At 58.2% G+C, this 52,353-nt stretch carries 42 protein-coding genes (1 of these 42 running past the window's edge); 13 read left to right on the forward strand and 29 right to left on the reverse strand.

All coding sequences use genetic code 11. The features are described from left to right. From ACQZ45_RS14005 to ACQZ45_RS14075, 15 genes are all read right to left on the reverse strand, one after another. Nucleotides 1-837, reverse strand: the 5' portion of a protein-coding gene (locus tag ACQZ45_RS14005; protein WP_003511582.1) for a carbohydrate ABC transporter permease. 30 nt of this gene lie to the left of the window's left edge; 837 of the gene's 867 nt are visible here — the first part of the coding sequence; it begins with the start codon at nucleotides 835-837; the stop codon falls past the left edge of the window. A gap of 2 nt (nucleotides 838-839) precedes the next feature. Next, nucleotides 840-1,910, reverse strand: coding sequence for an ABC transporter ATP-binding protein (locus tag ACQZ45_RS14010; RefSeq protein WP_025595315.1), 1,071 nt, complete (start codon nucleotides 1,908-1,910; stop codon nucleotides 840-842). Between the two features lie 13 nt (nucleotides 1,911-1,923). After that, entirely contained in the window at nucleotides 1,924-2,994 is a 1,071-nt protein-coding gene (locus ACQZ45_RS14015) for an ABC transporter ATP-binding protein (RefSeq protein WP_013761937.1), read from the reverse strand. 37 nt (nucleotides 2,995-3,031) lie between these two features. Further along, a complete protein-coding gene (locus tag ACQZ45_RS14020) occupies nucleotides 3,032-4,555 on the reverse strand; it encodes a glycerol-3-phosphate dehydrogenase (protein WP_025595314.1) in 1,524 nt (507 codons plus the stop codon). Nucleotides 4,556-4,663: 108 nt separating this feature from the next. Then, nucleotides 4,664-5,437, reverse strand: a complete 774-nt coding sequence (locus ACQZ45_RS14025) for a DeoR/GlpR family DNA-binding transcription regulator (protein ID WP_025595313.1) — start codon at nucleotides 5,435-5,437, stop codon at nucleotides 4,664-4,666. A 141-nt stretch (nucleotides 5,438-5,578) separates the two neighbouring features. Continuing rightward, entirely contained in the window at nucleotides 5,579-7,057 is a 1,479-nt protein-coding gene (gene cysG / locus ACQZ45_RS14030) for a siroheme synthase CysG (protein ID WP_025595312.1), read from the reverse strand. Continuing rightward, nucleotides 7,029-9,677: a nitrate reductase gene (locus ACQZ45_RS14035; RefSeq protein ID WP_025595311.1), complete on the reverse strand. Its 2,649-nt coding sequence runs from the start codon at nucleotides 9,675-9,677 to the stop codon at nucleotides 7,029-7,031. The genes cysG and ACQZ45_RS14035 overlap by 29 nt, the downstream gene beginning before the upstream one ends. A gap of 214 nt (nucleotides 9,678-9,891) precedes the next feature. Continuing rightward, complete coding sequence (gene nirD / locus ACQZ45_RS14040) at nucleotides 9,892-10,227, reverse strand: nitrite reductase small subunit NirD (protein ID WP_025595310.1); 336 nt, start codon at nucleotides 10,225-10,227, stop codon at nucleotides 9,892-9,894. Between the two features lie 5 nt (nucleotides 10,228-10,232). Continuing rightward, nucleotides 10,233-12,680, reverse strand: coding sequence for a nitrite reductase large subunit NirB (nirB, locus tag ACQZ45_RS14045; protein ID WP_025595309.1), 2,448 nt, complete (start codon nucleotides 12,678-12,680; stop codon nucleotides 10,233-10,235). Nucleotides 12,681-12,685: 5 nt separating this feature from the next. Next, nucleotides 12,686-13,483, reverse strand: a complete 798-nt coding sequence (locus ACQZ45_RS14050; protein ID WP_013761942.1) for an ABC transporter ATP-binding protein — start codon at nucleotides 13,481-13,483, stop codon at nucleotides 12,686-12,688. A gap of 13 nt (nucleotides 13,484-13,496) precedes the next feature. Further along, entirely contained in the window at nucleotides 13,497-14,390 is an 894-nt protein-coding gene (ntrB, locus tag ACQZ45_RS14055; protein WP_060642491.1) for a nitrate ABC transporter permease, read from the reverse strand. Nucleotides 14,391-14,502: 112 nt separating this feature from the next. Continuing rightward, the gene (locus tag ACQZ45_RS14060; RefSeq protein ID WP_025595307.1) at nucleotides 14,503-15,795 is read right to left on the reverse strand and encodes a CmpA/NrtA family ABC transporter substrate-binding protein; all 1,293 of its coding nucleotides are present in this window, start codon (nucleotides 15,793-15,795) and stop codon (nucleotides 14,503-14,505) included. Nucleotides 15,796-16,172: 377 nt separating this feature from the next. After that, the gene (locus ACQZ45_RS14065; RefSeq protein WP_025595306.1) at nucleotides 16,173-17,450 is read right to left on the reverse strand and encodes a CmpA/NrtA family ABC transporter substrate-binding protein; all 1,278 of its coding nucleotides are present in this window, start codon (nucleotides 17,448-17,450) and stop codon (nucleotides 16,173-16,175) included. Nucleotides 17,451-17,486: 36 nt separating this feature from the next. Further along, a complete protein-coding gene (locus ACQZ45_RS14070) occupies nucleotides 17,487-18,074 on the reverse strand; it encodes an ANTAR domain-containing response regulator (protein WP_003511609.1) in 588 nt (195 codons plus the stop codon). A gap of 102 nt (nucleotides 18,075-18,176) precedes the next feature. Continuing rightward, nucleotides 18,177-18,830 carry a GntR family transcriptional regulator gene (locus ACQZ45_RS14075; RefSeq protein ID WP_003511611.1) on the reverse strand — a complete coding sequence of 218 codons (654 nt, stop codon included), beginning with the start codon at nucleotides 18,828-18,830 and terminating at the stop codon, nucleotides 18,177-18,179. A 263-nt stretch (nucleotides 18,831-19,093) separates the two neighbouring features. On the opposite strand from ACQZ45_RS14075, the gene ACQZ45_RS14080 reads away from it, so the two are divergent. The 6 genes from ACQZ45_RS14080 to amyA all read left to right on the forward strand — a co-directional run bounded on the left by ACQZ45_RS14080 (nucleotide 19,094) and on the right by amyA (nucleotide 27,015). Then, nucleotides 19,094-20,335 carry an NRAMP family divalent metal transporter gene (locus tag ACQZ45_RS14080; RefSeq protein WP_003511614.1) on the forward strand — a complete coding sequence of 414 codons (1,242 nt, stop codon included), beginning with the start codon at nucleotides 19,094-19,096 and terminating at the stop codon, nucleotides 20,333-20,335. A gap of 123 nt (nucleotides 20,336-20,458) precedes the next feature. Further along, nucleotides 20,459-21,226, forward strand: a complete 768-nt coding sequence (locus ACQZ45_RS14085; RefSeq protein ID WP_025595305.1) for a LamB/YcsF family protein — start codon at nucleotides 20,459-20,461, stop codon at nucleotides 21,224-21,226. 11 nt (nucleotides 21,227-21,237) lie between these two features. Beyond that, a complete protein-coding gene (locus tag ACQZ45_RS14090; protein WP_003511619.1) occupies nucleotides 21,238-22,047 on the forward strand; it encodes a putative hydro-lyase in 810 nt (269 codons plus the stop codon). A gap of 7 nt (nucleotides 22,048-22,054) precedes the next feature. After that, nucleotides 22,055-23,653 (forward strand): 5-oxoprolinase subunit B/C family protein, encoded by a 1,599-nt coding sequence (locus ACQZ45_RS14095; RefSeq protein WP_025595304.1) that lies wholly within the window; start codon nucleotides 22,055-22,057, stop codon nucleotides 23,651-23,653. Nucleotides 23,654-23,664: 11 nt separating this feature from the next. After that, a complete protein-coding gene (locus ACQZ45_RS14100; RefSeq protein ID WP_025595303.1) occupies nucleotides 23,665-25,395 on the forward strand; it encodes an acetyl/propionyl/methylcrotonyl-CoA carboxylase subunit alpha in 1,731 nt (576 codons plus the stop codon). Between the two features lie 132 nt (nucleotides 25,396-25,527). Then, nucleotides 25,528-27,015 carry an alpha-amylase gene (gene amyA, locus ACQZ45_RS14105; protein ID WP_025595302.1) on the forward strand — a complete coding sequence of 496 codons (1,488 nt, stop codon included), beginning with the start codon at nucleotides 25,528-25,530 and terminating at the stop codon, nucleotides 27,013-27,015. Between the two features lie 38 nt (nucleotides 27,016-27,053). Here the strand turns inward: amyA and soxR are convergent, their stop codons facing one another. Beyond that, a complete protein-coding gene (gene soxR / locus ACQZ45_RS14110) occupies nucleotides 27,054-27,509 on the reverse strand; it encodes a redox-sensitive transcriptional activator SoxR (protein ID WP_003511623.1) in 456 nt (151 codons plus the stop codon). 154 nt (nucleotides 27,510-27,663) lie between these two features. Beyond that, nucleotides 27,664-29,769, reverse strand: coding sequence for a TonB-dependent receptor plug domain-containing protein (locus ACQZ45_RS14115; RefSeq protein ID WP_025595301.1), 2,106 nt, complete (start codon nucleotides 29,767-29,769; stop codon nucleotides 27,664-27,666). 147 nt (nucleotides 29,770-29,916) lie between these two features. Here ACQZ45_RS14115 and ACQZ45_RS14120 point away from each other — a divergent pair, with 147 nt between their 5' ends. Next, nucleotides 29,917-31,386 (forward strand): glycosyl transferase family protein, encoded by a 1,470-nt coding sequence (locus ACQZ45_RS14120; protein WP_060642495.1) that lies wholly within the window; start codon nucleotides 29,917-29,919, stop codon nucleotides 31,384-31,386. Here the strand turns inward: ACQZ45_RS14120 and ACQZ45_RS14125 are convergent. From ACQZ45_RS14125 to repA, 6 genes are all read right to left on the reverse strand, one after another. Further along, nucleotides 31,383-32,582, reverse strand: a complete 1,200-nt coding sequence (locus tag ACQZ45_RS14125) for a low temperature requirement protein A (RefSeq protein WP_019565008.1) — start codon at nucleotides 32,580-32,582, stop codon at nucleotides 31,383-31,385. The genes ACQZ45_RS14120 and ACQZ45_RS14125 overlap by 4 nt on opposite strands. Before the next feature lie 38 nt (nucleotides 32,583-32,620). After that, a complete protein-coding gene (locus ACQZ45_RS14130) occupies nucleotides 32,621-32,893 on the reverse strand; it encodes a hypothetical protein (RefSeq protein WP_025595298.1) in 273 nt (90 codons plus the stop codon). A 66-nt stretch (nucleotides 32,894-32,959) separates the two neighbouring features. After that, nucleotides 32,960-33,172 (reverse strand): hypothetical protein, encoded by a 213-nt coding sequence (locus tag ACQZ45_RS14135; protein WP_019565010.1) that lies wholly within the window; start codon nucleotides 33,170-33,172, stop codon nucleotides 32,960-32,962. Between the two features lie 399 nt (nucleotides 33,173-33,571). Further along, a complete protein-coding gene (gene repC, locus ACQZ45_RS14140) occupies nucleotides 33,572-34,849 on the reverse strand; it encodes a plasmid replication protein RepC (RefSeq protein WP_081307429.1) in 1,278 nt (425 codons plus the stop codon). A 185-nt stretch (nucleotides 34,850-35,034) separates the two neighbouring features. Beyond that, the gene (gene repB / locus ACQZ45_RS14145; protein WP_003511631.1) at nucleotides 35,035-36,045 is read right to left on the reverse strand and encodes a plasmid partitioning protein RepB; all 1,011 of its coding nucleotides are present in this window, start codon (nucleotides 36,043-36,045) and stop codon (nucleotides 35,035-35,037) included. Next, nucleotides 36,042-37,256, reverse strand: coding sequence for a plasmid partitioning protein RepA (gene repA, locus ACQZ45_RS14150; protein ID WP_029658853.1), 1,215 nt, complete (start codon nucleotides 37,254-37,256; stop codon nucleotides 36,042-36,044). The genes repB and repA overlap by 4 nt, the downstream gene beginning before the upstream one ends. A 440-nt stretch (nucleotides 37,257-37,696) precedes the next feature. Here repA and ACQZ45_RS14155 point away from each other — a divergent pair, with 440 nt between their 5' ends. From ACQZ45_RS14155 to ACQZ45_RS14170, 4 genes are all read left to right on the forward strand, one after another. Beyond that, nucleotides 37,697-39,082: an FAD/NAD(P)-binding protein gene (locus tag ACQZ45_RS14155; protein WP_025595295.1), complete on the forward strand. Its 1,386-nt coding sequence runs from the start codon at nucleotides 37,697-37,699 to the stop codon at nucleotides 39,080-39,082. 416 nt (nucleotides 39,083-39,498) lie between these two features. After that, nucleotides 39,499-39,894 (forward strand): RidA family protein, encoded by a 396-nt coding sequence (locus tag ACQZ45_RS14160; RefSeq protein WP_003511636.1) that lies wholly within the window; start codon nucleotides 39,499-39,501, stop codon nucleotides 39,892-39,894. Between the two features lie 32 nt (nucleotides 39,895-39,926). Continuing rightward, nucleotides 39,927-41,015: a D-TA family PLP-dependent enzyme gene (locus tag ACQZ45_RS14165; RefSeq protein ID WP_003511637.1), complete on the forward strand. Its 1,089-nt coding sequence runs from the start codon at nucleotides 39,927-39,929 to the stop codon at nucleotides 41,013-41,015. A gap of 70 nt (nucleotides 41,016-41,085) precedes the next feature. Further along, the gene (locus tag ACQZ45_RS14170) at nucleotides 41,086-42,564 is read left to right on the forward strand and encodes a M81 family metallopeptidase (RefSeq protein ID WP_025595294.1); all 1,479 of its coding nucleotides are present in this window, start codon (nucleotides 41,086-41,088) and stop codon (nucleotides 42,562-42,564) included. Nucleotides 42,565-42,576: 12 nt separating this feature from the next. On the opposite strand, the gene ACQZ45_RS14175 is transcribed toward ACQZ45_RS14170, so the two are convergent. From ACQZ45_RS14175 to hutI, 6 genes are all read right to left on the reverse strand, one after another. After that, nucleotides 42,577-43,146 (reverse strand): HutD/Ves family protein, encoded by a 570-nt coding sequence (locus ACQZ45_RS14175; RefSeq protein ID WP_025595293.1) that lies wholly within the window; start codon nucleotides 43,144-43,146, stop codon nucleotides 42,577-42,579. 43 nt (nucleotides 43,147-43,189) lie between these two features. Next, complete coding sequence (locus tag ACQZ45_RS14180; protein ID WP_029658852.1) at nucleotides 43,190-44,221, reverse strand: alpha/beta fold hydrolase; 1,032 nt, start codon at nucleotides 44,219-44,221, stop codon at nucleotides 43,190-43,192. 220 nt (nucleotides 44,222-44,441) lie between these two features. Further along, nucleotides 44,442-46,115 carry a urocanate hydratase gene (gene hutU, locus ACQZ45_RS14185; protein ID WP_025595291.1) on the reverse strand — a complete coding sequence of 558 codons (1,674 nt, stop codon included), beginning with the start codon at nucleotides 46,113-46,115 and terminating at the stop codon, nucleotides 44,442-44,444. Further along, nucleotides 46,112-46,930: an N-formylglutamate deformylase gene (gene hutG / locus ACQZ45_RS14190; RefSeq protein WP_065660392.1), complete on the reverse strand. Its 819-nt coding sequence runs from the start codon at nucleotides 46,928-46,930 to the stop codon at nucleotides 46,112-46,114. The genes hutU and hutG overlap by 4 nt, the downstream gene beginning before the upstream one ends. A gap of 1 nt (nucleotide 46,931) precedes the next feature. Further along, nucleotides 46,932-48,467 (reverse strand): histidine ammonia-lyase, encoded by a 1,536-nt coding sequence (gene hutH, locus ACQZ45_RS14195; protein ID WP_025595289.1) that lies wholly within the window; start codon nucleotides 48,465-48,467, stop codon nucleotides 46,932-46,934. Then, entirely contained in the window at nucleotides 48,464-49,723 is a 1,260-nt protein-coding gene (gene hutI / locus ACQZ45_RS14200; protein ID WP_060642499.1) for an imidazolonepropionase, read from the reverse strand. Before hutI ends, hutH begins: the two co-directional genes overlap by 4 nt. Before the next feature lie 115 nt (nucleotides 49,724-49,838). On the opposite strand from hutI, the gene ACQZ45_RS14205 reads away from it, so the two are divergent. Then, on the forward strand, nucleotides 49,839-51,185 hold the full coding sequence (locus tag ACQZ45_RS14205) for a formimidoylglutamate deiminase (protein ID WP_448742298.1): 1,347 nt from the start codon (nucleotides 49,839-49,841) through the stop codon (nucleotides 51,183-51,185). A 48-nt stretch (nucleotides 51,186-51,233) separates the two neighbouring features. Then, nucleotides 51,234-51,959 (forward strand): histidine utilization repressor, encoded by a 726-nt coding sequence (gene hutC, locus ACQZ45_RS14210; RefSeq protein ID WP_025595286.1) that lies wholly within the window; start codon nucleotides 51,234-51,236, stop codon nucleotides 51,957-51,959. Nucleotides 51,960-52,353 lie beyond the last annotated feature (394 nt).

Below are 52,353 nucleotides of genomic sequence, written 5' to 3' on the forward strand. Positions count from 1 at the left end.
GGTGTAGAACACCCAGGACAACAGCAGGATGATGAGGAAGTAGATCAGCGACATGGCCGCCGCGGGACCCAGATCGAACTGGCCGAGCGCTACCTTGACGAGATCGATGGACAGGAAGGTGGTGGAATTTCCGGGGCCGCCGCCGGTGACGACGAAAGGCTCGGTATAGATCATAAAGCTGTCCATGAAGCGCAGCAGGAATGCGATCAGCAGCACCCGCTTCATCTTCGGCAACTGAATGAACCGGAAAACCGCAAAACGCGATGCGCCATCGATCCTTGCTGCCTGATAATAGGCATCCGGAATGGAGACGAGGCTGGCGTAGCACAGCAGGACGACGAGGCTTGTCCAGTGCCACACATCCATGATGACGACGGTGATCCATGCGTCGACGGGATCGTTGACGTAGTTGTAATCAAGCCCAAGCTGATTGGCGTAATAACCCAGCAACCCGATATCGCTGCGACCGAACACCTGCCAGATCGTGCCTACCACATTCCATGGCACCAAAAGTGGCAGCGCCATGGTGACGAGGCAGACCGGCACGCCGATGCCGGATTTGGGCATCTTGAGCGCGATGAATATGCCGAGCGGAATTTCAATCGCCAAAATGATGCCGGAAAATACCAGATTGCGTCCGAGCGCGTTCCAGAAACGGTCGGAGCCAAGAATTTCCTGAAACCATTGGGTTCCCGCCCAGAAGAACTGGTTGTTGCCGAAGGTATCCTGCACCGAATAATTCACGACCGTCATCAGCGGGATGACGGCGGAAAAGGCGACCAGCACCAGAACCGGCAGCACCATGAACCACGCTTTGTTGTTCCAGGTCTTTTCCATGGTCAGGCCCCCATCTTCACACGCCAGGAATCGGCAAAGACACCGATAGCGGCCGGATCGAAGCGAACACCCGCTTCTGCCGGAATGTCCTCCTCCTCCGGAACGACAATCGCAAGCTTTTGGCCGGCGAACCGCGCGCGAACGATCTTTTGCCGGCCGATATCCTCGACCTTGTCGACGGTGATGGGCATGCCACCCCGCTCCAGCCGAACGAATTCCGGGCGGATGCCGATTTCGATCCGCTTCGATCCATCCACCACCGGCACGCCGGCAAGCGGAACGCCAAGGCCGCCGACAACCGCCGTTGCGCCATCGATGCTGGCAGGCATCACATTCATGCCGGGCGAACCGATGAAGTAACCGACGAACGTATGTCCCGGGCGTTCGAAAAGCTCGGCGGGTGTGCCGATCTGGACGATCTGTCCGTCATACATGACCACCACCTTGTCGGCGAAAGTCAGCGCCTCGGTCTGGTCGTGCGTAACGTAGACCATGGTGAAACCGGACTGGCGGTGGAGGCGCTTCAACTGTGAGCGCAGCACCCATTTCATATGCGGATCGATCACCGTCAGCGGCTCGTCGAAGAGGATGGCATTGACGTCGGATCGCACCAACCCGCGCGCCAGCGAAATTTTCTGCTTCTGGTCCGCCGTAAGTCCGCGCGCGTGGCGTTTGGCCATGCCGGAAAGATCGGTCATCTCGAGGATTTCCCGCACACGGCGGTCGACTTCGGCTTCCGGCACTTGCCGGTTGCGCAGCGGAAAAGCCAGATTGGCATAGACTGTCATCGTGTCGTAAACGACCGGGAACTGGAATACCTGGGCGATGTTGCGATCTTCGGTGGAAAGATCGGTGACATCCGTTCCGTCAAAGGCGATGCGACCTTCTGAGGGGCGCAGCAAGCCGGAAATGATGTTAAGCAACGTGGTCTTGCCGCAGCCGGAAGGGCCAAGCAGCGCATAGGCACCGCCATCCTCCCATTCGTGATGAACTTCCTTCAGGGCATAATCACCTGCCGCCTGCGCCTTGGCGTTGTAAGCGTGGCGGATATGATCGAGCGTGATGCGTGCCATGATCGATCTCCCCTCAAGCCGCTTCGCCGATGGCGTGGCCGTGTGTATCGAAAGCCATCAGGTGCCGCGTATCGAGAAACAGCTCGATCTCCGTGTCCGGCTCGATGTCGTGAATGCCCTGCGCCAGCATCACCCAACGCTGGCCTGAAAATTCCACATGTACGAAGCTTTCCGATCCGGCGATCTCCGAGATCAGTGTCCGCGCCCGGATGGATTGCGCCGCCTGCCCCTTTTGCTGTGGGAAAAGATGATGTGGCTGGAAGGCAATGGTCACTGGACCGTCAGGCATGGCAGCAAGATGCGCCGGCACCGGCACAACCGCATGGTCGGCGCGCGTGAAGGCGCCGCCCGTCTTGATGACCTCGATGGTGTTGAGTGGCGGATCGGCAAATATTTTCGCGGTTACGATATCCACCGGACGCCTGTAAACCTCGATCGTGCGGCTGAATTGCGTTACCTTGCCCTCGTTCAGCGTCGCGGTATTGCCACCAAGCAGCAGAGCTTCGGAGGGTTCCGTCGTGGCGTAAACAAAGATCGCACCGGATTCGGCAAAGATGCGCGGCAATTCCTCACGCAACTCCTCACGCAGCTTGTAATCGAGATTTGCGAGAGGCTCGTCGAGGAGCACCAGATTGGCGTTTTTGACGATGGCGCGGGCAAGTGCCGTGCGTTGTTGCTGGCCACCGGAGAGGTTGAGAGGCGTACGATCGAGATAGGGCGTCAGCCTCAGAAGCTCGGCGGCCTTCCTCACCTCCCTGTCGATCGTTGCCTTGTCCTTGCCGGCAACGCGCATCGGCGAGGCGATGTTTTCATAAACGCTGAGCGCCGGATAATTGATGAACTGCTGATACACCATGGCGACGTTGCGCTTCTGAACCGGCCAGCCCGTCACGTCCTCCCCATTAAAGAGAATCGTACCGCCACTTGGCTTGTCCAGCCCGGCCATCAGCCGCATGAGTGTCGTCTTGCCCGAAAGTGTCGGTCCAAGCAGGACGTTCAGGCTTCCGCGCTGCAACGTCAGATCGGTCGGGTGAATATGATATTCACCGCCGGCCATCTTCGAGACGTTTCGCAATTCAAGCATGGTGATCCAAAGCCTCCTCCGCTTTTTGATCGGATCGTCAGATTGCCTTCAAGCGTCCACCTGCAATGTCATCGATATAATCCTCCAGCCCGCGCACCTCTTCTTGGGTAAAGAAAAGCCCCTGCTTGGTGCGGCGCCACAGAATATCCTCCGCCGTCATCGCCCATTCCCGGGCCATCAGCCAGCGCACCTCGGCCTCATAAAGCGTGCCGCCGAAATGCCGTCCCAGCCCTGCCATGTCCCCGGCATTGCCAATAATCGACGCGGCGTCCGTTCCGTAGCAGCGGATGAGCCGCTTCGCATGCCGCTCATCGAGGAAAGGATAACGCGACCGCAGGGCCGTGACCTCTCCCGCATAAGCCTCGGCACCGAAATTTCCGCCCGGCAAATGTGAACCTGCCGTCCACGGCGAGCCCTTTTCACCCAGCGCATCACCAATTTTTTCAAGAGCATGTTCCGCAAGCCGTCGATAGGTGGTGAGCTTGCCACCGAAGATATTGAGAAGCGGCGCTTCGCCTTCAGCTCCTTCGGTTTTCAGCACATAATCGCGGGTTGCCTCCTGCGCTTTCGATGCGCCGTCGTCAAACAGCGGCCGCACGCCGGAATAGGTCCAGACGATATCGGCCGACGTCACCGGTTCAGCGAAATATTCGCTCGCCGCGTTGCAAAGATAGCTGATCTCCTCGTCGCTGATCTTAACAGCCCGGGGGTCGGCGGTATAGTCGCGATCCGTCGTGCCGATCAGGGTAAAATCCTGCTCATAAGGGATGGCGAAGATGATGCGCCCGTCCGGGTTCTGGAAAAAATAGGCGCGCGGATCGGAAAACTTCTTGCGCACGATGATGTGGCTGCCCTGCACGAGGCGGACGTTGTGGACATTGTTTTTACCGAATGTCGCAGCCAGAACCTTGTCCACCCAGGGACCTGCCGCATTTACCAGCATGCGCGCCCGGTAGGTCGCGGTTTCTCCGGCACCATTTTTAGTTTCGATCCGCCAGAAGGCGCCTTCGCGCCGTGCCGAAACGACCTGCGTGCGGTTGAGGATCAAGGCACCGCGATCGGCGGCATCGCGGGCATTCAGCACCACAAGACGGGCATCGTCCACCCAGCCGTCAGAATATTCGAAAGCCCGGGCAAAAATCGGCTTCAGCGGTTTCCCTGCGGGATCACGGCGCAGATCAAGCGAGCGGGTGGCGGGCAAAAGCTTGCGGCCGCCGAGATGGTCATAAAGAAAAAGCCCGAGACGCACGAGCCAGGCCGGGCGCACGCCGCCCTTCTGGAATGGCAGAACAAAGCGCATAGGCCAGATGATGTGCGGCGCCATGGCCCACAACACCTCGCGCTCCATCAGCGCTTCTCGCACCAGACGAAATTCGTAATGTTCGAGATAACGCAAACCGCCATGAATGAGCTTTGTGGCGGCCGACGAGGTGCCGGAGGCAAAATCGTTCATTTCCGCAAGCGCAACGGAATAACCCCTGCCGACAGCGTCACGCGCGATGCCGCAGCCGTTGATGCCGCCGCCGATCACGAAAACATCGTGGATTGCCTCGTCAGACATGGACCCTCCCGCGCTTTCATCGACGCTCTCCTCATCGATATATTGAAAGCACGGACATCTAATTTGAAGACAAAACGAATGTCAAACGAAATTCAGGGGCGGTTCGGATCAAGGCTCCCCAACCTCGGTTTCAATCAACCTGACGTCATTATCGGCACAGATGGATCGGATCGAATCGACCGGACAATGATCGGTAATGAAGGTGTGTACCTGTGAAAGATGGCCGATGCGCACGGGGGCCGTCCTCTCGAATTTCAGTGAATCCGATACAAGAATGACGTGGCGAGCGTTGGACATGATCGCCTGGGCAACCTTGACCTCGCGAAAGTCGAAATCCAGCAAAGCGCCGTCTTCATCGATTGCAGAAACGCCGATGACGGCGAAGTCGACCTTGAACTGGCGGATAAAATCCACTGCGGCCTCACCGACGATGCCGCCATCGGAACCGCGCACGACGCCGCCAGCGATCACCACCTCGATGCCCGGAAAAACCCGTAACCTATTGGCAACATTAATATTGTTGGTGATGACCATCAGCTCGTGATGATCCGCCAGCGCTTCGCCCACCGCCTCGGTCGTCGTACCTATATTGATGAAAAGCGAGGAGTTGTTGGGGATTAGGGCAGCGGCAGCGGCGCCGATCGCCTGCTTTTCGGAGGAGGCGATCGCACGGCGTGCCTCGTATTTGACGTTTTCGTTGCCGCTCGGAAAAAGTGCGCCGCCATGGATGCGCGTCAGCACCCGCGTATCGCAGAGATCGTTGAGGTCCTTGCGGATCGTCTGTGGCGTTACCGAAAACCGCGTGGCCAGCTCGTCCACCAGCACACGCCCGCTTGCTTTCGCCAGCGCAACGATTTCATCCTGACGCGGTGTGAGCATCATTTCACCCTCCCTCCTCTTTCAATTTTTTCGTTTTATTGAAGAGCGAACGAAAAACCAATGTCAAGGGACGGTTTTGTGGCGCCGATCAGGTCCACTTGCGGAGGTATGCGAAAAACGTATCCGCACGGACCAGCAAGATTATTAGCCGGCTTTCTGAATTGACATCGGGACCGGCTCCGGCAGGCCGATCTCGGAAAACGCAGAGATTGCAGCACCAAATGCATCACCGATGCCGATCAATATAGGCTCGTTCACGCCCAGGCGCTCAACCGCCGCAGCCAGTTGCACGAGCGAACCGCACCAGCGCTGCTCATTTTCGCGGCTGACGGAAATCATGATGGCGACGGGCGTCGAGGCCGGCATGCCATGCGCCAGAAGGGCTTCCTCGATGCTGGCAGCGGTTCGCCCGCCCATGTAAAAAACCGTGGTCACGGAAGGGTTCGACAGGGACTGCCAGTCTATATTCTCCGGCAGCTTGCCCTGTCTGGAGTGCCCGGTGACGAAGCGGACCGACTGGGCGTGATCGCGGTGGGTGAGGGAAACGCCGAGCCGCGAAGCCATGGCGCTTGCCGCGGTGATGCCTGGCACGATTTCGACCGGGATGTTTTCAGCCTCCAGCGCTTCGATCTCCTCGCCGGCGCGTCCGAAAATCATCGGATCGCCGGATTTCAGCCGCACTACCCTTTTGCCGGCCTTGGCAAGGCGGATCATCATGTCGTTAATATCTTCCTGCTTGCAGCTTTCCCGGCCGCCGCGTTTGCCAACAAGCATACGCTTCGCCTCCCGCCGCGCCAGTTCCAGCACCTCGGATGAAACGAGATCGTCGAACAGAATGACATCCGCCGCCTGCAGGGCGCGTACCGCTTTCAGCGTCAGCAGCTCGGCATCGCCCGGTCCGGCACCGACCAGCGTCACAAGGCCACGTCCCGATCCTCTCCGACCGGCCTGCGTGCCGATGTCTGTCAGCAGCCTTTCTTCGCTGCCCTCATCCAGCCTTTCGGTAAACGCCCGGTCGACAAATTTCTCCCAGAATGATCGCCGCGCCGTGCCGGGCGCGAGGCGTATATTGACCCGCTCTCGGATGGTTTGGGCAAGCGCCCCCCAATCCTTGAGAGCGTGCGGCAGCAAAGTCTCGATGCGCCGGCGAATGGCCTGCGCCAGAATGGGTGCGGCGCCATCGGTGGAGATCGACACCACCACCGGCGAACGATTGACGATGGAGCCAAACTGGAACTGGCAGAATTCCGGCTTGTCGATGACATTGACAGGCACGCCGGCTGAGCGCGCGGCATTGTAAAATCGTCCCGCCTCTTCGTCGGTTTCACAATCCGCCAGCGCCAGTTCCGCGCCTTTGAAACTATCCGGACCCCAGGAACGGTCATGCCATGTCAGCATCTGGCTTGTCGAGACGAGCGCCGCAAAGCATTCCGAAAGCTCGCTTTCCTCGCAATAGAGATGAAGTTCCGCCCCGCAGGCAAGCAGCAGTTCCGCCTTCCAGGCGGCCCCATCCGATCCGCCCGCCAGCACCACGCGCTTGCCCTCAAGCCCCCAGAAGACTGGCAACTTGGCGAGCTTCTCCATGCGGTTCGGTTCATTCCGCTGCGGTTTTAAGGCATCCATCGATGATCCCCCTGATCTCGGCGCGGCAGGAGCCGCAATTGGTTCCGGCATTCAACGCAGCACCTATGGCTTCGACGCTGTGGCAGCCATTGCGGATCGCGGCCGTGATCTGGTTGACCCCGACATTGAAGCAGGAGCAGACCGTCGCCCCCGGATCGGCGCGACCGGCACCGGGACGCCCGGCGACCAGCGCAAAACGCATGCGCAAATCCTCATGGCGTTCGTTCAGCTGTGAAATCGCCCAGTTGCGGGCAACGGCCACCGGCTCTCTGGCGACGAACAGCGCTGCCAGCAGGGTATCACCGTCGAAGAAAGCAAGCCGCAGATCGCCCGTCTGCCGGTCACTATAACCCAGAGGCTCAACCCTGATATCGACTCCGAAAACCCGTCGCGCCCAGAGCGTCCAGTCCTGCGGCTGTTCCTCGAAGGCAAGCTCCATGCGGTAGCCGCCATCCGCCTTTGCAACTGCCCAATAGGCGCAGCCCGGCGCATCAGGCCGGGTGCGGGAGATCGCAAATCCATAGGCTTTCGCTACAAAACGTCGTGCACTCACGCCGACATTCTTCGAAGCGGGCTGGCCGGAATGTGGGTCCGTGACCGCTGGCACGAGCATATCGATGCGGGCCTGCGAGGCGAACTGGTCGTTCCAGTGCATCGGCGCAAACACAGCTCCCCGTGCCTGCCTCTCGCTGACCAGAGCCCGCAGCAGGACCTTGCCGTGCGGGCTTTCAATCTCCACCAGATCGGCGCTTTCGATTCCCAGCAACTGTGCATCGCGCGGGTGAAGTTCGGCAAAGGGTTCAGCGATATGGGCGGTGAGCCGCGCGCTTTTGCCGGTGCGGGTCATGGTGTGCCATTGGTCGCGGATGCGGCCGGTGTTCAGCGTCAGCGGGTAGTCCGCCGATGTCCTGCCGGTCTCCGGCAGTGCCGTGGCGATGAAGCGGGCCTTGCTATCCGCATGGAAAAAGCGGCCATCCCCGAAAAAGCGGGTCGTGGCGGCTTCACCGGGTTCGGCTTTTGGCCATTGAAACGGTTTCATCGTACCATAGGAATCACGGTCGATCCCGCCGATATCGAAATCGCGGCTTCCGGCGTTCTCGAAGCCGGAGAGAGCGGCATGCTCGGCGAAAACCTCAGAAGGTTGCCGGTAGCCGAAGGCGGCGTCAAAACCCATGCGCCGTCCAACTTCGGCGATTTGCCACCAGTCGGCCTTTGCTTCGCCGGGCGCGTCAAGAAAACCGCGCTGGCGGGAAATACGTCGTTCGGAATTGGTGACCGTGCCGTCCTTTTCACCCCAGCCGAGCGATGGCAACAGCACATGGGCGTGGCGGGCGGTATCGGTCTTGGCGATGACATCGGACACCACGACAAAGGAACAGGCCTTGATCGCCGCCTCGACGGCACCGGCATCCGGCATGGAAACGACGGGGTTGGTTGCCATGATCCACAGCGCCTTGATGCGGCCATCGGCAACCGCCCGGAACATATCCACGGCCTTGAGGCCAGGCTTCTGCGCAATCGCCGGCGAGGCCCAGAAGCGCTGCACGCGGTCGCGGTCTTCAGCGTTCTCAATCGCCATATGGGCCGCCAGCATATTGGCAAGCCCGCCCACCTCGCGTCCGCCCATGGCGTTGGGTTGGCCGGTCAGCGAAAACGGCCCCATGCCCGGCCGGCCGATACGGCCTGTGGCGAGGTGGCAATTGATGATGGCGTTGACCTTGTCGGTGCCGCTTTGCGACTGGTTGACGCCCTGACTGTAGCAGGTGACGGTTTTTTGGGTGCGTTCGAACAATTCGTAAAAGGAAATCAATTCCACGATTGTCAGACCGGTCTTGTCGGCAATCTCCGGCAGGCTGTGCCCGGTCGCTGCCTGCATCGCGGCATCGAAGCCGACAGTGTGGTTTCCAACATAAGCGTTATCGAACGCGGAACTGCCGGAAAGATGGGCCAGAAGACCGGTAAACAGCGCCACATCTCCATCCGGGCGGATGGCGAGGTGCATATCGGCAATATCGGCGCTCATCGTCCGGCGCGGATCGATGACCACCACCTTCATGTCCGGCCGCGCCGCCTTTGCGGCAGCAAGCCGTTGATAGAGGACGGGATGACACCAGGCGAGATTGGATCCGGTGAGGATTACCAGATCGGCAAGCTCCATATCCTCATAGGTGCCGGGCACCGTATCGGCCCCGAAGGCGCGGCGATGGCCGGCGACCGAAGACGACATGCAAAGCCTTGAATTCGTATCGATATTGGCAGATCCGATGAAACCCTTCATCAGCTTGTTGGCGAGGTAATAATCCTCCGTCAGCAATTGGCCGGAAACGTAAAAGGCCACCGAATCCGGGCCGTGCTCGGAAATGGCCTCGGAAAATCTTGAAGCAACGAGTTGAAGCGCTTCATTCCATGCCACTCGCTTTCCGTGGATTTCGGGATGGAGCAGCCGTCCGTCGAGGTCGATGGTTTCGGCCAGAGCCGAACCCTTGGAACACAGCCGGCCGAAATTGGCTGGGTGGTCCGGATCGCCTTTGACGGAAACGATGCCGTCATCGGCAACGGTGGCGATGACACCGCAGCCGACACCGCAATAGGGACAGGTGGTTTTCGTTTCAACGGGCATGGGTTTGCCCTCTTGGTGCGTGGCATTTACCCCCTTCTGCCCTGCCGGACATCTGCCCCTCAAAGGGGTAGATCAATTGCGGCACCGGCTCTATTTCACAGCTTGCGTCTCCGACAACAGAGATGAAGCGAGAAGCGTGCCACTTGTCGATCTTGCCCCTCGAGGGGGAGATGTTCGGCAGGACAGAGGGGAGTATCGTCGCCAACATCTGATATCACTCCGCCGCAATCATCAAAGTTTCGAGCGCAATCGAAAGCCGCCCGTCGAGATTGCGGAGAGGAATGGTCCTCACCTCACCCTCATCCGCCCCCAACGCCTTGCCGGTCTCCAGCGAAATGACCCAATTGTGCAAAGGACATGTCACCGAAGACCCGTGCACGATGCCCTGAGACAGCGGGCCGCCTTTGTGCGGGCAATGATCCTCGATGGCGAAGACCTGATTTTCAGCCGTGCGAAACACGGCGATCTTGCCCATAGGCGTTTTCACGCAGCGCGCGCCGCGCAGCGGAATGTCGGAAATGTCGCCAATATCGATCCAGTTGCTGTCCATCGTTCTCACTCCGCTGCCTCGTTGAAACCGATTGCCGCCATCGGCCTGAATTCGTGCTTGTCGTGGCCGGACACACGTTCCGACCAGGGATCGACCTGCGCGAATTTCTGGCTGAAGACGAAGCGGTCAAAATAGGCCCGGCGCTTGTCGGCATCGTCCATGATCTGGCGGCGGACTTCGTCGTAACCGATGCGCTTGGCCCATTTATAGATGCGCTCGAGGTAGCGCGCCTGCTCGCGGTACATCTGGGTCAACGCCACGATATGCTCCAGCGCCTCATCCTCGGTATGGACGAGGCCCAGCACTTCCGTACCCTTGATATCGAGACCGGCGGCACCGGCGAAGTGGATTTCGAAACCGGAATCGACGCAGATGACGCCGATATCCTTGCATGTCGCCTCAGCGCAGTTTCGCGGACAGCCGGAAACGGCAAGCTTCAGCTTCGCGGGCGTCCATGAGCCCCACATGAATTTTTCGATACGGATGCCGAGGCCGGTGGAATCCTGCGTGCCGAAGCGGCACCATTGTTCTCCAACGCAGGTCTTCACGGTGCGAAGCCCCTTGGCATAGGCCTGGCCGGAAATGAAACCGGCCTTGCCGAGATCGGCCCAGACCGCCGGCAAATCCTCCTTCTCGATGCCGAGAAGATCGATGCGTTGCCCGCCTGTCACCTTCACCATCGGGATTTCGAACTTGTCGACCACATCCGCAATCGCCCGCAGTTCGGAGGAAGATGTGACACCGCCCCACATGCGCGGAACGACGGAATAGGTGCCGTCCTTCTGGATATTGGCATGGACGCGCTCATTGATATAACGCGACTGGTAGTCGTCGGCATATTCGTCGGGAAAATCGCAGACGAGATAGTAGTTGAGCGCAGGTCTGCACTTGGCGCAGCCGCAGGAGGTCTTCCATTCCAGTTCCTGCATCACGGCGGGAATGGTCTTCAGGCCCTTGGCCTTGATGAGACGGCGCACATCATCGTGGCCGAGATCGGTGCATTTGCACATGGGCTGCACGGCAGCGGGATTGTAGCTGTCGCCAAGCGTCAGCGTCATCAGCTGTTCGACAAGACCGGTGCAATTGCCGCAGGAGGCGGATGCCTTGGTATGGGCGCGCACATCATCCAGCGAGGTCAGCCCCTTCGAGGTGATGACCGAGGTGATCTTGCCCTTGCAGACGCCGTTGCAGCCGCAGATTTCCGCATCATCCGGCAAGGCTGCAACGGCCGCCATAGGGTCCAGCGGGGACCCTCCCTGATAGGCCTGGCCGAAGATCAGGGTTTCGCGCATGGCGGAAATGTCGGTCGATTTCTTCATCAGGTCGAAGAACCACGACCCATCCGCCGTCTCGCCGTAAAGAACCGCGCCGATGATGCGATTTTCCTTGAGGATCAGGCGCTTGTAGACACCGGCGGTGGCATCGCGCAGCACGATTTCCTCGCGGTCGTCGCCCTCGGCAAAATCGCCGGCGGAAAACAGGTTGATGCCGGTGACCTTCAGTTTGGTATTGGTGACCGAACCATGATACTCGGCTGAACCGCCGCAAAGCCGGTCCGCCAGCACCCGCGCAGATTCATAAAGCGGCGCGACCAGCCCGTAGCACATGCCGCGATGCTCGGCGCATTCGCCAAGCGCATATATCGAGGCATCCGACGTCATCATGCCATCATCCACGACGATGCCGCGATTGACGGCGATGCCGGCTTCCTTGGCGAGACCCGAGGCGGGACGGATGCCGACCGCCATCACCACCATGTCGCCTTTAATGACGCGGCCGTCTTCCAGCTCGATGCCTTCGACCTTCTCCGCGCCGAGAATGCATTTGGTATTGGCCTTGGTGATGATGTCGATGCCGCGCTCGTTCAGCGCCTTTTCCAGAAGATAGGCCGCTGCCGGATCGAGCTGCCGCTCCATGATCGTCGGCATCAGATGGATGACGGTGACGTCCATTCCCTGGCGCTTCAGCCCATAAGCTGCTTCCAGACCCAGAAGGCCGGCGCCGATGACGATGGCGCGACCCTTGCCTTCGGCGATTTCAAGCATCTTCGTGACATCGTCGAGATCGCGATAGGCGAGAACGCCCGGCAATTGATGGCCAGGGACGGGAATGATGAAGGGCAGGGAACCGGTGGCGATCACCAGCCTGTCGTAGGAAACGGTGATGCCGTTTTCACTTGTTACGGTCTTGTTGTCGCGGTCGATGCCGGTGACCTTCGCGCCCTTGTGCAGCGTCACATTGTTGGCCGCGTACCATTCGTCATTGTGGATGACGATATCTTCATAGCTCTTTTCGCCTGAGAGTACTGGCGAGAGCATGATGCGGTCGTAATTGACGCGCGGCTCGGCGTTGAAAATGGTGACGTCGTATAGGCCGGGGGCGGTTTCGAAAAGGTTTTCCAGCATGCGCCCCGGCGCCATGCCATTGCCGATGATGACGAGTTTTTGCGCCATGGTGGTTACTCCGCAGCTTCGACGAAGCGGTGACGTTCGTAAAGGAACTTCAGCACGGCCTCGCGGCATTTGAGGTAGGTCTTGTCGGATGCAAGCTCGATGCGGTTGCGCGGGCGCGGCAGCGGCACGTCAAGCACTTCGCCGATATGGGCGGCGGGACCGTTGGTCATCATCACGATACGGTCGGAAAGCAGCACCGCCTCATCCACATCATGGGTAATCATGACCATGGTGTTGCCAAGTCGGGCGTGGATTTCCATCACGGCGTCCTGAAGGTGGGCGCGAGTCAGCGCATCCAGTGCGCCGAAAGGCTCGTCCAGCAGCAGGATTTTCGGCTCCATGGCGAGCGCCCGGGCAATGCCGACGCGCTGTTTCATGCCACCGGAAATTTCAGACGGTTTCTTGTCCTTGGCATGGGCCATCTGCACGAGATCCAGATTGCGCATGACCCAGTCGTGGCGTTCCGCTTTGGTCTTGGTATTGCTGAAGACCTTCGCGACGGCGAGGTTGACGTTTTCATAAACCGAAAGCCAGGGGAGCAGGCTGTGGTTCTGGAAGACGACGGCGCGTTCCGGGCCAGGTTCGTTGACCTCGCGGTTTTCCAGAAGCACGACGCCTGCTGAGACTTTGGTCAGCCCGGCGATGAGGTTGAGCATGGTGGACTTGCCGCAGCCGGAATGCCCGATGACTGAGACGAATTCGCCCTTGCCGATGGTCAGGTTGATGCCTTTCAGCACCTCGGCGCGCGAACCGCCCTTGTCGAAATATTTGTCGATATGATCGAGTTTCAGATAAGCGTTCATGATGGTCGCCCTTTTAGTTGGCCGCAGCGCCGCGGGTGATGACCTTGCCGAGCGCCGCTACCAGCTTGTCGAGCATGAAGCCGACAACGCCGATGTAAGCGAGTGCCACGATGATGTCGGGCAGGCGCGAGGAGTTCCACGCATCCCAGATGAAGAAGCCGATACCGACGCCGCCGGTCAGCATTTCCGCCGCCACGATGGCGAGCCAGGAGAGGCCGATGCCTATGCGCAGACCGGTGAAGATGTAAGGCGCGGCCGACGGCAGCATGATCTTGAAGAAGAATTCGATCTGGTTGAGCCGCAGCACCTTCGCAACGTTGCGATAATCCTGCGGAATGTTGCGCACGCCGACCGCCGTATTGATGATGACGGGCCAGATGGAGGTGATGAAGATCACGAAAATGGCGGACGGATTGCTGTCCTGAAAGGCGGCAAGTGAAAGCGGCAGCCAGGCGAGCGGCGGCACGGTGCGCAGGACCTGAAAAATCGGGTCGAGGCCGCGCATGGCCCAGATCGACTGGCCGATGACCGCACCGAGAATGATGCCGGCGATGGCCGCAAGGCCGAAACCGTATGCCACGCGCTCCAGCGAGACCAGCACGCGCAAGCCGAGGCCGATATCCTGCGAACCATTATGGAAGAACGGCGATACGATGAGATCGTAGCTTTCCTCGAATACCTGGCTTGGCGGCGGCAGGGACGAGCCGGGGGCGGAACAGAGCACCTGCCAGACGCCCAGCAGAACGGCGAGGACGACAAATGGCGGTATGATATTGCGGGCCGCCGCAGCACCCAGTTTACGCAGATTGAACCGCGAGGGATGTTTGGGCGGAAGGGTCACGACGTTTGCCTTATGTACCACCGGTTGCTGCGGCTGTTCCTTGAAATTTCGAGCCAATGCGGACATGGCGTTTCCTTTGGATTTCGGTTGCGGTCAGGGTCTCGCCCCTCATCCGGCCTTTGGTGTCCATCATTAAATGGCAACCCGGCGGAGAAGGGGCGACACCCGTGTCTCCTCCTCAGGAGGCTGCCTTGATGGAAAGACTTTCGAGATAGGCCGATGGGTTTTCCGGGTCGAAGACCTTGCCGTCGAAGAAGGTTTCCTTGCCGCGCGACGTGGAGGCGGGAATATCGGCAACACCGAGATCCTTTGCAGCGTCGCGCCAGATGTCCTCACGATTGACCTTGGCAACCAGCGCCTTCACGTCCGTATCGGGTGCAAATTTACCCCAGCGGATGTTTTCCGTGATGAACCAGCTGTCGTGGCTGCGGAAGGGATAGGACGCGTGATCCTGCCAGAACTTCATCTGCAGACCGGTATTTTCCAGCACGCGGCCGTTGCCGTAATTGATATTGCCCTTGAGGCGGCCAAGAACGTCCTTCGGCGGCACGTTGAACCATTGGCGCTTGCCGAGGATCGTGGACATCTCCTCCTTGTTCGCCATCTCATCGCACCATTGCTGGGCCTCCATCACGGCCATCAGCAATGCCTTGGTGGCGTTGGGGTTCTTTTCCACCCAGTCGGCGCGCATGCCGAGCGCCTTCTCGGGATGCCCTTTCCAGAGTTCCCCGGTGGTACATGCAGTAAAGCCGATGCCCTGATTGACGAGTTGCTCGTTCCAGGGTTCGCCCACACAGAAGACGTCCATATTGCCGACCTTCATGTTGGCGACCATCTGCGGCGGCGGAACGACGATGGTGGAGACGTCCTTGTCCGGGTCGATGCCGCCGGCGGCCAGCCAATAGCGGATCCACAGATCATGCGTGCCGCCGGGAAATGTCATGGCAGCCTTGATTTCCTTGCCTTCTGCCTTCTTCTTCTCGAAAGCCGCCTTCAGCTTGGACGCGTCGAGCTGAACGCCGGTTTCAGCATATTCCTTGGCGACGGAAATACCCTGGCTGTCGAGATTGAGGCGGGCGATAAGCGCCATCGGCACAGGCACGTTGTTCTGCGTCACCTTGCCGGTATGCATGAGATAGGGCATCGGGGTCAGGATATGCGCGCCATCAATGCCGTTCGATGCGCCGCCGAGCACGAGATTGTCACGTGTCGCACCCCAGGATGCCTGTTTGAGAACCTCGACATCCGGCATGCCATGCTTGGCGAACAGTCCCTTTTCCGCCGCGATGATAAGCGGGGCGGCGTCGGTCAGCGCGATGAAGCCGATTTTCGCGCCCTTCACTTCCGGCTCAGCCGTGGCTGCGAAAGCGCCTGACGGAAAAGCGGTGCGCACGGCGGTAACAAGGGCTGCGGCGGCTGTCGTCTTCAGTATGGCGCGGCGGCTGACATCGCCCGAGAATATCTTTTTCATTCGCATCTTCCCCTTATTGGACCACCGCATGGGTGGCGCGTTCGCTTGCGAAAAAACCTGAAAATAAAAAAAACGCCGCTCGGAGTTTGCGCCTTCGGAACGGGAAATGTTCCGGGCAGCAAAACCTTGCGACGTCTATGTCTGTGAAAGCGCTTATGCCGCGCCCTGCTCGCCCCGATCGCCGTTGACCAGTGCAAAGACGAAGACGCAAGAGGCGTGCCAGTTTTACTTATGGAAGCTATCGCCTTGGAAAAAAACGGAATTTCCGAGATTGAATCGGACGATTAAATTTTAATCAGTAGGAATTTTGTCTATGGTTTGCGCAAATGGATAAATTCCGCGCTTGAAATTTGCGCAGCTTGCCCGGCCGACCGCTGTCAGGCCTCGCCTTGGGAGATGGAAAACGGGGCAGAACTGCGCACGGAAAAGCCATTCACATAGCCAGCAATGTCTGCGGGATCGAAAACAAAACCGTCCACGAACCGGTCACCCGCCTCCTGCCCTTCGACTCGAATATCGGCATCATCGGGCGCATTGGCATCGCCCAGTGCCGCCCGATAAATATCTGGACGGTAAGCGGACAGGGTGGCCTCCACACCAACTTGCGAAAACTCCGTCTGCCCCCAGCGGATCATCTGGCTGTAAATCCACAATGCCTGGCTCTGGCGCGGATAATTGGCATGGCCGCCGTGGAAGAGGAAATATTTGTCGATGACCCGGCGGTTGCCCTGGCTGTCGATGTTGAATTCACCGGCAAGCACATGGCGGATGATGCTTTGCGGCGCACCGATATAACGCGGATCGGCAAGTGTCCTGCTCAGATCATCGTGATTTTCCGCAAGGTCGCACCAACGCGCGGCGGCATCGAGCGCCATCAGCAGCCGGCTGACCGTTTCCTGCTGGCTTTCAGCCCATTCAGGCCGCATCCCGATCACTTTTTCCGGCGCAGACGGCCACAAATCCTGCTTGGCAGCGACGATCCTGCCCACACCGCGCTCGGCGGCAACGATGTTCCACGGCGCACCGACACAGAAACCATCTATGGCGCCCGCCGCCAATGCATCCGACGTCAATGGCGGTGGTACGACCACCAGTTTGACGTCGTGATCGGGATGAATGCCACCAGCGGCGAGCCAATAGCGAAATTCGTAATTGTGCGAGGAAAACGGGTAGGTCATGCCGAGCGTCGGTGTAGCTTCGCCCCGCGCTCGCATGTCATCCAGCACCTGCTTTAAGGCCTTCGCATTTTCCAGCGCCCCCGCCGTTTCGGAAAGCCCCGTCAACGCCTTCATCCGGGCAAAAAGCCGCGTCGAAAGCGTTATCGCATTGCCGCCGCGCCCAAGTGAAAACGGCGTGATCGTCGGCGAAGGGTTGGAGCCGAGTCCGAGCATGGAGGCAACCGGCATCGGCGACAGCATATGGGCAATGTCGAATTGCCGGAATGCCAGCCGGTCGCGCACATTCGCCCAGGACACATCCTTGACGAGATCGAGCGTCAGGCCTTCGCGCTCGGCAAAGCCGAATTCCGCCGCAGCAATGAGGACGGACGCATCGACAAGAGGAATAAAACCTGCCCGCAGGATTTTTTGCCGGTCGCTGCCAACGATTGCCGGCGCGCCCGCTTTTGAACCGGCCGATTTTTCCTGTGCCGCCATATCATACACTCCTCGACTGTCCCGCCGGCGGGTTCGTTACATCAACAGACCGGCCGCGGTGACCACGCTTTGCGCGATCTCGGATATTTTCTTTTTCTCGTTCATCGCCGTTTGCCGCAGAAGCGCAAAAGCCTCCTCTTCGGACAGGCCACGCATTTTCATCAAAATGCCTTTGGCGCGCTCGATGACCTTGCGCTCCTCAAGCGCCGATTTTGCTTCGGCAAGTTCCTGTCGCAGACGGCTGAAAGCGTTGAAGCGGCTGACTGCCATATCGAGGATGGGTTTGACGCGTTCTTTCTTCAGCCCGTCAACGACATAGGCGGAAACACCGGCCTCAACGGCCGCCTCGATGGACGCGGTATCGGAGCGGTCGACAAACATGGCGATCGGCCGGCCGACCGTGCGTGTCAACTGAAACAGATGCTCCATCATGTCGCGATTGGGATTTTCAAGGTCGATGAAGATGACATCGGGCTGCAGCGTCTCGATGGTCCGCGCCACGCCGTGCACCTCATGGATGAGCGTCACGCGATTATACCCGGCCTCGCGCAGCCCCTCCTCGATGATCGAGGCGCGGATCGCGTTTTCGTCTATAACGAGAATGGTGAGGTCGCGAAGCGTCATGTCGGCATTGATGACGCACCGCAACAAACTTGGCAATCAGGCGCCTATATAAAAATGGAGCGGACGTGAAAGGGACGTTTTCATCCCGCTCCGCCTGATTTCTCAGGACGCCCGTTCGAGCGCCTTCAAAACCGTCCGCTCGGAAAGATTGAGATAGATTTCCATCTCGTCACCGGCCTCAGCCGCCTTGCCCTCTTCCATCAGTGACAGGATCTTGCTGTTCATGTCCACAAAGGGGGAATGGAGCTGTTCCGGGTCTTTCAGCAGGCCGAAACAAAGCCTGAGCTCAGCGGCGATTCGCTCGTAAAAATCGCTGAGACGAGCGCTGTCGAGAAGGTCGACCACGGCGGCGTGAAACTTCATGTTGGCGCTACCCACGCCTAACCAGTCTGCCTGGTCGCGCTTTATCCTGGCATCATCGACCGCCGTGCGCATTGTCCGGATGGCCGGGTGCTTGTGCCAGGCCTGACGCAGCGCCCCGCATTCCACCATGCGCCGCACCCTGTAAATATCAATCACTGAAGCCAGGGTGGGAACGGCGACAAAAACGCCGCGATTGGCCTCGTGACGCAGCAGACCATCCTTGGTCAGGAGACGAAAGGCTTCACGCAGCGAATTGCGGGAGACCTCGAAACGTTCGCTGAAGGCTGCTTCCGAAAGACGCTGGCCCGGCATCAGTTCACCGGAGATCAGCAGGGTGCGAATACCCTTTGCCAATCGATCCGCAAGCGGCAGACCCTCTATCGTTTCCGTCATGGCGCTTTCCTTAAGAGCAATGCAACGTTGGGAATTCCGTGACAGGCATGTTCGGACACGGCATGATTGCCCATAGCACAAAGCTTCAGCAAAGCGCCAAAAAAACGTGATGAATTCATACTCATAACGTCCAACAAATAGACAAAATAAAAGAACGATTATCATTTATTGTTGAACAATATTGACAATCTCACGGAACAAGACAAGATCGGTGGCATAAAGCATCCGCGAGGGGCGGATTGCGACAGGAGCGGAGAAAATCCATGGAGCAGAAAAAGCTCACCCCGACTGCCGATCTCAAAATGTCAAAACGTGCATCTCTTCTGGGAGCAATCTTCCTGATGGCAACATCTGCCATCGGTCCCGGCTTCATCACGCAGACGGCGACATTCACCATGCAGCTTGGTGCCGCATTCGCCTTCGGCATTCTTGCTTCCATCCTCATAGACTTCGTCGTTCAGCTCAACATCTGGCGCATCGTAACGCTGACGCGCATGCGTGCGTCCGACATCGCCAATGCTGCCATTCCGGGCTCCGGCTATCTTCTCGCCATTCTCGTCATCATCGGCGGCCTTTTCTTTAATATCGGCAATATTGGCGGCACCGGCCTCGGCCTGAACGCCATCTTCGGGCTCGATCCGAAAATCGGCGGCGCCATCAGCGCAATCTTTTCCATCGCCATTTTCGTTTCCAAACGGGCTGGCCTCGCCGTCGACCGGTTCATCATTTTCGCCGGTATCCTGATGATCGTGCTGACGCTCTACGTTGCATTCGTATCCGCGCCGCCGGTCGGTGATGCCTTCCGCCAGACATTCCTGCCGGACACAATCAATTTCGCGACCATCACCACCATCGTCGGCGGCACCGTTGGCGGCTACATCACCTATTCCGGCGCGCACCGTCTGCTGGACCGGGGAATGGTCGGCATTGAAAACCTGCCCGCGGTAAACCGCGCCGCTCTGACCGGCATCGCTGTCACCGGCATCATGCGTTACGTGCTGTTCCTCGCCATTCTCGGCGTTGTCGCCAGCGGCGTCGTCATCGATACATCGGGCCAGGCCGCCAATCCCGCCGCACAGGCTTTCCGGTCGGCCGCGGGCGATCTCGGCTTCCGCCTATTCGGCATCATCTTCTGGGCTGCGGCCATCACGAGCGTCATCGGCGCGGCGTATACCTCCGTCTCGTTCCTGCCCGTGTTCAAGCAGGACATGACGGAACGCGCCCGCAACATGGCGACGGTCATCTTCATCGCTGTCTCGCTCGTCTGCTACCTGCTCATCACGACGCCGCCCGCCGCCATGCTGGTCTTCGTCGGCGGCCTGAACGGTCTTATCCTGCCCATCGGCCTCAGCATCTTCCTGTTTGCCGCATGGAAGCGCGAAGACCTGATGGGCGGCCATCGCTACTCGCGCATTCTGCTCGGGCTTGGCGTTCTGACATGCGCATTGACGTGGTACATGGGCTACAAGTCCGCCGGCACCATTTTCGGCCTGCTCGGCCTCTAATAAACTAGAGCGTTTCCGCATTTCGGAGAAAAGCGGAAACGCTCTATATATTTGTTATTACGCATTTTCCCGAAGCAAAACCGCTACGCACTTTTGCTGGAAATGCTCTAAAGGGAGGCAAACATGGCCGCTATCGATCTCAACAGCGATCTTGGCGAAAGTTACGGCGCGTGGCGCATGGGAGACGACGAGGCGATGCTTGCCATCGTTTCCAGCGCCAATATCGCCTGCGGATTTCACGCAGGTGACCCGGCCGGGATTTACCGCACCGTCAAGGCCGCTGCCGAAAAAGGCGTGGTCGTCGGGGCCCATGTTTCCTACCCGGACCGCGTCGGCTTTGGCCGCCGCGATCTGGATGTGACCTCCGAAGAGCTGATCGCCGATGTCATCTACCAGATCGGTGCACTAAAGGGTGTCGCCGCCGCAGCCGGAACCACGGTGCGTTACGTGAAGCCACATGGCGCGCTTTACAACCGCATCGCCAATGACGCGAAACAGGGACAAGCGGTCATCGACGGTATAAAGGCCGTCGATGCCTCGCTGATGCTGATGGGCCTTGCCAATGCGCCCATCCTCGATCTCGCCCGCAAGGCAGGCCTTGCCGTCGTCGCGGAAGCCTTCGCTGACCGCGCCTATACGCCAGAAGGCCAACTCGTCTCGCGCCGCGAGGCGGGCGCCGTACTGCACGACGCTGCCAAAATCGCCGACCGGATGGTGCAGCTTGCCCGCGAAGGAACACTCGAAGCCATCGACGGCAGCAGCATCAAGATCGAAGCACAATCCATCTGCGTGCATGGCGACAGCCCCGGCGCGGTGGCGATCGCCCAGGAAATCCGCCGCCGTTTCGAAGCCGAGGGCATCGAAATCCGCTCTTTTGCATCCATTCTCTAAAAGGGCGACCAATGACGATACCCTTATCCTTTCTGAGCCACACCAATGCGGATGCCGCCCGGACGGCCCGCGCCGATTATCGTGGCGGCCTCGTTGCACCGACCTCCGGCATCGCTCCCGGTTTCACGCAGGCCAACATGATCGTGCTGCCGCGCGACTGGGCCTTCGATTTCCTGCTTTATGCGCAGCGTAATCCCAAGCCCTGCCCGGTGCTCGATGTTTCAGATCCCGGCTCACCAACCACGCTTCTTGCCCCCGGTGCCGATCTCAGGACCGACCTACCGCTTTACCGTATCTGGCGGGACGGCAAACTTGCCGAGGAAACGGCGGATGCGACCGCCGCATGGGCAGAGCGTGACGATCTCGTCGCTTTCCTGATCGGTTGCAGCTTTACCTTTGAAACGCCGATGGTCGAAGCGGGTATCGAAATCCGTCACATGACCGACAAAAGCAACGTTCCGATGTATCTGACCAACCGCCCCTGCCGGCCGGCCGGCCGATTTAAGGGCAACATGGTCGTTTCCATGCGACCGATCCCGGCTTCGCGCGTGGCCGATGCCGCGACAATTTCAGGACGTTTTCCGGCGGTTCACGGTGCGCCGGTGCATGTCGGCGCGCCGGAAGAAATCGGCATATCGGATCTCGCGAAGCCGGATTTCGGTGATGCGGTGCGGATCGAACCCGGCGAGGTTCCAGTTTTCTGGGCCTGCGGCGTGACGCCTCAGGCTGCAGTCATGGCGTCCGGCGTGCCGTTCGCGATTACCCATGCGCCCGGGCACATGTTCATCACCGACATTCCCGATTCTGCCTATCACGCGTGAGGATATGATGCGTTTTCTCCCCGTCAGCCTCACCACCATTCTCGTCGAACTTGCCGATCTCGATGAAACGCTGGCGCTGTTCGCCTCGCTTCAGAACGATCCGATTGAGGGCATCGACGAAACGGTTCCGGCTGCCCGCACCCTGATGATCCGTTTCCGCCCCGAAAAGATTGGCGCAGAGGCGCTGGTTGCACGGCTTTCCAGCCGCGATCTCTCCGCAAAAATCGCGCCCTCGGACAATCTGGTGGAAATCCCCGTCCATTATAACGGCGAAGATCTGGCCGACGTTGCCGAACTGACCGGCATGAGCGTCGACGAAGTCATCCGCCGCCATACCGAAAGCGAATTCACCGTGGCCTTCTGCGGTTTCGCGCCCGGCTTCGGTTATCTGGTTGGCGGCGATACGGCTCTTCACGTGCCGCGCCGGCAAAGCCCGCGTACCCGCATTCCGGCGGGTTCGGTGGCGCTGGCAGGCGCCTTCAGCGGCGTCTATCCGCAAAACAGCCCCGGCGGCTGGCAGATCATCGGCACCACACCGGTGAAGATGTGGGATATAGACCGTGATCCCGGCGCGCTTTTCCAGCCGGGTTATCGCGTGCGTTTCTTCGATATGGACAAGGCCGGAAGAACGGTTGATGTTCCCACCTCAGCGCCGCGCACCGCCCGCCCTGAGATGACAAGAGAAGGCCCGCATTTCGAGGTGCTCGCGGCCCCCATGCCCGCCATTTTTCAGGATCTCGGCCGCTTCGGCCAAACCGGACAGGGCGTCTCCGCCTCCGGCGCACTGGATCGTGGCGCGTTTAACGCCGCCAACCGTATCGTCGGCAATCCCGTTAACTCGCCGTGTCTCGAGCTGACGCTCGGCGGCTTTTCCTTCAAAAGCACGAGCCGCGCTGTCATCGGCATTGCGGGCGCGCCCTGCCCCATCACCGTCAAGACCGCAGATCGCAGTTTCACCGCACAAACCCATGTTCCCGTGTCTCTCGAACCCGGCGATATCGTAACCCTGGGTCAGCCGCCGAAGGGCATGCGCTGTTATCTTGCTGTGCGTGGCGGGTTCGATGTCGAGCCCGTGCTGGGCAGCTATGCGACGGATACGCTCGCCGTAGTCGGTCCAGAAAGCGTGACTGCGGGCACTACTCTGCCGCTGAAGGGCGAAAAGACAGGACTTTCCAGCGTGTCTGTCGACGAGGCTCCGGCCTTCGATCCGCCGGCAACCGGCGATATTGTGACGCTCGACGTGGTTCTCGGACCGCGTACCGACTGGTTCACGCAAAAGGGCCTCGATACGCTGACCGGCCAGCTCTGGCAGGTCACGCCGCAATCGAACCGCGTCGGCATCCGCCTTGCCGGCGAAGTGCCGATGGAGCGCAGGGACAGTGCCGAATTGCCGAGCGAAGGCACGGCCACCGGAGCAATCCAGATTCCCCATAGCGGCCAGCCCGTTCTCTTCCTTGCCGACCACCCGTTGACTGGCGGCTATCCCGTCATCGGCGCGGTCGCGGAATACCATCTCGATCTTGCGGGGCAAATCCCCGTCAATGCCAAAATCAAGTTCCGCCCGATCGGCCCTTTTGCCGAAATCGCGGCGGCTAAAAGTCTGTAGGGAGAATAGCGATGAAAAAAGTGCTGATTGCCAATCGCGGCGAGATCGCGGTGCGGATCATCCGCGCATGCCGTGATTACGGCCTGCAATCGGTTGCCGTTTATGCCGATCCCGATCAGGATGCGCTATTCGTTCGGTTGGCGGATGAGGCCTATGCGCTGGAAGGCGTCCGCCCCGCCGAAACCTATCTCGATATCGCCAAGCTGATCGCGATTGCCAAACGCGCCGGCGCGGATGCCGTGCATCCCGGTTACGGCTTTTTGTCCGAACGCGCCGAATTTGCGCAGGCGGTTATCGATGCCGGCCTTAGCTGGATCGGCCCCGACCCACATGTCATTGAAGCGCTGGGCGATAAAGTGGAAGCGCGGCGCATCGCCACCAGCGTCGGCGCGCCGCTGGTCGCCGGCAGTGACGGCCCCGTCTCTACCGCCGCCGAAGTCACCGCTTTTGCCGAAGAATACGGCCTGCCCGTCGCCATCAAGGCAGCGCATGGCGGTGGTGGGCGCGGCCTGAAGGTCGCATGGAAGATGGAAGAGATCGCCGATCTCTACGAATCCGCCGTTCGCGAAGCGACCGCCGCTTTCGGTCGCGGCGAGTGCTTTCTCGAACGCTTCCTCGACCGGCCCCGCCATATCGAGGCGCAGGTTTTGGCCGACAAGCACGGCAATGTGTTGGTGCTGGGCACCCGCGATTGCTCGCTGCAACGTCGAAACCAGAAGCTGATAGAGGAGGCTCCGGCCCCGTTCCTGTCTGCCGAACAGCGACAAAAAATCCACGACGCGGCAAAGGCGATCTGTGCCGCCGCGGGCTATTCCGGTGCCGGCACCGTCGAATTCCTGCTCGGCGTTGATGGCACGATTTCTTTCCTGGAGGTCAATACGCGCCTGCAGGTGGAACATCCCGTTACCGAGGAAACCACCGGTATCGATCTCGTCATCGAGCAGTTCCGCATTGCCGAGGGCCACACCCTGCGGGTGGTTGAAACGCCGGAACCGCGCGGCCACTCTATGGAATTCCGCATCAATGCCGAAGATCCCGGCCGAGGATTCCTGCCAACACCCGGCACGATCTCGATTTTCGATGCTCCTTCCGGCCCCGGCATCCGTATGGATAGCGGCGTCGTCAGCGGCTCCAGCGTGCCTGGCGTATTCGACTCGCTGATGGCGAAGCTCATCGTTACGGGTACCGACCGCGATCAGGTTCTGCGCCGCGCGCGCCGCGCGCTGAAAGAATTTCGTATCGAAGGCATTGCCACGGTTCTGCCGTTCCATCGCGCCGCAATCGAGACGGACGACTTCATCGGCACCGACGGTTTCAAGGTTCATACCCGCTGGATCGAGACCGATTTCGCCGCCATGCCTGACGCGATGGAACGTCCTGCACCAGCTGAAGACCCTTCCATCACGCGCACCTTTCTGGAAATCGACGGCAAGCGTGTTTCTGTCGGCCTGCCGAACCTGCTGCTCTCCGGCCTCGGCGCTGTCAGCGGCGGCAATGCCGTTGCCCCCGGCGCGTCGGTCAAGGAGAAGGAAGGTGAAATTATCGCTCCCGTTTCCGGCACCTTGCAATCGTTCAAGGTGACCGATGGCGAAACTGTTTCCAAAGGCGATCTTCTGGCCGTCATGGAAGCCATGAAAATGGAAACGCAAATCGTGGCGACGAAGGCCGGCAAGGTCCGCCTGATCGTCAAGGAAGGCGACTATCTTCAGGCGGGCGCGGCACTTCTCGAAATTGCGGAATAACGCATAGACCAGGCCACCGGACCCATCAGGGAAGGTGGTCCCCTCACAATCGAAGTTTGGTCAATACGGCGGCGGAACCCTTTCGCCGCCGGGCCGTTTATGGCGCGACCTGCTAACCATCATGAGGGAAATATGGCCGGACGCACCTTGCTTCAATTCTTCCATTGGTACTATCCGGACGGAGGGAAATTATGGAGCGAGGTGGCCGAAAAGGCGGAAAGCCTTGCCCGAATGGGTATTACCGACGTCTGGCTACCGCCGGCCTACAAGGGTTCTGCGGGCGGTTTTTCGGTAGGGTACGATACCTATGATCTCTTCGACCTTGGCGAATTCGACCAGAAGGGAACAGTCGCGACCAAATACGGTGATCGCGCTGCCCTCGAACAGGCCGGTCGGACGCTGAAGGAAAACGGCATCCGCGTCATTCACGACGTGGTTCTCAATCACAAGATGGGCGCGGATGAACGAGAGAAGGTGCGGGTTCGCCGCGTCAATCCCGATGACCGCACCGAGATAGAGGACGAGGATTTCGAGGCGCACGCCTATACGCGCTTCACCTTTCCCGGCCGAAACGGCACACATTCCAAATTCATCTGGGACCTGAAGTGCTTCAGCGGCGTCGACCACATCGAGGAGCCTGATGAGGACGGCATTTTCCGTCTCGTCAACGAATATGGCGACGGCGAATGGAATGAAGAGGTCGACGAGGAAAACGGCAACTTCGATTATCTCATGGGCGCGGATGTCGAATTCCGAAACAGGGCTGTCTACGAGGAACTGAAATATTGGGGCCGGTGGCTTGCCGAACAGGTGCAGGTGGATGGTTTCCGTCTGGATGCGGCCAAACATATTCCGGCATGGTTCTTCCGCGACTGGGTAGGCCATATGCGCGACACGATTAATCCCGACCTCTTCGTTGTGGCGGAATATTGGCACCCCGATATAGACGCGCTGAAAAGCTATCTCGATCTGGTCGACAAGCAGCTGATGCTTTTCGATGTCGCCCTTCACCACCGCTTCCATGACGCTTCCAAGCAGGGCGGCGATTTCGACATGCGCACTATCTTCGATGGTTCGCTGCTTTCCGCTGTTCCAGATCACGCCGTCACGCTTGTCGACAACCACGACACGCAGCCGCTGCAATCTCTGGAAGCGCCCGTAGAACCCTGGTTCAAGCCTCTGGCCTATGCGATCATTCTGCTGCGCGAAGAAGGTGTGCCTTGCGTCTTTTATCCCGATCTTTTCGGTACGACCTATACCGACACCGGCAATGACGGCAACGACCATGAGATCGTCATGCCGGCTATCGAATGCCTTCCGAAGCTCATCGAGGCACGCAGCCGCTTTTCCAACGGTGCCCAGACGGATATTTTCGACGATCCGAGCTGCGTTGCGTTTATTCGCCACGGTACCGCCGATGAGCCGGGCTGCGTTGTGGTGATGTCGAACGGCGAGGCGGCGGAAAAACAGATAGATCTCGGCCCTGAGCAGGCGGGAGCTGTATGGCGCGATTTCCTTGGTCACCGTCACGAACAGATCACCCTTGACGAGCATGGCAAGGGTCTGTTTTCCACCAATGGCGGCAACGTCAGTGTCTGGGTTCCGGCCGACGTCGAGTAGGAACAATTGCTTTTAAAGCGGCCAGCCGGAAACCTTGCTCATTTGACGGATACGAGACGGCGCGGGCCCGCGCCGGCATCGGCCAGAACATCGTTTGGATTGCGTAAGGGACAATCATCGAGTGAGAGGCAACCGCAACCGATACAGCCGGTAAGCTGGTCGCGCAGCATAATCAGGCTGTTGATACGAAGCTGTAGCATTTCCCGCCAGGACTGCGAGAACACGCGCCAGTCAGCCGTCGTCGCCACCCTGTCCTGCGGCAAATCCGCCAAGGCGTCCCTGATGATGCTGAGCTGGATACCTGCCCGCTGCGCAATGCGGATAATGGCAATACGCCGCAGGACGGCGCGATGATAACGACGCTGGTTCCCGCTGGTGCGCCAGCCTTCGATCAATCCCTTCGCCTCGTAAAAATGGATGGTGGAAACGGCGACGCCACTACGACGCGCAACCTCCCCAACCGTCAGGCTGTGTTTAAAGATGGTATTTTCCATGCCGGCTCCGTTTTCTGAACGGCCTCCGCTCTGAAAAACGCGGAAACACACTAGAGAGCAGCCGGTATAATTCCTCAACCATAGTTGAGGTCAATAGGATGGATGGCAAAAAGAGGCGCCAATCGGGCGCCTCTGAATTCTTAAATATCGCGGATCAGAATTTGGCGGTCATGCTGATCCAGAAGCGGCGGCCTTCCATGACCGTGTTGAAATCGTCAGCGCCGACTTCCTTGTCGAATACATTGTAAACCGCCGCGTTGAGATCGACATTTTCGGCCACCGCATATTTCGCCCCGATGTCGAGGGTGGTGTAAGCGTCATATTTACGCCCGGCCTTGCCGTTGATCGTAACCGGTTTGCCGTTCGTACCGATGCGCGGACCCGCATTGATTTCCGATCCGTGATAATTCACCGAGGCCCAGGCTTCCAGCCCGTCCACCGGGGTGACCCATTCGCCTCTCAGATTGGCCATGTGCTCCGGCGTCCGCGCCAGCGGAAAACCCTCGTAATCGCCCGTCTTCTGTTCGGAATGCGTATAGGTATAGTTGCCGCGCAATGTCAGTTCCGGCGTCGCATACCATGCTGCCGTCAGTTCTATGCCCTGAATGACCGCGTCGTCGATATTGTAATTGTACCAGAGGCGATAATTGCTATCTTCGCTCCAGCGGGCAGGCGTTCCATCCGGATTGAGCACCAGCGCGTTGGAAATCTTGTCCTTGAAATCTGTGTAGAAATAGGTGGCACCGAGGGCAACATCACCATTGTCCCAGAGTGCTGCCAATTCATAACTCGTGCTTTTTTCCGCCTCCAGACCCGGATCGCCGATGATCACGCCGCAGGTACCGTTCGAGGCATAGGTGCACCCACCGCCGCCAGTCGTATAGGCGTAACCCGGTGCGATCTGGCGGATTTCCGGTGCGCGGAAACCTGTTGAAATGCCGCCCTTGATCGTAAGATCGTCGGTTGCGCTCCAGACGCCGTAAAGGCGCGGGCTGAAATGATTGCCATATTTTTCATGGTTATCCAGACGAAGGCCGCCCGTCAGCGCAAAGCTATCGACGATGCGCCATTCATCCTCGACGAAGAGCGCCCATTGCGTCGCCGAGAAAGTTTCGTCGCGACCGGTACGGCGTCCCGGATTCTGGTCCTTCAGCTGTGCCTCGAAATATTGACCGCCGGTGACGAGCGTATGGTTGCCGAACAGTTCGAACGGCGTGGTGAACTTGCCGTCGAGAACGCTATTGCGAACCTCCGGCGAGCGCGGATTTTCAGTGACGCGTCCCGTGCGAAAGTTTCTGGTGAAGTTGGTGCGCTCGGCCCATTCCTGCTGGAAGGAGAATTCAGACGTGGTCGGTCCCCACCGGCCGGTATGCGACAATGACCAATGGTCGCGCGTATTGGTGTTGTAGGTGCCGTCTGCATTGGCTGCCAGCGTCTCGCCGGACTCGGCATCGCGGCGCAACCGTGCTTTGCCAGCCTCGAGATAGATGTCGTGATCCTCATTCGGCGTGAAGGTCAAACGTCCATTGAAATCATATTCCTTCGCGCCCGTCGTACCATTCAATATGCGGTCTTCGCCGCGCGTGAAGCCCCTGCCCCAGATCTGCAGCCCCAGCCGATCCTTCAGGATCGGCCCATTGGCATACCAGGACACCTGACCGCTATTACCGAATTTTGAATGTTGCTGAACCGTACCCTCGCTGGTGACGGAGCCAGACCAGACATCGCCAACCTTGCGGGTGATGATGTTGATGACGCCGCCCATGGCATCGGAACCGTAAAGAGAGGACATCGGGCCGCGCACGACCTCGATGCGTTCGATCGCCGAAACCGGCGGTACGAAACTCTGTTCGAAGCCGGAATTACCATTGGTACGGGCATCGCGCGTGCTCTGCCTCTTACCGTCAACCAGGATCAACGTGTAAGCGCCGGGCAATCCGCGAATGAAAATATCCTTCTCATTGGCAATGCCGGTGACAGACACGCCCTGAACTTCGCGCAAGGCGTCTGTCAAATCGCGATAAGACCCCTTTTCCAGATCTTCTCGCGTCACAACCGTGATGCTGGCCGGAGCATCCTTTACATTCTGCTCGAAGCCGGACGCGGTCACCACAATCTGCTGAAGAACGGTGGTTCCGTCGGTCGCCTGCTGCGCGACAGCAGGCAAGGCAACGCTGAGCGCCGTTCCCGCCATAGCGACGAAAATGCCAGCCTTTATTATCGTCGCGGCCATATCCTGCCCGCGGTACTTCAATTCCATGTTACGCCCCCGCATTTAACTTGAGAATTTACCCCCACTTATTTAGGAGGGAGGTCTGGCGCAACGCGTTTGTTTTCGAACAGTTCTAAATTCCAGAAATTGCAAAAAGGCCCCCTCTAATCGGGGGCGGGGTAAAAAAACAGCAAGATGACAACCGGCAAGAGAAAAGAAGAACCAGCTTCCCCGACAAAGCCCGACAGGCTTGGTCAGCTGAAACTACTTGTCGCGTTCGATGCGTTGTTGCGGGAAGGAAGCGTCAGCCGCGCAGCGGCAGGCATGGGACTGCCGACATCATCGATGAGTCGGATATTACAGCAGCTGCGCGAGAAATACGGCGACCAGCTGTTCTTACGCACCGGCCAGGGTTTGCGACCCACCCCCTTTGCCGAGACCATGCGGCTGCGCATTCGTTCGCTGGCGGCGGAGGCGGAAAACCTGATCGATTATTCACAGGAAAAAGCGGCAGCTCCCGCAGCCGCCAATGTTAGCGGCTGGGAACGGCCGGTGCTGATGAAGGCGCCGCCTCTTTCGCTGCGCCCCAGCATTCTTCTGGAAGGTCAGCCGACACCGGAAAATATAGCGGACCGCCTTGCCCGCATCGGCCACAATGCCGATCCGCAGCACAGGCTCGCCAAATATATAGCGACCTCGGCGATGGGCATCGGCAACAGCCGCCCGCTCAGCCAGCAAGAGGCGATGGACGCGCTTTCGATCATTCTCGAAGGCAATGCAGATCCCATACAGATAGGAGCGCTGCTTGCGACCATGCAATATCGCGGTGTGACCGCGGCAGAGCTTGCCGGTTTTATCGAAGCCATGTGGGGCCATATAAAAAGAGACCAGCAAGCGCCCGCATCGGTCGATCTCGACTGGCCGGCCTATATGTCGCCCAAACATCGCGATGCACCCTGGTTCCTGCATTCCGCGCGTCTCGTTTCCATGGCGGGATATAGCGTCTTGTTACACGGCCATGTGGGCCAGGGAGAAAATGGCGGTAAGCTCGAACTCGCCGCTGAAGCCTGCGGCATACCGCTCTGCCATTCACTTTCGCAGGCGGCCAAGGCCACTGCCTCGCAAGGGATCGCCTATCTGCCGATCGGTGGACTATCGTTACAGTTTCAGAGCCTGCTTGGCCTGCACGGCATTCTGGAAATGCGCCTGCCGCTCAATACGGTCGTGCATCTTCTCAATCCGCTTCGCGCCAGAAGCACCATTATCGGCGTCGCCCGGCCCTCCTATCAGGAGCTTCATCGCGATACGGCGCGGCTGCTTTCCGTCGAGAGCCTTGCCATTCTCGGCAATACGCGGGATTTCGCGCAATTTACTCCATTCCGCAGCACCCGGATCTTCGGTCTTTCCAAGGGCGAAGATGTCGAGTTCGTCATTCCCGCCCGCGAAACGCCACCGGCCGAAATGCCGACCATGTTCACCACCTTCGAATATTGGCGCGCCGTCTGGACGGGGGCGGCCAGAGACGAGAGAGCGGAAACCATCATCGTCTCCACCGCTGCCATTGCCCTGATGCTGGTCAATGATATGGTTCTGCCTTTCGAAGAGGCCTATGCCCGCAGCCTGCGGCTGTGGAACGACAGGGCACGCGATTTCGCCACTGCTTAGGCGTTGGCGACTGATTTTTTCAGCGCCAGATATTCCCACAGCGCCACCAGCAGCAAAATCCCCGTGCTTGCCAGTTGCAGCGCAAAAAGCGGCACGCCCGGCACCGGCAGAAGCAGGCAGAGCGCCGCTACTCCGGCAAAATGCGAGATCGGCCGCTGATAGGTGGCAGCAATCTTGACGCCGATATTACCGGCTAGAAACAGGATCGGGCCGCCAAGAATGGCGAGTGACTCCCTCATCGTCGTCCCTTCATGGGCATGGGACAGGCTGAAATCCTCTCCAACTGCCGTAAGGATGATGCCGGCCACGATAGGCAAATGTCCGTAGTTGAAAAGATTCTGGGCAATCTTCGCTTTCTCGTCGGCATGTTCGGCCTTTCTGGAGGCCTCTTCCTGCCCGTGATGGAAATAGATCCACCACATTGTGACGGTGCTGACGAAGGCCGAACAAAAGACGATGAATGTGAGGCCAGAATTCATATATTCCGTGGCCGTGCGGCCGGTGGTTAGGATCGTTTCCCCGAGACAGATGATGACGAAAAGCGCACAGCGCTCCGCAAGATGCTCGCCGGAGAGATGCAGCTTGTCCGCATCGCTTGCTTTCAATCCCGGGACGACATAACGACAAGCGGGTCCGGCATATTCTATCGCGAGCGCTATACCCCACAGGAGGATTCGATCCGTCAGATCGACAAGCCCACCAGCCATCCAGAACAGGCTCGATACGACTAGCCAGATCGTCACGCGCACAAAAACCAGAAAAGACTGCCTGTCCTCTCCCTTAAAGGCATAAAGTGCAAACAGGCTCCGTCCCACCTGCATGGCACTGTAGATAAGGGCAAACACGAAACCCTGTTCCGCAAAAGCCTCCGGCAGCGCGATGGCCAAAAGAACCCCGCCGAACATCAGGACGAAAAGCAGAATCCGGACAGGCTCCTTTTCGGTATTCAGCAGGTTGGTGATCCAGGTGGTGTGTATCCACAACCACCAAAGTGACAATATCAGTATGCCCGCCTCAAGCGCCGCTGTCGGTCCGAAGTCCTTTGCTAGCGCATGGGAAAGCTGAATGAGCGCGAAAACGAAAACCAGATCGAAGAACAGTTCAGGAAAGGTCGCCTTTTCTGCTTCGTGCCCGTCCTGTTTGATCCAGGTTTGCGCATCCGGTTTCTGCCCGGACGTTTCGCTTTCGGTTCCCATTCTGCCCCTGTTCGTCAATATGAATTATTGCGATCGCGTTAGCGTTGCGCTTCATCCGAAGAATTAACATTCGAGTCCCGGCCGGGAAACTGCAGCGCCCGCGCATTGTCGGGGTAAAAACGCGGTCCTACCAGACGCACTGTCTTGCCGGAGACATCGGTAATATAATTCGATGCGGTCGCCCCAGGCGAGAATTCGGCGCTACGGGTCTTGGTCGGTTCCAATATGCTGACCTCTAATGGTTGAGCAAATATCGGGTGGCTCGTCGCGGAGATGACAATTGTCGCGATAAAGAGGGACTTGGAGAACATCGGCACATCCTGTCACAATTGACTGCGCCATAAACAGCCTTCGCCCGGTTTGGTTCCAGCCGTCTTTCAGCTGTCCTCGTCCAGATATGTGCGATATTGCACATAGTCCGAACTTGGTTGCCCGTCGATAATTTCCGGCGGCCGCCCCTCACCTCCGGTCAAATAACCGGCTTCTTCAAGTCCCGCCTTCAAGAGCTTTTCGATGGCGGTATCTCGAGGCAATGCAATGTCCGCCATGTAAACAGCGACAGCCAGCTCCATATCGTCTGGAAAAACCATAGGCTCAAGGCCCCCTTCCAACATCGACACGGAAACGCACAATCTTAGGGAAGGTTCAGTTCCAACATCGTGCCATATCGAGATATCTGCATTACCCCAGTCTAGTCAGGCAAGAAACGCGTAAAAATCGCGCTTTTCCTGCCCGTATCATCGCACTACCGCTAAAAGATACCCGGACTCAAGCGATTGAAACCAATCATGGAATAACTCAAACGAAAGTCAATCAAGGCTTAACTTTCATTACTTTGCATTAACCATAGGAACCCCTGCCAGCACAGTCTGTTCGTAAACACTGGCAGCCTCACAGCGAATCTTCGGAGTCTTGCAGAAACAGCGTCAATGTAGCTGCAGACTGGGAATTCGGCAAGCCGGCGCCATTTTCTGTCCGTCCTCAAGAACTCATACAGCCATGCTTCTCTCTATCCCGTCAGTTCGACCCCGCAGTTGCGCCAGAAGCATGGCCTGAAGATCAAACCCGCCCTCGTGGGCCTTACGGGTGAGATTGCGCAGATATCCGCCCAGCGAGCTGATCTGGTCCGCCTTTTGCAGCAGGCAGGCAAGAATCGCCGCTGTTCCCTGTCGACCGAAAGTGGTGAGGGCGTCCTGGTAGGCCGACTGGCTAACGTTGAACATGGTTTTGATGACTGATGTCGCCACTTCCAGATCACGCCATCCAGTCACTGCTCCTCCGGGTGCATAGAGGGAAATGTCCGGGCAAGCCTTCACAACCAAAACAATATCAGGAACAAAAAATTGCTTATGAAGAACAGGCTTTGGCTGTTGCGATGACGGCTTTGCACTGACGGGTACGGCGTATTCTGGCTGTACGACTGTCGTGTCGGCAGGTGCGACGATTACCGGTTCACGCAAATTTTGCGGTTTAGATATAGATTCGGATTCTGAATTCTTTATGAGGCGCTCATTTTGGCAGTCATTGCCGCCCGATTTCTCCGAATTTTCAATATTTTCCAGATAGTTGGTCACTTCTGCACGCAGGGAGACCAAAAATCCGGCGATTTCCTTGAGTTCGACAGGCTTTGAATTACGGCCGAGAGACCGGGCAATGGTATTGTAGCGCGCCTGGAATCCATCTGACGTTACGACTTCACCGCTGGCGGCTATCATTTCGCAAAGCTTCTGGATATCGCGGCGGCACAGGCTGATGTTTTCACGAAGCCGCTGAAGGTCGAGCCGCTCGCGAACGATGCGTTCGGCAAGTTCCTCGATTTCCGATTTGCGGGCGAGAAGCGGTGCCAGCGAAAAACCATAGGCTTCGCTGATTTCCCCGCCCCTGTGCTTACGGGCGTAACGTTTTCCGTTAGGACTATCCTTGCGGATGATGAGACCGGCCTCGACGAGAGCCGAGAGATGTCGGCGCAATGTCTGTTCTGCCATTCCATGTGCTCGCAATGACAATTGCGTATTCGACGGAAAGACGACCAATCCGGCTTCGCTGGAGAGTTCATTTTTCGGATAAAAACTCAGAAGGGCGTTCAAGACCGCGAGAGAACGATCGGTCACGCCGAGCAATGGTCTGGCTTCACAGACCGAACGGTAGAGTTTCCATTTATCGACCGCCTCGGTCTTTTTGTTTTTCTGCGCGGCAAACTGAGTTGCGAGGACGCCAAACGACATCGCTCGCCGCCCAAAGGGCGTCGTTACACATGTGCTGTCCATGTCTTTCACCTTTCACAAGGCAAAAGAAAATCGCTCACCGAAAAATTCGATGCCAAGACTCTTGACTATGATTCGCGGAAATGAGATTCTTTGGTTGCTTAGATCAAAGAAAGGCTTCCGTGCGGCAACGTTCGGGGGCTTTTTTCTTTTGTAATGCGTCTCCTGTTAGTCGTTGGTATTAACAATCACTGCTTGGACCGGTATTCGGCAAACAGCGCCTGAAGATGTTCCAGAACGAAATCGGCAAATTCCGGCGCCTCGTTCTTGTCGATGGATATATCCAGCTTGCGGTCGCTTTCGACCACCTTTGCCAGTCTGCTGCCAGTTTCCGAAGACCAGACACCGGCTTTCTTTGCCTGTGCCTTGGGTTTCAGAAAATCCAGAAGCGACTTGAAGCGTTCTTCGGACGGAAGAGCGGCAACGGATGGCTCCCTTACATAAGCGCGCGCAGCTTCCTTGACCTGTGACGAGGAGAGCTGATCTGCGAGATCCATCCAGTTACGGCGACCGACGGTGGGTGCCGGACCAATAAGATCGACCAGATCCTCGGGAATGCGACCGACAACCGATAGCATGTTGGAAAGATCGCCCTTGTGCAGGGACATCGCCGCCATGATCGTATCACGCGGAAACCGCATCTGCAGTTTCTGGGCGAAGCGCGCCTTTTCGATATAGGTTAGGTCACGGCGCTCGTTGTTTTCCTGTCCCTGGGCGACAACCAGCTGTTCGTCGCTGAGATCGCGAACCACGGCCTTGACCGGAATACCCAGGTTGGAAACGGCGCGCAGACGGCGATGGCCAAATGCGACCTGATAACGTCCCGGAAATTCGGGATGAGGGCGCACCAGAATGGGAACCTGCTGGCCCTGCTCGCGAATAGCCTCCACCAGGCCTGCATCCGCCTCTTCTGAGGCTGGCATGCGGTCGGGTATGAAGGACGGATCGATATCAGCAGGATTGAGCGAAACGATCGTAAGGCCCTCTGCGAGCCGTTTTTCGATCTCTTCAGCACGCTTGGAGCGTTCCGACACTTCGTTCAGAGACTGGCCGATCATGCCGACTGGCGAGTTCAACACATCCGTCACCAGTTCGGGAGAACCGAGGATGGGTCTGACACGCGGACGGGACCGCTCGGGAGTGGTATCGTTGTCTGTGCCTGGCGTGCCAAGATTGGCGAAAATCTGTTTTCTGCTCATGCTGCCCTACCCCACGCTTTTTTAATCAATCCCTCGATTTCAGCGTTCACGTTGTTCATGGCTTCCAGCGCGCGGTCATAGGTGGAGCGCGTGAACTGGGTTCTTTCCACCTCGAAAAGCGTCTGGTTGGTCAATCCGGCATCCGAAACGGCCGTGCTCTTCAGCATCGGGTGAATGAGGACGTTTTCACCGAAGATCGAGCGCAGGAAAGCCACCATCTGGTTCTGCGGCCCATCGCTCGGTTCGAAACGTGTGATGAGGTAACGCATCCAGTTATAATCGGAGCGTGCGCCGGCCCTGCCGATTTCAGCGAGAAGATCGCCAGTCATGGCAAGGAACTGGTTCATGGACATGACATCAAGCATTTGCGGATGAACGGTCACGAGAACCGATGTTGCTGCCGTCAGCGCCGAAAGCGTCAGGTAACCGAGTTGCGGTGGGCAATCGATGACCACGACGTCGTAGAAATTCTGGGCCTGGGCGATTGCCTGGCCGATGCGGGCGAAAAACAGCGTGTCGCCTGGTGCGCGACGCATCAGTGCGCGCGGGGTATCATGTTCGAACTCCATAAGCTCCAGATTGCCCGGAACGATATGAAGGTTGGGAATATAGGTGCCGCGAACGATCTCGGCGATCGGCCGGCGTTCGTCGTCGTAGCGGATCGCGCCGTAGAGCGTTTCATTCGGGCCGACATCCATTTCGGGCTGGTGACCGAAGAGAGCGGAGAGACTGGCCTGCGGATCGAGATCGATAGCCAGAACCCGGTAACCGCGCAGCGCCAGATATTGCGCCAGATGCGCGGATGTCGTGGTCTTACCCGAACCGCCTTTGAAATTCATCACGGCGATGACCTGCAATTCCTCGCCGTCGCGACGGTGGGGCAGATAGCGACGCGTGCCGCGCGCGCCCTGATCGAGAAACTTTCTGATCTCATCCATATCCTCTACCGAATAGGAACGACGACCGGATGCCTGCGCTGCATCGAGCTCCGGACGCTCAGCGGCGATCTGACGAAGATAGGCTTCACCGATGCCAATCAGCCGGGCGGTTTCCGCCGGCGAAAAATGGCGCATACTCTTTTCGGTATGCGGCGAAAACGTATTCGCATTATGCGCCTGCAATTGGGCTGACAATGCAGCCGAATGCTGTTGTATAAGGCTCGTGAGGTCGGGTGCCCCTGCAGCAAATCTTGAGTCGGCACTCTGTGTCATGGATCTACTTTCGCTCGATATTGCAGTTGCGGTTTTTTTCGAAAAAGACGGTTTTTTCCGCAACTGAGATATAAGCGCCGATTCTCTTTTTGGCGCAATAGGCTTTTTTCCCGGATGCAGAAGTACCGCTAAGGCATTGTGGAAGAATCAGTTTTGCTTTTTGTGAGAGTTTTTCGGTTAGCCGCGGCTAACTTCATCTTCGTTCTGGCTGAGACGCGTTTTTTTGACTTCCTTTAAAACTGACAAGGAGTGACCAAAGCGAATGTTTGCCGCGGCTAACTTTGGGAATTCCTCACACCAGATGTGCAAGGCGCGATCCCGCCGGCGGAAAGTGAAGGGTAGACATTGGCAGGTGTTTAATCTCTACTCATCGACTAGAGTATCAACGGGTCCGGCGCCCACCGCCTTACCTTTCGTGCTGTCGCAGGTTGGAGGAATGAATGTCCTATGATGTCGCTATCGTCGGTTCGGGTTTCTCGGCTATCTGTACCGCCGCTCATCTCTTATCATCCCTGCCTGGGGACGCATTGATCGCCATTGTCGGCGACGAGTCGGATTTCGGGCGCGGCACGGCCTATCGTACCGAGTTGCCCTATCACCGGCTCAATGTGCCGGCAGGGCGGATGAGCGTATTCCCCGACAGGCCGGATGACTTTCTCGATTGGCTGACGGAGAATGGGCTCGGCAATGATCCATTGGCTTTTGCCTCACGTGGCGATTACGGCCTCTATCTCAGGGACAGGCTCGCCAGTCTGCTGAGAAGCCGGGATCAGCGGGCGAGGGTGGACTTCATCCGTGCCAAGGCTTCAGCCTGTCGCCCGGATGGCAACGGCGGTTTCTCTTTTGCACTGGAGAATGGTGAGAAGCTACGGGCGAAAAATGTTGTCTTATGTCTTGGTGTCGGCGCGGCAAGTTTGCCGGTGCAAACTCTGACGAAAGATGACGACGCGCCGCATCGCATCATCGGGCATTGCTGGCAGTCCGGATGGCTTTCGAGAGTAAAGGCGGGGGACCGCATCTGTATTCTGGGTTCTGGCCTGACGATGATAGATCAGGTCCTGACGCTTCGAGGAAAGGGACATCGTGGCCCAATCCACGTATTGTCCCGCCGCGGACTTGTGCCGCATCCACATATCAGCCCGCCACTGTCGCCAGCTGATCCGCGCTTACCAGAAGGTTCGACCGAGATCAGCCGGTTAGTGCAGGCTCTGCGTAAGCAGGTGAAAGATGGTGCGCCGTGGCGTACTGTCATGGATGGTCTAAGGCCGAAGACCCAGCTGCTTTGGCAGAGGCTGACATCTGAGCAGCGAAGCCGGTTTCTTCGCCATGCTCTGCCTTGGTGGAACATTCACCGGCACCGAATCGCGCCCGAAGTGCATAAGGCTTTTGAAAAGCTATTATCTGACGGCGTACTAGAGATCCATGCTGGTTATCTTCGCTCTCTCGACGAGCAGGACGAGGGGATCGCCGTACTCTATCGCCGTCGGCATACGGAGACGCTTGGAGAGTTTCAGGTCGATTGGGTCGTTAATTGTACGGGAATGGAGAGGGCGGGGATCGGTCATTCACGGCTTTTGGAAACCATGCGGGACGATGGCGTGCTTTTGCTCGACGCCTTTGGTCTTGGGGTCGAGGTCGATGGCCAGTCGCGCTTGTCAAGCGCGGACGGGCAGGTCTGGCCTGGCCTGTTTGCCGCCGGGGCGCTGACGGCAGGCCGCTTTTGGGAGATAACCGCCGTGCCGGATATCCGCGTGCAGGCGCGAAAGATCGCGCAAGCTGTCACGGACAGAGTGGTATCGGACCGGCGGGTTTCGGCACACGGTTGATGTGAAGGAAAGAGCACTCGCGCAGTGCCAGGTCTTAAAGAGTTTGCGCTTGAGACTGTTCCTCTAACTTTTCAGATACTGAGGTTTGCCGCGGCTAACCTCTCTATTTCTCTCATCAGGCAACCATCCGAATGTACCGGGCTTCCTCATTACGCGATAGAGCTAAGGGTTAGTAAGAGCCTTGGCTCAGCCAATAACCGCTTCCATAGATCGCGACAGACAATAGGTTTTGAGTCTCATCATTCGGTTCGACAACGTGCGGCGATACGAATATCTCAACGTGACGTCCATCCGTCCGCGAGTTGATGATTTACATAATTGCTAAATTATTTACATCACTTGTGGAATATTGATGCAAAAAGAGCTATTAAACCCTTAAAAATACGATTTCCATGAAAATTATTTGCGAGGCATCTATGGAAAAGCAGAAACTGGTACGATTCGAGACGGCTGACGCTCAGGCTGGCGGACAGCGCAGGCCTTTTGCCAAGGCCGTGCGGGCCGGTGATTTCGTCTATGTGTCTGGACAGGTGCCAACCGTCGATGGTGAAGTAGTAACTGGCGGCATTGTGGCTCAGACCGAGCAGGTTGTGGCCAATATCATGGATGTTCTGGCGCTTGCGGATTGTACACTTGCCGATGTCGTCAAGGTCAATGTCTGGCTGGATGATGCTCGGGATTTTTCGAGCTTCAACGCGGTCTTCCAGAAATATTTCATCGATCATCCACCGGCACGTTCAACCGTGCAGTCGCCCCTGATGGTCGATGCGAAGGTTGAAATGGATGTTATCGCCTATAAGCCACTGGTTTGATTGCCAATTTCCGATTCTGAGAGCGTTTGACAATGACCTACCCCTGGCCTGACGAAGGCACCCCACTCGATGCGATCTCGACGCCGATGCCCGTGATCGACGAGGACCGACTTGCCGCCAATATTGCGCGGGCGCAGTCCTATCTTGATGGACATGGCATGGCTTTTCGCCCCCATATCAAGACACATAAGATACCAGCCATTGCGAAGCAGCAGCTTCAGGCGGGCGCCATCGGCATCAATTGCCAGAAGGTCAGCGAGGCGGAAGTTTTCGCGGATGCCGGTTTCGACGACATCCTCATTACCTACAATATCCTCGGCGTGGCGAAACTCTCGCGGCTGAGGGCATTGAATGCGCGTTTAGGGCAGCTGAGCGTCGTTGCCGACAGTGCCGTGACGATTGCCGGCCTTGCCGGCACATTCGATGCGGAAAGACCGCTTTCCGTTCTTGTCGAATGCGATACCGGCGGAAAACGCTGCGGTGTGCAGACCCCGGAAGCCGTGTTGCAGCTTGCAGAAAAGATCGTCGCGGCACCGGGCCTCAATTTCAAGGGCATTTTGACCTATCCGGCACCCGGTGGCGCTGAAAAGGTGGAGAACTTCATTCGGAAAACCATGGCGTTGCTTGCGGAAAAAGGCATTGACTGCCCGGTTCGCTCCAGTGGCGGCTCACCGGATTTTTTCTCTGCTCACCTCGTTCCCTCCGCAACCGAATATCGGGCGGGCACCTATGTATATAATGATCGTTCGATGCTGCGCGCCGGACATTGCACCGCTGGCGACCTGGCAATGCATGTTCTTGCCACCGTGGTGTCGCGACCGACACCTGATCGCGCTGTGCTCGATTGTGGCTCCAAGGCTTTGACCTCCGATCTCCTTGGGTTCAGCGATTACGGGCTGATTGAAGGGTATGAAGGCGCGAAAATCATGTCGCTTTCGGAAGAACATGCGGTGGTCGATTTGTCGGGCTGCACATCGGGGCGGCCGGAAATCGGTGAGCTGGTCAAGGTTGTGCCGAACCACACCTGCGTCATTACTAATCTTTTCGACAGGATGGTTTTCCATCGAAACGGTATCGTGACGCGGGTGGAAGACGTCACAGCACGCGGCACCGTCTGGTAACATTACCCGGCTAATTAAATTGCAAAAAAATGCTGCTGAAAAGCGGGCATCGGCAACGAGAATGACAGTCATGCGCATATTCACGGCATCGCTTGCCACCGAAACCAACACGTTTTCACCCGTCCCGACGGACATGGACGCCTTTCGCGCGGCTTTTTACGCTGGGCCCGGCGAACATCCGGAAACGCCGACACTATGCTCCTCACCGGTACCAATTCTACGCCGGCGCGGCAAAGCGGAAGGGTTTACGGTAATCGAGGGTACCTCCTGCTGGGCGGAACCGGCGGGGCTGATACAGCGCCAGACCTATGAAACGCTGCGCGATACGATTCTCGCCGAGCTTGCCGCCGCACTGCCGGTCGACGCGGTAATTCTTGGTCTCCATGGCGCCATGGTCGCGCAGGGTTATGACGATCCGGAAGGTGATTTCCTGTCACATGTCCGCACGCTTGTTGGTCCCGACGTACTGATCGCGGCGGAATTCGATCCCCACAGCCATTTGACCCCTTTAAGGGTCCAAAATCTCGATATAATGGCGACGTTTCTGGAATTCCCGCATACGGATTTTGAGGAACGTGGTGAGCACGTCGTTGAACTGGCACTTCGCACCCTGCGCGGAGAAATCAGGCCGGTTATTTCCACTTTCAATTGCCGCATGATCACCATTTACCCCACCAGCCGCGAACCGATGCGTTCTTATGTTGACCGTTTGAAGGCTTTGGAGGGTAAGGACGGCGTGCTGTCTATTTCCGTCATTCACGGTTTCATGGCAGGCGATGTACCAGATATGGGCACGCGTATCGTCGTCGTGACAGATAATGACAGGGCAAAAGGCGACGCACTGGCCGAAAAACTCGGCCATGAGCTTTATGCCATGCGCAAGTTGACTGCCATGCCGATGCTCGACACGGAATCGGGTCTCGACAGGGCTCTCGCCATTCGTAGTGAGCATCCGGATATGCCGGTCGTGGTGTCGGATATATGGGATAATCCCGGTGGCGGCGTTGCGGGTGATGCCACCCATATTCTGCGGCGCATGGTGGAGCGCGGCATGGACAATATCGGTGTGGCAACGATCTGGGATCCGATTGCTGTGTCTTTCTGTCACGCGGCAGGCGAGGGGGCGGAGATTGATCTGCGTATTGGCGGCAAATCCAGTCCCGAAGGTGGCGAGCCGCTCGATTTCCGGATCAGGGTCATGCGCACTGCAGAAGCAGGGTGGCAGAGTTTCCGAAATAGCCGCGTCACGCTCGGCCGCGCCGCCGTCGTTCGACCGGTCGGAACGGAAATCGATATCATTCTCATTACCAGCCGCACGCAAACTTATGAGCCGGATATCTTTTCCAATCTCGGCATTGATTTTGCCAGGAAAGACGTGCTGCTGGTGAAGTCCACCAACCACTTCCATGCGGGTTTTGCGCCGGTCGCTTCCGAGATCGTTTATATCGCCGCGCCCACTTCCTATCCGACCGATCCGGCCACAACCGCCTATCGCAAGGCAAGCCTCCAGCTATGGCCACGGGTGGCCGATCCGCTGGGGTTGGACTGAGGCTGCGGCGCTTCAGATATCTTGTAGCGTGATCAGAAAGAATATGCCTTCACCATGATCTGCCTCGATGGTGAACGGCACGCTTTCCGTGATGAAAACGCTATCCAGCTTCTCCAGCCGGGCTGTGTCGTTGTTGACGGCGACCGTCAGAGGATCGAGCGCGAGGATCAGCCTTGTTCCCGTTGCCGCTTGCATCGAGCGGCTGCCGGATAGTCTTTGCACGCCGTGGGCGAAGGATGAGCGGCGCGTCATGATGTTCAGGTCGACTATCGCGCCGTCCATCAGGGTCGCATCCACGGGAACATCGGCGGCAAAGGGCAGGGGGGTACTCTTCGTCGTCAGCGCCACCGGCTCATGACCCGAAATAGCGAGTGCAAGGCCGTTTCCCTCGATAATCGCAAGCGTGCGGTCTATGCCGGGGAAGCTGGAAAATGGTCCGTCCTGAGCAACGGTCGCCATGCTGACGCGCCAGTCGAATGCATCCACGGAAGCACCCGGCGGATGGATGGCGATTTCCACCGTAACGCCGCCGCCATTTTTCCACGGCATGGTTTTGTATTCGGAAGCGCGTAATATTCTCATGTGATGTCCAGAATCGGGTCGTTAAGGGGGCGGGGGCGGAAGTTTACGATCCGCGATCATTCTCGATGCGTCGCTCAATCGTTTTTTGGACCGCCTTTAAATCGGATGGCCGGCCGGCAACCTTTTCGATCGCGGCAATGGCAAGGTCACTGGCGACATAGTCAGATTTATGCCCGAGATTGTGCACGACGATCAAAGTGGAGCCGCGAATATCTCTGGCGAGATGACGGGAATGCACCTCTGGCGAGACGATCGTGTCCGTATCACCGGTTATGATGACGGTTGGTGCCGTGATGCGCCGATACTCCGAGGAAGCTCCACGCGCCCATTCATTGAGAGCCGCGACCTCCTGCGCATTGTGCCGAAAGGCCCTGGGCCGCAGGGCCGCTACGGAATGCGTTGCTTCCACATAACCGGCGGGTCTGGAATTGGGTGCAAAAACACCGCGCGTTGCCTGATCCAATGCCAGGAGACCGGCGGGCGGAGCAATGAAGGTGCTGAACAGCGGACCGGTAAAGGGCGCATTTGCCGCTGTGTAATACCAGGCGATGCCACCCTCCCATGGATAGACAGCGGGAGAAAGGAATACGAGGCCCGCGACCATCTCCGGATGACGGACCGCAAGCGATGCCGCGATGGCGCCACCAAAGGAATGTCCGACGATAATCGCTCTCGGGACACCTCGCTTTTTCATAAGCTGGGCAATGGCGTCCGCCTGTCCATCCGGGAGAATATTTGCCTTGCCGCCGATATCCGAATTGCCGTGCCCTGGCCTGTCGACAAATAGCAGTTTTGCACGGCCTCTCAGCTTTTCGAGAAACGAAAACATCGGATCATAGAGACTGGCGCTTGCGCCGTGAATGAAGAGGATCGGCGGAAGCTCGGCGCTTTTTTCCGGCTCGACCAAGATGCTGTTCAGCTTGTAGCCGCCCACATCGATCCGCACGGGAACATTTTGCTGCTTTTCGGACGCCACGGCATTCGTAGCGGAAACCGGAAGAAGTGCCCCGAGCAGGAGGGTAAAGGCAAGCGGAAGGAACCTGTGCACCATTCTTTGATCTACCATGTCCTTCATGCCTGCCTAACGGTTAGCGCGGCTTTCAAACGAGCATACAGTCGGTCGGTTAAAAACGGCAACGGAAGAAAGCCGCAGACAGACCAGAAGTTCCACCGGCCGCCGACAGCGGCGTCGAAACTGATGCGGCACCGCTGTCGGCACTGTACGATGGGTGGATCGCGGCTCTCTTCCCGGATCAGATAAACGGCGCAGCCTGAAGACTGCGCCGAGTTTTTCTTTAGTTACCGAGAATGCCGGGCAGTCGCAGACCCTGCTCTTTTGCGCATTCCACGGCGATTTCGTAACCGGCATCGGCATGGCGCATGACGCCGGTTGCCGGGTCGTTCCACAGTACGCGCTCTATGCGGCGGGCCGCGTCATCGGTGCCGTCGCAGCAGATGACCATGCCGGAATGCTGGGAAAAGCCCATGCCGACACCGCCGCCGTGGTGCAGGGAAACCCATGTCGCGCCGGATGCGGTATTGAGCAGCGCGTTCAGCAGCGGCCAGTCGGATACGGCATCCGAACCGTCCTGCATGGCTTCGGTCTCGCGGTTCGGCGAGGCGACGGAGCCGCTGTCGAGGTGGTCGCGGCCGATGACGATCGGAGCGCTGAGCTCGCCGTTCTTGACCATTTCGTTGAAAGCAAGACCGAGACGATGGCGATCACCAAGGCCAACCCAGCAGATACGCGCCGGCAGGCCCTGGAAGGCGATGCGCTCGGCGGCCATATCAAGCCAATTGTGCAGGTGCTTGTTGTCGGGCAGCAGTTCCTTCACCTTGGCGTCGGTCTTGCGGATGTCTTCCGGATCACCCGATAGTGCCGCCCAGCGGAACGGGCCGACGCCGCGGCAAAACAGCGGGCGGATATAGGCCGGAACGAAGCCCGGGAAGGCGAAAGCGTTTTCCAGCCCTTCTTCTTTTGCCACCTGGCGGATATTGTTGCCGTAGTCGAAAGTCGGAATGCCCATGTCCTGGAAGGCAATCATCGCTTCGACATGTTCGCGCATTGAGGCACGGGCAGCTTTTTCGACGGCTTTCGGGTCGCTCTCGCGCTTTTCCTTCCACTTGGCCATCGTCCAGCCCTTCGGCAGATAGCCGTTGATCGGGTCGTGCGCCGAGGTCTGGTCGGTTACCATGTCTGGACGGATGCCGCGGCGGACCATTTCCGGCAGGATTTCAGCGGTGTTGCCGAGCAGGCCGACGGACTTTGCCTCACCGGCGGCGGTCCAGCGCTCAATCATCTCCATCGCCTCATCAAGAGTTTCGGCGCGGGCATCGACGTAGCGGGTGCGCAGACGGAAATCGATCGAATCGGGATTGCATTCAATGGCAAGGCAGCAGGCACCGGCCATCACGGCGGCAAGTGGCTGGGCGCCGCCCATGCCGCCAAGGCCGCCGGTCAGAACCCATTTGCCTGTGAGATCGCCATTATAGTGCTGGCGACCGGCCTCCACGAAGGTTTCGTAGGTGCCCTGCACGATGCCCTGACTGCCGATATAGATCCACGAACCGGCGGTCATCTGGCCGTACATGGCAAGACCCTTTTTATCCAGCTCGTTGAAATGATCCCATGTCGCCCAGTGCGGCACGAGGTTGGAGTTGGCAATCAGCACGCGCGGCGCATCCTTGTGGGTGCGGAACACGCCGACCGGTTTACCGGACTGGACCATCAGCGTTTCGTCTTCGTTGAGATCGCGCAGGGTAGCGACGATCTTATCGAAATCCGCCCAGGTGCGGGCGGCACGGCCGATGCCACCATAAACCACCAGCTCGTGCGGGTTCTCGGCCACTTCAGGATCGAGATTGTTCATCAGCATGCGCAGCGGCGCTTCTGTCATCCACGATTTCGCGGTCAGCTCGGTTCCACGCGCAGCGCGTACGTCGCGGATATTGTGACGAGGATTGGTCATTTGGTTCCCCTTTTGGTGTGTGCGAGTGTCAGCGCAGTCGTTTCGATGCGCGTGAGAATGTCTTTCAGGTGGATACGAAGCTTGGTGGCCTTGGCGTCGTCATAGGCAAACGGCAGTGCCTCTGTCGTTAGATGGGTGGATTGCGCCAGTTCCATCTGGATGGCGTGCACGCCGGTTTCGGGCTTTCCGTAGTGGCGTGTCGTCCAGCCACCCTTGAAGCGACCGTTGAGAATGCTGGTGTAACCTTCTGCCGCAGCGGTCGCTTCGACCGCCATTGTCTCGATGGCTGGGTCGCAGGTCCTGCCCATATCCGTACCGATGTTGAAATCCGGCAGCTTGCCTTCGAACAGGAACGGGATATGCGAGCGGATCGAATGGCAATCATAGAGAATGGCGATGCCGTGAATGGCCTTAACCCGCTCAATTTCCGCGGCAAGGGCCGCGTGATAGGGTGCATGAAACGTTTCCAGCCGAGAGACTATGTCGTCCTGATTCGGTTCCTGCCCCTCATTCCAGATCGATTTGCCGTCGAAATCGGTTTCCGGAACAAGGCCTGTGGTGTTTTGTCCTGGATAGAGGCTAACGCCTTCAGGATCGCGGTTGGCATCGATCACATAACGGTGAAAGGTGGCGCGAACCGTCGTCGCGTCGGGGAGCAGATCCGCGTAGAGATCATGAATATGCCAGTCGGTATCGGCAAGCATCTTGCCGTTGTCGTTCAAGCGTTGCCAAATCGCTGCCGGAACATCGGTGCCGGTGTGGGGCAGGCCGAGAATGACGGGCGATGTGCCTTCTTTAATATCGAAGACGCGCATCTTACGCCTCCAGCTTCGGAAGAATGCCGTCGGAAATCACGGACACAAGAGCGCCGGTAGCAATAAGGTCGGATGCCGCCTTCAGATCGGGTGCCATATAACGGTCCTCTTCCAGTGAAGGGATCGCCTGACGCAGCACGGCGATTGCCTTTTGCAGCTCCGGGCTGGTTTTCAATGGCCCACGCAGCTCAACGCCCTGAACCGCCGAAAGCGCCTCGATGCCGAGGATGGCGAAAAGATTCTCCGTCATCGGTAGCAGGCGGCGCGCGCCGTGGCAGGCCATGGAGACATGGTCTTCCTGATTGGCTGAGGTTGGCGTCGAATCGACCGAAGCCGGATGAGCCATCTGCTTGTTCTCGCTCATCAGCGCAGCGGAGGTGACTTCGGCAATCATCAGGCCAGAATTCAGCCCCGGTTTTTTCGATAAAAATGCCGGAAGGCCATAGGATAGAGCCGGATCGACAAGCAGTGCCACGCGGCGTTGCGCGATCGCGCCGATTTCGCAGATGGCAAGCGCCGTCTGGTCGGCGGCAAATGCCACCGGTTCAGCGTGAAAGTTGCCCCCGGATACAACGGAATTGTCGGAAAGGACCAGCGGATTGTCCGTCACGGCATTGGCTTCGATTTCAAGCGTGCGGGCTACCTGTCGCAGAAGATCGAGGCAGGCGCCGTCCACCTGCGGCTGGCAGCGGATGCAATAGGGATCCTGAACGCGCTCGTCGCCTTCGATATGGCTGACACGGATTTCGGATCCTTCCAGCAGGTTGCGCAGTGCAGCCCCCGCATCGATCTGGCCCTTGTGGCCGCGCAATGTGTGAATATCGGGATGGAACGGAGCCGAAGAACCCATGGCGGCATCGGTGGAAAGCGCACCTGTTATCAGCGCTGCCTGTGCCGCGCGGTGAGCGCGGAAAAGACCGGCAAGCGCCAGCGCCGTCGAGGTTTGCGTGCCGTTGATCAGCGCCAACCCTTCCTTGGCGGCGAGCACGACCGGGGTCAGCCCGGCTCTAGTGAGAGCTTCGCCGGCGGGCAGAAGCGTACCTTCATAGAAAGCCTCGCCTTCGCCCATCATCACGGCGGCCATATGGGCAAGCGGTGCGAGATCGCCCGACGCTCCGACCGAACCCTTTTCCGGAATGGAAGGGATGACACCCTTTTCCAGCATGTCCTCAATCAGCCGCACCAGTTCCAGCCGCACGCCGGAGGCGCCGCGACCAAGCGAAATCAGCTTCAGCGCCATGATCAGGCGCACGACATTTTCCGGAAGCGCCGCACCGACGCCGCAGCAATGCGACAGGATGAGGTTACGCTGCAGCGTCGCAACATCGGCTGCGTCGATCTTGATCGAGGCGAGTTTGCCGAAACCGGTATTGATGCCATAGACCGGCGCATTGCCGGCGGCGATCTCGGCGATGCGGGCCGCTGCTTTTTCTATGCCGGCATCGAACGAACGGTCGAGTTTCGCTGTGCCGTTATCCCAGTAGATTGCGGCAAGTTCAGCAAGGGTCACATTGCCGGGGTGAAGCGTGATAGTCATGTAGAAACCTTCTGTCCCTTGAAAATGCGGGCGTGGAGCGGGTTGAAGCCGATGCGGTAGACAAGTTCAGCCGGGCGTTCGATATCCCAGATGATGAAATCAGCGGATTTTCCTGCTTCCAGCGTGCCGGTTTCCGCAAGCAGGCCGAGCGCCTTTGCGGCATTGCGTGTGGTCGCCGTCAGGCATTCCTCCACCGTCATGCGAAAAAGCGTGGCACCCATATTCATGGTCAGCAACAGGGAAGTCAGTGGTGAGGTGCCAGGATTGCAATCGGTAGCCAGCGCGATGTCAGCGCCTGCATCGCGCAGGGCCTGAACCGGGGGCAGCTGTTTTTCCCGGAGCGCGTAAAAGGCCCCGGGCAGAAGCACGGCCACCGTTCCTGCTTTAGCCAGTGCTTTTGCACCGGCCTCATCAAGATATTCCAGATGATCGGCGGAAAGCGCACCGTAGGATGCGGCAAGCTCCGTACCGCCGAGGTTGGAAAGCTGTTCGGCATGCAGCTTGACGGGGAGACCGTACTGTTTTGCCGCCTCGAAAACCCGGGTGATTTCCTCAACGGAAAAGGCGATGCCTTCGCAAAAACCGTCAACCGCATCCGCCAGTCCTTCCGCATTGGCTTTTTCCAGCCCCGGCAGAACCACGTCCATAATGTAGTCGGCGTTACGGCCCTTATATTCGGCCGGTGTCGCATGCGCGGCCAGGTAGCTGGTGACGATTCTAACGGGCCGTAGTGTCTCAAGTTTGCGGGCGACGCGCAGCATTTTCAGTTCGGTTTCGATATCAAGACCGTAACCGGATTTTATTTCGAGGGTCGAGACACCCTCCGCCAGAAGCGTATCCAGACGGGGCAATGCCTGTGCCACCAAAGCCTCTTCCGAGAGGGCGCGCGTGTCGCGTACCGAAGAAACGATACCACCGCCCGCTTTGGCGATCTCCTCATAGGTCGCGCCATTGAGGCGCATTTCGAATTCCATGGCGCGGTTGCCGCCGAAGACCAGATGTGTGTGGCAGTCTATCAGGGCCGGGGTGATCCAGCGTCTCTCACAATCGGTTATCTCGTCGGCCGTTGCCAGGTCGGCGGGCAGATCGCTTTCGGCGCCGGCAAAGACGATGCGGTCGTTGCGTATGGCAATGGCAGCATTTTCGATAGCGCCGATGCCATCCATGGTAGGATCAAACGTCGCCAGCCGGGCATTGCGCCACAATGCGGTAGTGTCACCCGTCGCCATTCCCTTTGTATATTTGTTCCCTGGCATTTGCTTTTCGCCTTTCTTTTATGTGCCAAATGTATATACATAATAATCATGTTGGCAAGCCGTAATTTCGTATGCGACGTGGCCTTGTCAGAAGAGATCAAGAGGAGAGGGTGGCATGACGGTAATTCACGCGGGCGCAGCACTTCTGGCCGATGGGTGGGTGCAAGATGTTCGCATCCACTGCAGGGGCGGTGCTGTTTCATCCGTCGAAACCGGTGTTTCTCCGCAGCCGCAGGATGAACGGCATGCCGTTATCGTGCCAGCCATGCCCAATCTCCACAGCCATGCCTTTCAGCGGGCCATGGCAGGGCTTGCTGAAATTCGCGGACCTGCCGATGACAGCTTCTGGAGCTGGCGCACGGTCATGTACAAGTTCGCGCTGTCAATGACACCGGATCATGTCGACGCGGTTGCTGCCCAGCTTTATATGGAAATGCTGGAAGCCGGTTTTGGACGGGTCGGTGAATTTCATTACCTGCATAACGATATGGATGGTTCGCATTACGGCAATATCGCCGAAATGGCCGAACGTATCGGTGCCGCCGCCTCGCAAACGGGGATCGGCCTGACTTTGCTGCCGGTATTTTATGCGCATTCCGGTTTCGGCGGTCAGCCGCCGATCGACGGTCAGAAACGTTTCATCCATTCGCTCGACAGTTACGAAAGGCTCATGCAGGGCGCCCAAGCCGTGGTGAATGGGCTTCCCGGTGCAACGCTCGGCATCGCGCCACACAGTCTCCGTGCCGTAACTGGTGAAGAACTGGCGGCGATCGAACCGCTGGCGAAAGGCGGCCCGATCCACATTCATGTGGCGGAGCAGGTCAAGGAAATCGAGGACTCGCTCGCCTTTTCAGGTGCGCGGCCGGTGGAGTGGCTTTTGCAGAATGCACCGGTCGATGATCGCTGGTGCCTTATCCATGCGACGCATATGACGGAAGCCGAAACCCGCCGCATGGCAAAAAGCGGTGCCGTTGCCGGCCTTTGCCCCATCACCGAGGCCAATCTTGGCGACGGCATCTTCCCCGCTCCCGGTTTCATCGCGGAAGGCGGCCATTACGGTGTCGGTTCGGATTCCAACATTTTGATCTCCGTGCCGGAAGAATTGCGGATGCTCGAATATTCGCAGCGCCTGTCGCTTCGGGCGCGCAATGTCATCGCCGATGCCGGCCGTTCCACGGGCGAGAAACTGTTCCAGCAGGCGCTTCAAGGCGGTGGCAGGGCGCTGGATTCAAAAAATCAGATAGAAGCGGGAAAAAGCGCTGATTTTGTCGCGCTTGATTGCTCGGCCGTTCCCCATCTTCCGGCATCCCAGATTCTCGACCAGTGGATGTTCGCGAGTAGCGTCCATGTCGATACCGTCTGGGTGCGCGGTAAAAAACTGGTGCAAGCGGGCCGGCACGTCCATCGCCATGAAATATCGGATCGCTTCAACAAGGTCATGGCCGAACTTGTCGATAGCTGATATGCGCTCGATAGGAACGACATCGAGCCGTTGGAAGGCATTGCGGACGTGACGAAAGCATCGGCCGGGCAAACCCTGCACCAGCGAATCCTCGGCGATATCGAGGGCCGGATCGTATCGGGCGAATGGCCGCCGGGTCACCGGTTGCCTTTCGAGGTTGATCTCGCCGCCCACTACGATTGCTCCCGCATGACCGTCAACAAGGTCATGGGCCAGCTTGTGAAGGCCGGCTTGATCGAGCGCCGCAAGAAATCCGGCAGTTTCGTCCGCCAGCCGCAGATCCAGTCCGCGGTTCTCGAAATCCACGATATCAGGGCGGAAGTCGAATCCCTTGGCCTGGAATATGGCTTCAAGGTTCTGAAGCGCACGCAGCGTGTCGCAAAGCGTGAGGATCGGACAAGTCTCGATATTGCCATTGGTACATCGCTGCTCGATATCGTCTGCATTCATTTTGCGGGCACGCGGGAATTCTGTATCGAGCAGCGTCTCGTCAATCTGGCAACCGTTCCCGATGCCGCTGAAATCGACTTCACGGAGATTGCACCCGGACCCTGGCTGCTTGGCCATGTTCCCTGGAGCAATGCCGAACACCGCATCAGTGCCGAAACGCCTTCGAAAGATGTGGCACGCCTGTTGGGTATCTCCGACAGGCAGGCCTGCCTTGTCGTGGAGCGGCGCACATGGAGCAATTCGGGTGCCGTCACCTATGTACGCTTCACCTATCCCGGCAATGCGCACGCTCTGGTCGCCCGTTTCAGCCCGTCTTCCGAATAAGACTGGGAAGGGCGCAATGCCTGCAATGCCCAAGAGAGCGCCCTCGTCGTGGTAGGAAAAGTCCTAGCTCCCGTCATGCAGCTCCGAAACGTTAAAATCTGTTAGTTTGTATGACTAATTTCAAACTATCCTTTAAAATCAATACTTTGAATGTTTTTTTTAGAATTTGTATTTTGGTGTGTTGACTTGTTTGAGGGTGATCTCTTATAAGTCCGCTCACTGAACGAGGGCGGCGGCGCTGCTGGCGACGAAGTCTTTCGTTCTAAAGAAATCATGTTGATGAGCTGACTGCTTGTTGTTTTCCAAGGGCTTTTGCTTTTGGGGTTTGATTTTGTGACTGCAATGAGCGGTCTGTTTTTTGACAATTGAATATGAGAAGAAAGAGAAACGTGGG

The organism is Agrobacterium sp. 16-2014-1-2a (assembly GCF_053522705.1).

Bases quoted from the DNA above. Each gene is read 5' to 3' on its own strand.
- ACQZ45_RS14010 (WP_025595315.1), bottom strand. From the start codon at position 1,910: ATGGCACGCATCACGCTCGATCATATCCGCCACGCTTACAACGCCAAG.
- ACQZ45_RS14015 (WP_013761937.1), bottom strand. From the start codon at position 2,994: ATGCTTGAATTGCGAAACGTCTCGAAGATGGCCGGCGGTGAATATCAT.
- ACQZ45_RS14020 (WP_025595314.1), bottom strand. From the start codon at position 4,555: ATGTCTGACGAGGCAATCCACGATGTTTTCGTGATCGGCGGCGGCATC.
- ACQZ45_RS14025 (WP_025595313.1), bottom strand. From the start codon at position 5,437: ATGATGCTCACACCGCGTCAGGATGAAATCGTTGCGCTGGCGAAAGCA.
- cysG (WP_025595312.1), bottom strand. From the start codon at position 7,057: ATGGATGCCTTAAAACCGCAGCGGAATGAACCGAACCGCATGGAGAAG.
- ACQZ45_RS14035 (WP_025595311.1), bottom strand. From the start codon at position 9,677: ATGCCCGTTGAAACGAAAACCACCTGTCCCTATTGCGGTGTCGGCTGC.
- nirD (WP_025595310.1), bottom strand. From the start codon at position 10,227: ATGGACAGCAACTGGATCGATATTGGCGACATTTCCGACATTCCGCTG.
- nirB (WP_025595309.1), bottom strand. From the start codon at position 12,680: ATGGCGCAAAAACTCGTCATCATCGGCAATGGCATGGCGCCGGGGCGC.
- ACQZ45_RS14050 (WP_013761942.1), bottom strand. From the start codon at position 13,483: ATGAACGCTTATCTGAAACTCGATCATATCGACAAATATTTCGACAAG.
- ntrB (WP_060642491.1), bottom strand. From the start codon at position 14,390: ATGTCCGCATTGGCTCGAAATTTCAAGGAACAGCCGCAGCAACCGGTG.
- ACQZ45_RS14060 (WP_025595307.1), bottom strand. From the start codon at position 15,795: ATGAAAAAGATATTCTCGGGCGATGTCAGCCGCCGCGCCATACTGAAG.
- ACQZ45_RS14065 (WP_025595306.1), bottom strand. From the start codon at position 17,450: ATGGCGGCACAGGAAAAATCGGCCGGTTCAAAAGCGGGCGCGCCGGCA.
- ACQZ45_RS14070 (WP_003511609.1), bottom strand. From the start codon at position 18,074: ATGACGCTTCGCGACCTCACCATTCTCGTTATAGACGAAAACGCGATC.
- ACQZ45_RS14075 (WP_003511611.1), bottom strand. From the start codon at position 18,830: ATGACGGAAACGATAGAGGGTCTGCCGCTTGCGGATCGATTGGCAAAG.
- ACQZ45_RS14080 (WP_003511614.1), top strand. From the start codon at position 19,094: ATGGAGCAGAAAAAGCTCACCCCGACTGCCGATCTCAAAATGTCAAAA.
- ACQZ45_RS14085 (WP_025595305.1), top strand. From the start codon at position 20,459: ATGGCCGCTATCGATCTCAACAGCGATCTTGGCGAAAGTTACGGCGCG.
- ACQZ45_RS14090 (WP_003511619.1), top strand. From the start codon at position 21,238: ATGACGATACCCTTATCCTTTCTGAGCCACACCAATGCGGATGCCGCC.
- ACQZ45_RS14095 (WP_025595304.1), top strand. From the start codon at position 22,055: ATGCGTTTTCTCCCCGTCAGCCTCACCACCATTCTCGTCGAACTTGCC.
- ACQZ45_RS14100 (WP_025595303.1), top strand. From the start codon at position 23,665: ATGAAAAAAGTGCTGATTGCCAATCGCGGCGAGATCGCGGTGCGGATC.
- amyA (WP_025595302.1), top strand. From the start codon at position 25,528: ATGGCCGGACGCACCTTGCTTCAATTCTTCCATTGGTACTATCCGGAC.
- soxR (WP_003511623.1), bottom strand. From the start codon at position 27,509: ATGGAAAATACCATCTTTAAACACAGCCTGACGGTTGGGGAGGTTGCG.
- ACQZ45_RS14115 (WP_025595301.1), bottom strand. From the start codon at position 29,769: ATGGAATTGAAGTACCGCGGGCAGGATATGGCCGCGACGATAATAAAG.
- ACQZ45_RS14120 (WP_060642495.1), top strand. From the start codon at position 29,917: ATGACAACCGGCAAGAGAAAAGAAGAACCAGCTTCCCCGACAAAGCCC.
- ACQZ45_RS14125 (WP_019565008.1), bottom strand. From the start codon at position 32,582: ATGGGAACCGAAAGCGAAACGTCCGGGCAGAAACCGGATGCGCAAACC.
- ACQZ45_RS14130 (WP_025595298.1), bottom strand. From the start codon at position 32,893: ATGTTCTCCAAGTCCCTCTTTATCGCGACAATTGTCATCTCCGCGACG.
- ACQZ45_RS14135 (WP_019565010.1), bottom strand. From the start codon at position 33,172: ATGGTTTTTCCAGACGATATGGAGCTGGCTGTCGCTGTTTACATGGCG.
- repC (WP_081307429.1), bottom strand. From the start codon at position 34,849: ATGGACAGCACATGTGTAACGACGCCCTTTGGGCGGCGAGCGATGTCG.
- repB (WP_003511631.1), bottom strand. From the start codon at position 36,045: ATGAGCAGAAAACAGATTTTCGCCAATCTTGGCACGCCAGGCACAGAC.
- repA (WP_029658853.1), bottom strand. From the start codon at position 37,256: ATGACACAGAGTGCCGACTCAAGATTTGCTGCAGGGGCACCCGACCTC.
- ACQZ45_RS14155 (WP_025595295.1), top strand. From the start codon at position 37,697: ATGTCCTATGATGTCGCTATCGTCGGTTCGGGTTTCTCGGCTATCTGT.
- ACQZ45_RS14160 (WP_003511636.1), top strand. From the start codon at position 39,499: ATGGAAAAGCAGAAACTGGTACGATTCGAGACGGCTGACGCTCAGGCT.
- ACQZ45_RS14165 (WP_003511637.1), top strand. From the start codon at position 39,927: ATGACCTACCCCTGGCCTGACGAAGGCACCCCACTCGATGCGATCTCG.
- ACQZ45_RS14170 (WP_025595294.1), top strand. From the start codon at position 41,086: ATGCGCATATTCACGGCATCGCTTGCCACCGAAACCAACACGTTTTCA.
- ACQZ45_RS14175 (WP_025595293.1), bottom strand. From the start codon at position 43,146: ATGAGAATATTACGCGCTTCCGAATACAAAACCATGCCGTGGAAAAAT.
- ACQZ45_RS14180 (WP_029658852.1), bottom strand. From the start codon at position 44,221: ATGAAGGACATGGTAGATCAAAGAATGGTGCACAGGTTCCTTCCGCTT.
- hutU (WP_025595291.1), bottom strand. From the start codon at position 46,115: ATGACCAATCCTCGTCACAATATCCGCGACGTACGCGCTGCGCGTGGA.
- hutG (WP_065660392.1), bottom strand. From the start codon at position 46,930: ATGCGCGTCTTCGATATTAAAGAAGGCACATCGCCCGTCATTCTCGGC.
- hutH (WP_025595289.1), bottom strand. From the start codon at position 48,467: ATGACTATCACGCTTCACCCCGGCAATGTGACCCTTGCTGAACTTGCC.
- hutI (WP_060642499.1), bottom strand. From the start codon at position 49,723: ATGCCAGGGAACAAATATACAAAGGGAATGGCGACGGGTGACACTACC.
- ACQZ45_RS14205 (WP_448742298.1), top strand. From the start codon at position 49,839: ATGACGGTAATTCACGCGGGCGCAGCACTTCTGGCCGATGGGTGGGTG.